Consider the following 55,566-nt stretch of genomic DNA (forward strand, 5'->3'; position numbering starts at 1 on the left):
GCCCACGCAGATGCTGTCCACCGGCTGCAGCGCAGGCGGTGCGGGCAGCCTGACCAGCTACCATCCGCTGCGTCGCGACATGGCACCCACGCGCAGCTTCCTGATCAACGACTCCGGCCCGATCTTCCCCACGCTGAAGAACGGCAATCCGGTGGACTATCCCTCGCAACCGCTGATGGCGCTGATCCGCAGCGCCTGGGGCCTGGACCAGCCCAACGGGCCCCTGCCCTACCTCGCCAGCGGCCTGCCGCAGTTCGATCTCAACGAACTCGGCACCCTGTACCCGGCCCTCTCCAGCAAGTACGCGAACGACCGACTGGGCCACACGCACTTCTGGAAAGACCTCAACTACTCGTCCTATTCCTACGAACGGTTCTACCCCGACATCGCCAACGCGCCGGACCAGGCGACCAAGGAGGCGCGCATCCATGCGCGCTGGGACGTCGATACCGCACGCCTGCGTGACCGCCTGAACACGTTGAACAACGTCGGTGGCTACTTCCCCCAGTACCGCGCGCTCAACGAGAGCCACTGCACCACCATCGTCGACTTCAAGAACGCCGACGTACAGGCGCAGAACCTGGAACTGAAGCACTTCATCGACAGCGTGCTCGATGGCCAGGGCAAAGTGATCGACGCCAGCGAGCAGGACGACAAGGCCGACAAGGCCAAGCCATTCAACCTGCTGTACTGGCTGGTCGACCAGTTGATGGGATGAGGCCGATGTCCGGGGCCGCCGTGCTGCGGCGGTCCCGGCGTGCGAGGGACGCTGCATGAAGAAACTGCTGACACTGCTGGTGCCGTGCGCGGTCTTCGTCGCCGCCATCGTCTGGTGGAAGCGCGATGACCCGGCCAGACCAGCCGCGCCGCTGTCATCGGTTGAGCTCGCGGACGCCGCGTCGTCGCCCCTGGCCTCCCTGCAAGCCACGCCACAGGCGCAGGAGCACCGCGAGCGCCAGCGCTTCGAGACCGATGCGAAAGACTTCTTCGCGCATTCCGCGTCGTTGCGCGCGGTGGAACGCAGCGAACGCGCCGATGCGTTGACGCGGCAGATCGACAAGTACGAAGCAGCGGGCGGCCTGTCTGCGGGCGAAGCCGTGCTGCTGCGCACAGCGCTGGTCAAGGCGACCGTGGACGACCCGGCGCAACAGGCAGCCGAGGTCGCCGCCATCGCCGACCGCTATCGCGCCCACGCTGACGCGCGCATGGCCGCCTTCACCGCACAGCAGCGCAACGATCCGAGATTCCAGGCCTACAAGGCCCGTGAAGCGCAGGTGGTGTCTGAAGTGATGGCCACCACGTCGATCCCCGCCGGCCTCACCCGCGACCAGTACCTGCGGCAACGGTTGCAGCAAGAGCGCGAGCGGGCCTACGCGCCGTAGACGCGGCTTTCTGTAGGAGCGACGTAAGTCGCGACCGCACGCCGTCAATCAAAGCAGTGCCATCGCCTGTTCCGGCGACAGGCCAACGGAGCGGGCGCTATCGGTTACGCACCGGAATGTTCAATGCATGCGGTCGCGACTTGCGTCGCTCCTACAGAAGAACTGACGCCTCATCTGACCTGCCACGGCCGCTCGCGGATGCGGTACAGCACCAGGTAGACGCCCGAGACCCAGGCGACGCCCGCAGCCCAGCCGCCGAGGATGTCGGACGGGTAATGCACGCCCAGGTAGATGCGTGAGGCGCCGACGGTCAGCGTGAACAGCACGGCCAGCCCGGCCACCAGCCAGCGGAAACGGGTGTGCCAGCACAGCAGCACCACCACCATCGCCAGCGTGGCCGAGCCCATTGCGTGGCCGCTGGGGAAACTGAAGGTGTGCTCCGGCGCGATGGACTCCCACAGGCTGGGGCGATCGCGCTGGAAGAACTGCTTGGTGGCCAGGTTCAGCAGGGCCGAGCCGGCGAACGACACCCCTGCGAAGGTGGCCTCGCGCCAGCGCCGCAGCACCAGCAACACCGACGTCAGCAGGATGTCCGCCGGCACCACGCCCCACTGGTAGCCGATCGCCGACATGAAGACGAAGAAGCGGTCCAGCGCGGGGCCGTTTAGCGCGTGCGCGCGCCACAGCAGCGGATCGTCGAAGTAGAAGGCTTCCAGCTCGTGGACTTCATCCGCCAGCTCGACGAACAGCCACAACGGCGCCAGCAGGCAGAAGAACAGCAGGACCAGGCGCCCGCCGTGTTCACGGAACAGGCCGGCGATGAACCGCCGGCCGTTCGCCAGCGTGTCAGCCGGCAGCACGCGCGTACTTGGCCTCGACGTAGTCATCGATCAGCGCGACGAACTCATGTGCGATGTTCTCGCCACGCAAGGTGATCTTCTTCTCGCCATCGACGAACACCGGCGCCGCCGGCGCCTCGCCCGTGCCCGGCAGCGAGATGCCGATATTGGCGTGGCGCGATTCGCCCGGCCCGTTGACCACGCAGCCCATCACCGCCAGCGTCATGTTCTCGGCGCCGGGATGGGTGACCTTCCATTCGGGCATCTTGCCGCGCACGTGTTCCTGCACGACCTTGGCCAGTTCCTGGAAGAACTCGGAGGTGGTGCGGCCGCAGCCGGGACACGCGGTGACCATCGGCGTGAACGCGCGCAGGCCGGTGGTCTGCAGCAGTTCCTGCGCCACGATGACTTCCTGCGTGCGGGACTGGCCGGGTTCCGGCGTCAGCGAGATGCGGATGGTGTCGCCGATGCCTTCCTGCAGCAGCACCGCCAGCGCGGCGCTCGAGGCGACGATGCCCTTGCTGCCGATGCCGGCCTCGGTCAGGCCCAGGTGCAGGGCGAAGTCGGTGCGGCTGGCCATGTCGCGGTAGACGGCGATCAGTTCCTGCACGCCGCTGACCTTGGCCGACAGCACGATGCGGTCGCGCGGCAGGCCGATCTCGACCGCGCGCTCGGCCGAATCCACCGCCGAGCGGATCAGCGCCTCGCGCAGCACGCGGCCGGCGTCCCACGGGATTTCGCGCGTATGGTTTTCGTCCATCAGCTGCGCCGCCAGGGCCTGGTCCAGCGAACCCCAGTTGGCACCGATGCGTACCGGCTTGCCGTAGCGGATGGCGAATTCGATCAGCTGCGCGAACTGGGTGTCGCGCTTCTTGCCGAAGCCGACGTTGCCCGGGTTGATGCGGTACTTGGCCAGCGCCTCGGCGCAGGCCGGTTCGCCCGCCAGCAACTGGTGGCCGTTGTAGTGGAAGTCGCCGATCAACGGCACCGACACGCCCATCATCTCCAGCTTCTCGCGGATGCGCGGGATGGCGGCGGCGGATTCGGGGTTGTTGACGGTCAGGCGGACCATTTCCGAGCCGGCGCGCCAGAGTTCCGCCACCTGCTTCACGCTGCCGGCGATGTCGGCGGTGTCGGTGTTGGTCATCGACTGCACCACCACCGGATGGCCGCCGCCGACGGTGGCGTTGCCGATCCGGACGGCTTGGGTGATGCGGCGCGGCCAGGGCGCGGCGTCGGTGGGGGGCGTGGGGCGGGTGACGGCGTCGTGCATGCCGGCATTGTAGCGTGGCTGCCTGCCCGGGCCGGCAGCCGCCGCCCTGCGACGCCATGCCGCAGGCCCCGTCCGCGCGCTTGCTCTAGCATGTAGCGATGCCGAATACCGTCTTCACGCTGACGCCGTCGTTCCTGCGCACCCTGTGCAACCTGCGCTGGGTGGCCATCGTGGGCCAGGCGGTGACGGTGCTGGTGGCGCTGGGCCTGCTGGACATCGACCTGCCGCGCTGGCCCCTGTGGGCCGGCATCGGGGCGCTGGCGCTGTTCAACGTCTACGCCACCTGGCGCAGCCGCCGTCCCGGCCAAGAGACGCCGGCCGAGGCCTTCGCGCACATGCTGGTGGACGTGGCCGTGCTGTCCTGGCTCGTCGCCTGGAGCGGCGGCATCGGCAATCCCTTCAGTTCGATGTTCCTGCTGCTGATCGCGGTGTCCGCACTGGCGCTGCCATTGCGCTGGGTGCTGGCTACCGGCGTGGCCTGCCTGCTGGGCTACATCCTGACCGCCGTGTTCGGCCGGCCGCTGCCGCACCTGCATGGCGACAACTTCAACGTGCACCTGTGGGGCATGGCGGTGAACTTCGTGTTGTCGGCCGGCGTGGTGCTGTATTTCTCCACCCGGCTGGTCGCCGCGCTGCGCCTGCGCGAGCAGGAACTGGCCCGCCTGCGCGAACGCTTCGCACGCAACGAAGGCATCGTCGCCCTTGCCACGCACGCCGCCGCCGTGGCGCATGAACTCAATACCCCGCTGGCGACGATGACGCTGCTGACCGAGGACATCCGCGAGCACGCGAGCGAACCCGACATCCGCGAGGACGCGGGCACCATGCGCCAGCTGATCGACCTGTGCCGCGACCGCGTACGCGCGCTCGCCGCCTCGGCCGACATGGGCGTGCGCCAGCGCGTCGACCTGGACGAGGTGGTGCAGCGCTGGCAACTGGTCCGGCCGACGATCGAACTGCAGCGAACCGGCGCACTGCCGCCGTGGCTGGCGACCGACGCGTCCACCGGCCACCTGCTGCAGGCACTGCTCAACAATGCGGCGGACGCCAGCCGCCAGGCCGGGTCGCAGCGCGTGGACCTGGACCTGCGCTGCGAAGGCGATGAGCTGGTCGGCACCGTGCGCGATTACGGCAACGGTTTCCACGAAGCGCTGCCATTCCAGTCCGAGCAACTCTTCCGCACCAGCAAGCCCGAAGGCATGGGCGTGGGCCTGGCCCTGTCGCATGCCACCATCGAGCGGCTCGGCGGGCGCATGACCATGCGCGCCGTGCCGCCCAAGGGCGTGCAGGTGCAGTTCCGCCTGCCCGTGGCGGGCAATGACGAGACATCCCCATGAGAGACATCCGATGAAAGGCCTGCTGGTCGACGACGACGAACTCTACGCGCGCACGCTGCAGCGCAGCCTGGCGCGCAAGGGCATCGAGACCGAGATCGCACTGGACGCCGCCAGTGCGCTGGCGCGCGCGCGCGAGTGCCTGCCCGATTTCGCCCTGGTCGACCTGAAGCTGGGCAGCGATTCCGGCCTGGCCCTGATCGAACCGCTGCGCGCGTTGCGCGCCGACATGCAGATCCTGCTGGTCACCGGGTATGCGAGCGTGGCCACTGCCGTGGAATCCATCAAGCGCGGCGCCGACGACTACCTCCCGAAACCGGCGACGGTGCCGACCATCCTGCGTGCGTTGGGGCTGGAAGCCCCTGCCGCAGCGGAAGACAGCAGCGCGACCGACGACACCATGACACCGCTCAGCCGGCTGGAGTGGGAACACATCCAGCAGGCGCTGGCCGAAACCGAAGGCAACATCTCCGCCGCTGCGCGCCTGCTGGGCATGCATCGCCGTTCGCTGCAGCGCAAGCTGGCAAAGCGGCCGGGGCCGGAGCGGCGCTGGATCGACGAGTAGCCGTCAGCGCGGCGGGTCGCGGTCCGGCTCGATCGCCGCGCCAGCGCCCATGCCCGCACCGGCACCCAGGCCGGCCGCGCCCATCCCGGCACCACCGCCCTGCCGCCCCTCGCCTTTCGCGCCCTCGCCCTTGCCTTTCGAGGCGGCCGGTCGCGCCGGGCCTTGCCGCGGAATCGACAACGAAGACGGGACCGGCTCCAAGTCGAGCACGCTGCGGATGAAGTCGCGCAGGGACACCACCAGCGCATCGGTGTGGATGGGCCGTCCCGCCGCGAGATCATGGGCGGCCTGCGCGGCCAGACGCACCTGCTCATCGGTGCCCAGCAGGATGATGTCCGACAACGCGGCTTCCACCGCGTCGCGGATGCGCCGGGGCCGGTCGCTGCCTTCGTCGACCCCGTCGGCGCCGGTTTCGCGCGCCTGCACGCGCAGGTCGCGCAGGTGGCGCGGGTCGACCTCCAGCGCGCCGGTGAACGAGCCGCCCAGCACCTTGTAGGCCGCGATCAGCGTGCGCAGGCGCTCGTTGATCTGGCGGTTCTCGCGCGCACGCCGCTCCTGCACTGTCTGCATGACCAACAGCCGGATGCCAACGCCGATCACCGTGATCAGCGCCAACCCCGCCAGCGTTGTCAGCAGGCCCTGCCACGAACTGAAGTCGAGACCGCGCATGCGCTGTGCCTCCCGTGCAACCGGACGCCACCTTACCGAAAACCGTACCCGTCGCCGTGATGACGCTCGAGATCAGAATGTCCTGCGCAGCACCACGTCCCAACTGCGCGGATCGCCGAGGTACGCCATCGTGCCGCCCAGCGCGTACACCACGTAGGTGCGGTCGCCGAGATTGCGGCCGCGCACGGTCAGCTCGGTGGTGTCGTTCCATCTGAAGCCCACGTGCGCGCCCCATGTCGCGTAGCCGGCGGTGGACAGCGTGTTGGCGGCGTTCGCGTAGCGGGACGAGACGCCGCGCACGTCCACGCCCGCCGACCAGCGCGGGCCGACGCGGTAATCCACCCACAGGTTGCCGACGCGCGAGGGCGTGTTGGTCGGCCGGCGGCCGGCGCGCGAGACCGGAACGCCGCCGACGTTCTCGTAGAAGTCGTCCAGCGTGGCGTCCACCCAGGCCAGGTTGCCTTCGATGTTCAGCGATGCCTGCGGACGCCAGCCGAAACTTGCCTCGATGCCGCGCGCCGACTGCTGGCCCACCGGCAGCGTCTGGCCCGGATTGGCGGGATCGGTGATCGCGAGATTGCGGCGCACGATGCTATACGCGGCCAGCGTGGCGAAACTGCGTCCGTCCTGCGACTGCAGTTTCGTTCCGATTTCGACCTGCCTTCCCGTGGTCAGGTCGAAGTCCCGCAGGGTGGCGAAATTGGCGGTGCTGAGGATGCCGGCCGGCGGATCGGCCGCCGTGCTGTATTGCATGTAGACGTTCGCCTGCGGCGCGATGGTCCAGTTCAGTGCCACACGCCCGGTCGTGGGCGTGTACTCGCGTTCGAAGCGCGCGGGATTGCTGGCCGAGACCGTGCGGTGGTTGACCACGTCCAGCACGATGCGGTCGTGGCGCAGCCCGGTCAGCCACGACAGCGACGGGGTCAATTCGGTCAGGTTTTCCACGTACACCGCCTGCGTGCGCAGCCGGTTGGTGCGGTCGGGCGTGTAGACGATCGCCGTCCCGGGCACGTCGAGGAAGCGACCCGGCGTCACCGCGTCGAGCGACACGGTGTCCACCGTGGCCGACAGCGACAGCGGAAAGCGCGTCTGCCGGTTGTAGCTGATGTCCAGGCCGGTGGCCCATTGCGTCGGCAGGCCGAACAAGGCGCCCTCGTGGCTCCACTCCAGCCGGTTGCCATGGACCTGCTGGTCGTGACGCTGCAGCAACGTGCCGGAACGGATGACGCCCTCGTTGCCGGCGGTCAGGCGGTAGCTTTCGACGTTGCGGTAATCGCGCAGTGCGTCGTAGTGGTAGATGGTGTTGCGCACGGTGTCGCGCTCACCCGGTGTCCATTCCAGCAGCGAGCGCGCCCACAGCACGTCCTGTCCGTAGTAGCCGTCGGCGACGTTGTAGTTGCGCCCGACCGTTTCCGGCAGCACCGACAGGCGGCCGGTCGCTGGCTGGCGCACGGGCGTGCCCCAGTAGGGACGACGGTTGTCCTCCTGCTGGTATTCCACCGCAAGCGTGTGGCGAAGCGTGGGGGCCAGCTGCACCAGCCAGGACGCCGCCATCGCCGATGCTTCGCGCACCTGGCCATCGATCCCGCTTTCCGCGTCGCGCGCGCTGGCATCCAGCCGGACCGCCTGCAGGGCGTCGTTGCCGCCGACGCGCAGGTTGGCACCCATCGCCAGCGTGCCGTCGCGGAAAGACCCCCACGATGCCTGCATGGCTGCTTCATCGCGGTCCAGCCGCGCCAGCCGGGTGACGTAGTTGATCGTGCCACCGACTGCGCCGGCACCGTACAGGAAGCTCGACGGACCACCGATCGCCTCCACCCGCTCGTACTGCCACGCATCCACGGGACGCGCCGCGATGCTGGCGTACTGCACATCGATGCCGTTGAACAGCTGGGTGATCTGGCTGCCGGAAAAGCCGCGATACGTCACCGCATTGCCGTTGCCCGGCGGCGAGGCGACGGTCAACCCGGGGATGCCCGACAGCGCTTCCTGGGTAGTACGCACGCCGCGTGCGTCGAGTGTTTCGCGGTCGATCACCGTGATCGACGCCGGTGTCTGCATGACGCTCAACGCCAGGCGCGTGCCGGCGCCGGCGGCCTTGTCGAGTTCCACCGCGTGGCCCTTGACCTCGACGGCATCGAGCTGGGTGGCACGGGAACCATCGGGCAACGTGATGCGCTCGGCGGCATGTACAACGACCGGAAACGACAGGGCCGCCAGGACGGCCACGGACAGGCGCGACGCACGCAGCGCCGCGCAGGAAGACAGGGACATGGAAACTCCAAAGCACAAGGACGCGGCGCACGGGCCGCACGATCAACGGGAGGTCTTGTGGTTCAGAGCAGGACGGGCGGCCCTTGTCCGCCCAGGCCGCGCAGGCGCAGGCGCCTCGTGCGAGGAAGCGTTACGACGCTTGCGATGACGTCTCCGGAGAGACGCGGGAAGAGCAAGGCGATGCAGAGCAGCAACAGCGGCAATGCGGCGGCCAGCATGCAGTACGCGCAATCGGCGCCCATCGGCATGCCGGCCGGCGACGGCGATTCCTCCATCGGTGATCCGGCGCGGGTATCGACCCATTTGATGCCACCGGTGGTGCACAGTTCGGTCCACCCGGCCAACACCTGCGAGCCCGTGTCGCTCACCCATCGCGTGACGGACGGCGCGAACGCCATCAGCAGCGCGGCCAGCAAGGCCAGCTGCAGCATCGGTCGGAGCAAGGCGCGCGATCGGATCACGGGCGGCATTCTAGACGCAGCGACACGGAGGGGTCAGGTGCGACGGAATGCCGCACCCCGGATCAACGCGTGAACGTCACGCGCGCGCCTTTCATCCGCGGCGCGTCGCCATCGACGTCGGTCCATGCCAGCCATGCCGCACCGGCATGCCACTGCACGCGCGGGATGCCGCTTGCGCGGCCGCGCGCGGACAGCCTGGCGACCTCGGTACGCTGCGCCTGGCCCCAACGCTCGTCATGCCGTGCGAGCACCAGCACCTGCTGCTCGTCCGGCGACTGTTCGAGCCAGGCCACCACCAGATGGCCGTCGCCGCGCGCGAGCCCCAACCGCCCGAGCACCTGCATGCCCTTCGCCAGCGTCACGGGCGCATCGAAGCTGTCGCCGGCATCCTGCGAACGCGCCGCGCGCAACTCGGGCATGCCGTCCGCCTCCGTGTACCAGGCCACCCAGACCGTGTCGCCCTCGGCGACGACCACCGGGCCATTCACCGGGCACCCGGCGATCTGCCAGCCATCCGCATGCACGTCGCGCGGCGTGGTCCAGCGCTCGCCATCGAAACGGACGATGCGCGTATCGCGGATCTCGCCCTCGCCCCGTCCGCGGTAGACGACCACGGCGCCACGATCGGTCATGGCGGAAGACGTGGTGCAGCAATCACAGGTCGACGTATCCAGCGGCCACTCGGCCCCCTGCTTCGCCTCCGCATCGTAGAGCGCGGCACGCAGCATCATCGGGGCGCCGGCACCATGGTGGCCGTCATCGTGATGCGCGTGCGCGCCGTCGGCGGCCTTCTGCCGACTGTCCAGCCAGGCGATGCCCAGCCGGTCGCGCGCCTGCGGCCAGAACGTCACGAAGCCATGGTCACCCGGCGTGCCGGACGGATGCACCAGTTGCGGCGCGCTCCACGTCGCGCCCCCGTCGCCGGAGCGCACCAGGTCGATGCCGTAGTCCATGCGCGCCGGTCCGGTGCTTCTCAACCAATGCGCCCACAGCGAGCCATCCGGCATGGCGTAGATGTGCGGCGTGTCCGCCCAGTTGACGAACCAGCCGGTCCCTTCCGCGATCGTGCGCGGCGCATCCCATCCCTGCGCGCCCGCAGCCAGGCGGCTGAAGCGCAGGCGGTGACCCGCCTCGTCCATCGGCTCCACCCAGCTCAGCAGCAGGGCACCGTCGGGCGTCGCCATCAGGTCGGGCTGCGCGGCGACGGACGGCGCCGGCATGTCCATCGTCTTCACCACGGAGACAGGCCCGGTGCGCGCCGCGGACGGCGCCTGATCAGCGGGAGCGCACGCCGCTAGCATCGCCAGCATGATCGGCACGGAGGCGCGGGGCCAGGGGAAACGGCGCATGCGGAAGACTCCAGGGCGGTGGGACGCAGTCATTCCATCATGGAACCCACCCCTGCGGCTGCGACCACCTGTCGCACCTCTTCGCGGCGATGAGACCGCCACCGTTTATCCTTCCCGCATGACCGACACTGCCCGCGACGTCCTTACGCCCACCCAATTGAACACCCTGGCCCGCGACCTGCTGGAAGGCGCGTTTCCGCTGGTGTGGGTGGAAGGCGAACTGGGCAACGTCACCCGTCCGGCCTCGGGCCACCTGTACTTCACCCTGAAGGACGCGCGCGCGCAGGTGCGCTGCGCCATGTTCAAGCCCAAGAGCCAATGGCTGAAGTTCGCCCCGCGCGAGGGTCTGCGCCTGCTGGCGCGGGGCCGGCTGACCCTGTACGAAGCGCGCGGCGACTACCAGCTGGTGATCGACAGCCTGGAGGAAGCCGGCGAAGGCGCGTTGCGGCGCGCGTTCGATGAACTGAAGGCCAGGCTCGCGGCGGAAGGCCTGTTCGACGATGCGCGCAAGCGTCCCCTGCCCTCGCACGTTCGGCGGCTGGGCATACTGACCTCGCCGACCGGCGCTGCAGTGCGCGATGTACTGAGCGTGTTGCAGCGCCGCTTCCCGCTGCTGGAAGTCGACGTGCTGCCCGTGCAGGTGCAGGGCGAGACGGCGGCCGCACAGATCGTCGACGTGTTGCAGCGAGCGGCGCGTGGTGGCCGTTATGACGTGCTGCTGGTCACCCGTGGCGGTGGATCGCTCGAAGACCTGTGGGCCTTCAATGACGAGCGCCTGGCGCGCGCCATCGCCGCCTCGCCCGTCCCCGTCGTGTCCGCCGTCGGCCACGAGACCGACTTCACCCTCGCCGATTTCGCCGCCGATCTGCGCGCGCCGACGCCGTCGGTCGCGGCGGAGCTGCTGGTACCGGACCGGCGCGACCTGGTGACGCGCGTACACGCGCTGCAGCGCCGGCTCGCCACCACCCAGACACACAGGCTGCGCAACGCCATGCAGCGCGCCGACCGCGCCGCGCTGCGTCTCAATGCGCTGCGTCCGCAGGCGCGGTTGGAAATGCTCCGACGCCGGCAGGAAGACGCCGCCCGCCGCCTGCATGCCCTGTGGCGAGACCAGCAGGCGCGTCGCGCGGCCGCGGTTCGTCACGCGGCCGCGGTCCTGCGTGCCCATGCACCGCAGCGCCGACTGGAACAGGTGCGCGCGCGCCTGCTCGCCCTCGCCCCGCGCCCCCAGGCCGCTGTCGCGCGCACGCTGCAACGCGAGGCACTGCGCCTGCGTGGCCTGGCCCGTTCACTGGAAGCCATCAGCCCGCTCGCGACTGTCGCCCGTGGTTATGCGCTGGTGACGAAGGAAGATGGCACGCTGGTGCGTTCGGTGACGCAGGTGCGTCCCGGCGACAGGGTCGATGCACGACTGGGCGATGGAACATTGAAACTCAGGGCGGAATGAGCGCGCCACCGCACCCGCATCGCGCCGTGCGCCTTCGCCGACGTCCATGAGACAACCTCCGGATACGGCAGTGGCAAGACCGGCACAACGGCGCTCGCCCTCCGCTGTCCCCCACACGTCCCCATCACCAGGAGCAATAGATGATCACCCGCGAACAACTTGTCGAAATGTTCGACAACATGGCCAGGGAAACGCCATGGGATCTCAGCAAGCCGATGGTATGGGGCTACTTCTTCACCCACGGCACGCGGCCGGCGCTGGAAGCCGTGGTCCCGTTGCTGCAGGAACAGGGGTACCGCGTGATCGCGCTGTACCTGGAAGACAAGGACAATCGCAAGGATCCCGACCTCTGGTGGCTGCACGTCGAGAAGACCGAGATCCACACACCCGACAGCCTGGACCAGCGCAACCAGGCGCTGTACCGCTTCGCCGACGAGCACGGCCTGGATGCCTATGACGGCATGGATGTCGGCGTGATCGAGTAGCGGCACCCGCCGGGTGGCAATGCGATCAACCCCACTCGCAGGCCCCGTGCGTTCGACTCCCTGTCCCACACACGGAGTCACGCCATGTCGCACCGTCTGACCGTCACCCTGCTGGCCGTCGCTGTCCTGGCCGCCTGCCAATCCCGCCCTCCTGCACACCCCGCATCCGACGCGGAGGTCGCTCCCTCCGACGCCTACGCGGCGGCGGAGGCTGCCGCTGATGCCGCCAGTACCGAGGCCCTGCGGCGCGAGCGGTCCACGCTGGACAGCATCGTTGTGACGGGCCAACGCCTGGAGGCCCGGCAGGCGAAAGCAGCAGCTCCGATCCATGCCCATGCGCCACCACCGCCACCCGCGCCGGCGACGGTCGCGTATCGCAGCGCGAACCTGGTGGGCGGCATGATCCCGCCGCCGCAGGCGCAACCTGCCAACACCGAGAAGTATGCCGAGCGCGACGACAACCCTGTGCGCCGGACGCTGGATGAACCTGTCTCCACCTTCTCCGTGGATGTGGACACCGGCAGCTACAGCAACGTGCGCCGCATGCTGCGCGAAGGCCAGCGGCCGCCTGCCGACGCCGTGCGTGCGGAGGAATTCATCAACTATTTCCGCTACGGTCATGCCGCACCCAGCGATCGCAGCCGTCCCTTCAACGTGACCACCGAGCTCGCCCCGGCACCCTGGAACGCGAAGCGCCAGGTACTGATGGTGGGCATCAAGGGCTACGACGTGCCGAAGGCCACGTTGCCGCCGGCCAATCTGGTGTTCCTGCTCGACACCTCCGGCTCGATGGAGTCGCCGGACAAACTGCCGCTGCTGAAGCAGTCCTTCGCCCAGCTGGTCCCGCAGTTGCGCAGGCAGGACCGCGTCAGCATCGTGGTGTACGCCGGATCGGCCGGCCTGGTGCTGCCACCCACGCCGGGCGACCGGCACGACGAGATCCTTGCCTCGCTGGACCGCCTGCAGGCCGGCGGCAGCACCAACGGCGGCGACGGCATCCGGCTGGCATATGCGATGGCGAAGCAGGCCTACATCAAGGACGGCGTGAACCGCGTCATCCTGGCGACCGATGGCGACTTCAACGTGGGCACGGTCAGCCAGGATGCCCTGGAGACCATGGTCGCCGACCAGCGCAAGTCCGGCATCGCGCTGACCACCCTTGGCTTCGGCACCGGCAACTACAACGATGCGATGGCCGAACGCCTGGCCGATGTCGGCGACGGCAACCATGCCTACATCGACACGCTGCAGGAAGGCCGCAAGGTGCTGGTGGATGAAATGCAATCCACCCTGCTGACCATCGCCCGCGACGTGAAGATCCAGGTGGAATTCAACCCCGCCGTCGTCTCGGAATATCGTCTGATCGGCTACGAGAACCGCGTGCTCGCCAACGAGGACTTCGCCAACGACAAGGTGGATGCCGGCGACATCGGCGCGGGCCACGAAGTCACGGCGCTGTACGAGATCACGCCGGTCGACAGCGGTGCCGAGCGCCTGCCCGCGCTGCGTTACGGCGGCAAGCAGGTCGCCGCCGGTGCCTCCACCAACGAGGTCGCGCATGTGCGCTTGCGGTACAAGCTGCCGGGCCAGGACAGCAGCCGCCTGATCGAGACGCCGATCGCAAGCACGTCGCTGACCCCCCAGCCGAGCAATGCCTTCCGCTTCGCCAGCGCGGTAGCGGCCTATGCCGATCTGCTGCGTGGCGGACAGCGTATCGATGGCTGGAGCTGGAACGACGTGGCGCGCACCGCGCGCGGCGCGACGGGCCCCGACCCGCATGGCCTGAAAGCGGAATTCGTGGGGATGATCGACCAGGCACATCGGCTGGTGGCCGTGCAGGACGACGCACCCGCCATTGCGGGCGACTGAATGCATGAAACCGGGGCCGAAGGATCGGCCCCGGCCCCAGTCCCTACTCACGAAGCGGGCCTCGCCATGAAGCGCCTCACTCTGTTGCTGTCGTGCCTGCTGCTGGCTCCCATGCCTGCGTTCGCTGACAGCTGTGGCATCCGCATCGTCGTGGTGAACCACCGTGCCGATGCGGTCGCCGTATCGCTGAAGAGCTTCTATGCGGACCGCGCGCTGGCCGCTCCGTCGCCCCGGGACTTCGACGCTCCCCTCTACGGCACCACCGTCCCTCCCTACTTCTCATCGCTGCAGCAGATCGAGGTCCCGGCGCATGGCGCCGCCAGCGTGGCCTTCAGGCGACTCTGTGTCGGTGACTTCTGGGTGAACTGGCGGGAGGTATCCGCCGACGGGAAAGTCCATTCGTCGGGCCAGGTGCAGCCGAGAGACAACGAACCCATCCACATCCGCTAACGCGGTGTGTGCAGCGAACCTCAGGACTCAGGCGACGTCGGCCGCCACCGCCTCCATCTGCGCTGCCGGCCGTCCCAGCAGGTAGCCCTGGCCGAGCAGGCAGCCCAGTTCGATCAACGACTGGCGCTGCTCTTCGGTTTCAACACCCTCGGCAATGGTCTCGATGCCCAGCGTACCTGCCAGCGCCAGGATCGCGCGCACCAGCGCCAGGCTTTCCGGCCGGGCTTCGCTGCCCAGCCCGGAGACAAAACTGCGGTCGATCTTGAGTACCGAGATCGGGAAGCGGTGCAGGTACGACAACGCGGAGAAGCCGGTGCCGAAGTCATCGAGTTGCGCCAGGATGCCGTGTTGCCGCAGCGTGCGCAGGATGCGCAACGTGCGTGGCGCATCATCGAGCAGCGCCACCTCGGTGATCTCCAGCCGCAACCGCGCGGGATCCGCGCCGTGCGCCTCGAACATCGCCAGCAGCCGGTCGCCGAAATCGGGCGAACGGAAATGCCGCGGCGACACGTTGACCGAGATGTAGCCCTCCACGCCACGAGAAATCTGGCGCACCACCTGCTCGTACAGCAGCCAGTCGACCTGTTCGATCAGCCCGCTGTCCTCGCCCAGCCCGATGAACTCCGCCGGCAGCAGCAGCCCGCGCCGTTCGTGCTGCCAGCGCAGCAGCGCCTCATGCCCGATCACGCGCCCGTCGTCCATGCGGCGGATGGGCTGGTAGAACGGCAGGAAGTCGCGATGGTTGATCGCGCGGCGCAGGTCGGCCTCCAGGTCCAGGCTCTGCATCGCCGCCTCGCGCATGGCCTCGTCGAACATGGCGCAACGGTCGCGCCCCTGTTCCTTGGCGCGGTACATCGCAGCGTCGGCATCGCGCAGCAATTCCTCGCCGTTCCGGTAACGCGGGTGCCAGATGGCGATGCCCAGGCTGGCGGAGGGAAACAGCTCGCGCCCCGCCACCCACATCGGCCGCCCCAGCAACGCCAACAGGCGCTGGGCAAAGTCGCGCACGTTCTCCACGCCGTCCGCGTACTCGACCAGCAATGCAAATTCGTCGCCACCGAGGCGCGAGACCACATCATCGTCGCGCACGCTCATGATGATGCGGCGCGCGACTTCCACCAGCAGTTCATCGCCGGCCGCGTGCCCCATGCTGTCGTTGACCAGCTTGAACCGGTCCAGGTCGAGGAACAGCACCGCGAAGGCTTGGCCATCGCCATGGCGCGCGCGTTCGATGGCGGCCGACAGCCTATCCAGCAGGTGTGGGCGGTTGGGCAGTCCGGTGAGGGCGTCGTGCGTCGCCTGGTACGTCAGCTGCTGTTCGGCGCGCAGGCGCTCGCCGATCTGCGCACGCAACTGGTGGTTCGCTTCGGCAAGCTCGCGAGTGCGCTCGTCGACCCTGCGCTCCAGTTCCGCGTGCGCGCTGCGCAGGCGCTCCTGCGCGCGCTGCCTGTCCAGACCGTTGCCGATGTGGTGCGCGACAAAGGTCAACAGGTTCTGGTCGTGCGACGTGAACTTCACTTCTTCGGTGTAGCTCTGCACCACCACCGTGCCGACCACGTCTTCGCCGCGGAACAGCGGCACGCCGAGCCAGCTGTAGGCGGGTGGGCCGTGCTGCAGGAGCTTGCCCTGCTCCGCCAGTTGGCCGATCACCTCGCGGTCGGCCAGCAGCGGCCGCCCGGTGGCGATGACGTACTCGGTCAACCCGTTGGTCAAGCGCCGCGACTTGCGCATCGGGTCGCGCTCGTCGATCGAATACGGGAAGCCCAGTTGCTCGCCATCGTCCGAAATGAGCGCGATGTAGAAATTGCGCGCGTTGATCAGCTCATCCACCACCACGTGCACATCGGCGTAGAAACGCTCCAGGCTTTCCGAGGTGATGGCCAGGTCGGTGATGCGGAACAATGCGCGCTGCAGTTTCTCCGCGCGCTTGCGCTCCATGATCTCGGCCTGCAGCTCGCGGTTGGCGCGCTGCAGTTCGTGCGTACGCACCGCCACGCGGTGTTCCAGTTCCACGTGCGCGTGCTTGCGGTCCAGCGCGGTCAGGATGTGCTGCGCCACATAGCCCAGCAGCGCGCGATCCTCGTCGGCATAACTCGCCGGCGCGTCGTAGCTCTGCACGACGATGGCGCCGCAGACCCGGTCGTCCCGGCGCATCGGCACACCCAGCCAGTCCAGGCTGTCCGGGCCATGCGAGGGATCGCGCATCACGCCCAGCTTCTGCCGGATGACGGCCGAAGGCCCGCGCAGCGGCTGGCCGTGACGCAACAGCGCGAAGGTCATGCTGTTGGCCATTTCCTCTTCGCCGAATTCGCGCTCGGGTTCGGCGACATAGGGATCGCGCTGGTCGGCGAAGTACAGGAAGCGGACCGAGCGGCGCTGGTCGTCGTACAGCACGATGTAGCAGTTCTCGGCATACATCAGCGAGTTCACCACCGCGTGGATGCGGCGGAGCATCTCCGGCATCTCGAGATCGGCACCGGCCAGGTCGGCGATCTCGTAGAGCGCCTGCTGCAGCCGTTTGGATTTTTCCAGCGAAACGATGCGCGCCTGCGCGCGCGCGGCATCCAGCGATGTCACCAGCAGCGTGCGGGCCAGCGCCAGCCAGGCATCCTCCTCGGGCGGGGCCAGCGGGTGCGGCAATGCCAGTGCCAGCGCAACGCGCGCAGTGCCATCGGCGTTGTCCCACGCATATGTGCGCTGCGCAGGACCATCGTGCTCCACCTGCGCTTCGGCCAGCGCATGCTCGGCGCGGCGCTTCAGCGCACCGGATGCAGCCGGCGTGGCACCGCTGTCGTTGCCCAACGCCCAGTCGCGCCAGCTGATCGCGAGTTCAGCACCGGCCGGCAGCAGCCCACGCAGGATCGACGCAATCCGGTCCGCCGGCGAGGCGTCTGCGCTGGCCGGGTTGTCGGCGCTGATCGATGGCGTAGGCATGCCCTTGTCCCGAACGAGTCGGTGCGTGGTGTCTGGAGGTCCCCCGCAGCGAGCATACCGCCTGAGACCCCCTGAACGGAAACGGCCAAGGCAACCCCTTCAAGGGCCGTCGCGCGTTTGAAAACGTGTGTCCCGTCCCGCTCCCCCTGTCGCCTTGACCCACCCGACCACGATCCCCGACGGGCGTCGATCACTGAACGTGTCGGCGCCGCGACCACGCCCCGACTTCACGGGCGTGCGTGGACGGCTTACGCTGGTGTCGGTGAACGACCTCGCAGAACCCGCCGACGAGACCCTGATGCTGGCCTACGCCGCTGGCGACGCGTCGGCCTTCGAACAGCTCTACGCGCGCCACCGTGGGCCGTTGTACCGGTTCCTGTTGCGCCACCTGCGCGACCCGGCGCTGGCCGACGAGTTCTTCCAGGACACCTGGCAGCGCGTGATCAGCGCGCGCGAGGGCTGGAAGCCGGAGGCGGCATTCGGGACGTGGCTGTACCGGATCGCGCACAATCGGCTGAACGACCATTGGCGCGCTTCGAAACACCGACCCGCCACGCCCGTGGACGCGGACGAGCGGACCGCGCGCGTTCCCGACCATGACACGCCGGAGCGCCAGCTCTCCGAGTTCGAGCAGCGACGGCAGCTGCAACTGGCCATGGACGAATTGCCGCCGGAACAGCGCGAAGTCGTGCTGCTCCGGCTGGAGCAGGAACTGACCCTGGAGGAGATCGGCGAGATCACCGGCGTGGGCCGGGAAACCGTGAAATCGCGCCTGCGCTATGCGATGGACCGGTTGCGGACGAGATTGAACCCATGAAGATGCCCCACGAGCCCCTGACGCCTGAAGAACGCACGCTGGCGCAGTCGCTGTCCCGCTTGGGACCGCACGGTGCGCCGTCGCCGGAGCTGGATGCGCGCATCCTGGGCGCCGCGCGGGCGGCTGTGCAGGACACGCCGTCCCGGGGCGGCGCGGTGCCGCCAACCCGCCGACGCTGGCCACTCGGCATGGGGGTGGCGGCATCGGTACTGCTGGCCGCCGGCATTGCCTGGCAGCTTCGCCCCAGCCACGACGTCCCGGTGGCCAGCGAAGCCCCGGCACAGACACAGCGCTCGGCCCAGCTGATCGGCGAGGACGCCGATGCCGCCGCCGCGGATGCCGCCGCGCCCGCCGTCGAATCGCTCGCTCCTCCGCCCGCGATCGTGGCGACGGAACCTGCTGCCCCGGCAAAGGCCATGCGGCCTCCTCCGCCATCCGCCGTCATCGAGCGTGACGTCGCGCCGTCCGGGCCCGCGCGCAAGAATGCGGAAGCCGCCGCACGACAGGAGGCCGCGCCGAAGCGCAGCCCCCTTGCACTGATTCCCGCCGTTCCCGGCCTGCCTTCAGCCGAGGAGGCATCGTCGCGCGAACAACCGGTGGCACCCCAGGCCTTCCCGGCTGAAACGGATGCGTATGCACCACCGGCCGCGATGGCGGCCGACGTACCGGAAGCCATCGCGCGTGCGCAGACACAACAGCGTTCCGCCGCCCAGCCCTCACAGGAACAGCGCGCCCGTTACGAGGAAGGGCGCAAGCAGGCCGCCGCCAATGAAGGGCGCACCCTCGACACGATCGCTGTCACCGGCAGCCGCATAAGCACGCGGGAACGCCAGGGACGTATGCAGGACGCAGCGCCCGCACCGGCAGCACCGCCCCCGCCCCCGCCCGCTCCGGCCGCCAGTGCCGGCAGCGTCCAGCCCAGTGCCGCACGCACCGCCCTTCGGCGGACAGACCTGCAGGTCCCGGTCGATGCTGACACACGGCTGCCCCCGGACGAATGGCTTGACCGCATCCGCCTGCGCCGTGACCTGGGCGACAACGCCAACGCGCTGCGCAGCCTGCAGCTGTTCGTGCAGGAGCACCCGTTCCAGCGCGTCCCGGACGACCTGCGCCCGCTGCTCGGCACACCGTGAGCGACACCCTCGCCGCGTGCGCCTCGCAGTTGCTGGAGGTGAAGCACAGCCGTTTCCTCGCACAGGCCACCTCCGTCGCCGATGCCGACCGGGCGCTCGCCTTCCTGCGCGAAGTCGGCGATCCCGCCGCGACACACAACTGCTGGGCCTACCGGATCGGCGGCGAATATCGCTCCAGCGATGACGGTGAGCCTGCGGGCACGGCGGGCCGACCGATCCTGGCCGCCATCGATGGCCAGGGTTTCGACCGGGTGATGGTCGTGGTGACCCGCTGGTACGGCGGCATCAAGCTGGGCGCGGGCGGGCTGGTGCGGGCCTACGGCGGTGCGGCGGCGGAATGTCTGCGCACCGCCCTGCGGCAGCCGCTGGTGGCCACCACGCACCTGGTGCTCGCCTGCCTGTTCGACGACCTGGGTGCGGTGCATGCCGCGCTTGCACCGCATCTGGCGACCAAACTGCAGGAATCGTTCGATGAAAACGGCGCGCTGCTGACGCTGGAACTCCCGGTGGATCGCGCGGATGCCTTGAAAAACCATCTGCGCGACGCCACCCGTAACCGGGTGCGCGTGGTATCCACGGCAGCGTGAATCCGGCGGCAGGTGCCTGCGGGAGGGGCTTCAGCCGCGACCCGGGACGACACATTCCGGTCGCGGCTGAAGCCCCTCCCACAACCACTTCGATTCCGGATGCCGATGAACGACAACGCCACCACCGCGGACAGCGCTGCGGCTCCCAAGCCCAAGGCCAAGCTGGGCACCCTGCGCGCCCTGTGGCCCTTCGTGCGCCAGCACGGCGGACTGTTCACCGCGTGGCTGCTGGCGCTGGCGCTGGCGTCTGCGGCGACGCTGAGCCTGCCGGTCGCATTCCGGCAGATGATCGACAACGGCTTCACCGACGGCGCGAACATCAATCGCGCGTTCCTGTTCCTGTTCGTGGTGGCGGTCGTGCTGGCGCTGGCCAGCGCGGCGCGTTTCTACTTCGTGTCCCTGCTGGGCGAAAAGGTCGTCGCGGACCTGCGCGGCCAGCTGTACGGGCACCTGATCGGACTGGATGCCGAATTCCACGACCGCAGCCGCAGCGGCGAACTCGTATCGCGACTGTCCGCCGACAGCGAACTGCTGCGCACCGTGGTGGCCACCAGCATGTCGGTGGCGCTACGCAGCAGCGTCACCGTGATCGGCAGCCTGGCGATGCTGTTCGTCACCAGCCCCCGACTGGCGGCCTTCGCGCTGATCGGCATCCCCCTGGCGGTGCTGCCCATCGTGCTGGGTGCCCGCCGACTGGAGAAAGCGTCGCGCGCCAGCCAGGACCGCGTGGCCGATGCCAACACGCTGGCCAGCGAAACCCTGGGCGCCGTCCGCACCGTGCAGGCGCACGCACGCGAACCCTACGAACGCGGCCGCTTCGGCGCCGCCATCGCGACCGCCGTGGAAACCGCTCGCAAGCGCATCCGCGCGCAGGCATGGGTGACCGCGGCGGCCATCACCCTGATCTTCGGCGCGATCACGCTGGTGCTCTGGTCGGGCGCGCATGACGTGATCGACGGCACGATGAGCGCGGGCACGCTGGGCCAGTTCGTGCTGTACGCGCTGATCGGCGGCGGATCGGTCGGTGCACTGGCCGAGGTATGGAACGAACTGCAACGCGCGGCCGGTGGCATGGGCCGCATCGCGGAGCTGCTGGGCGAAACCCCTGTCATCCAGGCGCCGACACAACCACGCACGTTGCCGCAGCCGGTCAAAGGCGAGATCCGCTTCGACAACGTTTCGTTCCACTACCCGTCGCGCCCCGACCTTCCCGCGCTGGACGGCTTCGACCTCAGCGTCGAGCCCGGCGAAACCGTCGCCCTGGTCGGACCGTCCGGTGCAGGCAAGAGCACCGTGTTCTCGATGTTGCTGCGCTTCCACGATGCGCAGACCGGCAGCGTGCGCGTCGATGGCGTGGACCTGCGTGAACTGGATCCTTCCGCCCTGCGAGAACACATCGCGCTGGTGCCACAGCAGCCCACCATCTTCGCAGCCAGTGCTGCGGAGAACATCCGCTACGGCAAGCTGGATGCGACCGATGCCGAGCTGCAGGCGGCGGCCGAGGCGGCGGAAGCGGACGACTTCCTGCGCGAGTTGCCGGAAGGCTTCGACAGCCAGCTCGGCGAGCGTGGCGCACGCCTGTCGGGTGGCCAGCAGCAGCGCATCGCCATCGCCCGGGCGCTGCTGAAGGATGCGCCCATCCTGCTGCTGGACGAAGCCACCAGCGCGCTCGACGCACAGAGCGAGCGCGCGGTGCAGCAGGCACTGGAACGGCTGATGGAGGGCCGTACCACCCTGGTCATCGCGCATCGGCTGGCGACCGTGTTGAAGGCCGACCGCATCGTGGTGATGGACCGTGGCCGCATCATCGCGCAGGGCACGCATACGGAACTGCTGGCGCAGGACGGCCTGTACGCCGAGCTTGCGCGACTGCAGTTCCTGGACTGATCCTGCCGCGAGTGCGTCGGCCGTCCGAGGGCAGCTTCCACTACGATGCGAGAGGCCAGGACCGGAGCCCATGCATGATCCAGGAATCGCTTCCGCCTTTGCCGCGTTGGCTTGGGCACCACGCTGACCTGCTGACCGGCGCACGGGTCGTCACGGTGGAACGCCGCGAAGGCGCTGATGCCACGGGAAGCCGGGCGATGTCGCGCCAGGCACTACAGGCGGAGGAAGCCGCTCATCGTGGCGAGTCCGGTACGGATGCGTTAACTAGCGAAGTACGCCTGCTGCGCCTTTAGTTGCAGGACAGCGACCTGGTCGACGAGGTCTTCGAGAATCCCCGGTTCCAGTGGCTGGGCCTGACGGGTACGGGCCTGATCGCCGCTTCGTTCTTTGCCGAATGGCGGCTCAGGCGCGATATCGCGCTTGCGGCGCGCGCTGCGGCACCGCCGGACGGCGGCGCCTGGCTCTTACGCAGCGGCCTCCGCCTGGACCAGCGCCATCGCGCGTCGCGGGCGGCTGGGAAAGGCATGGCGCACGATGCGCCAGCAGACCTGCCCGAACTGCGTGAGCAGCGTGCCCGTGTTGTAGTGCTGGCCGTAGCGGGCGCAGATCGCGCGCACCTCGCGTGCCATCTCGGCGTAACGGTTGGCCGGGATATCGGGGAAGAAGTGGTGCTCGATCTGGTGGCTCAGGTTGCCCGACAGCACGTTGATCAGGAATCCGCCCCGCAGGTTGGACGAACCACGCAACTGGCGCAAGTACCAGTGGCCACGCGACTCGTTCTTGATGCATTCCTTGGGGAATGTTTCCGCATTGGCGGTGAAATGCCCGCAGAAGATGATCACGTAGGTCCACACGTTGCGCAGGCCGTTGGCGACCAGGTTGCCCAGTAGCACCGGCAGGAAGAAAGGCCCGGCCAGCGCCGGATAGATCACGTAGTCCTTGGCCAGCTGGCGACCCATCTTGCGCACCACCGGGGCGGACTTGCGACGCAGCTGCTGGGTGGTCATCTTGCCGTGCCACCAGCGGCCCAGCTTGAGGTCCTGGATGGCGATGCCCCACTGGAACAGCAGCGCGAACACCACCGCGACCACCGGCTGCGCCAGGTAGAAAGGCTTCCACTTCTGCTCCGGGAAGATGCGCAGCAGGCCATAGCCGATGTCGTCGTCCATGCCACGCACGTTGGTGTACGTGTGGTGGCGGAAATTGTGCGTGTGCCGCCAGTTCTCGCTGGTGGCGACGATGTCCCAGTCGTAGGTCTTGCCGTTGAGCTGCGGGTCGCCCAGCCAGTCGTACTGGCCATGGATCACGTTGTGGCCCAGCTCCATGTTGTCGAGGATCTTGCCCAGGCCCAGCGACAGCGCACCCAGCGCCCACAGCACCCAGAACAGCCAGCCCACCGCGCTGTCGGCCAGCCAGAGGCCACCGGCGATCGCGGCGGCGAGCAACAGCACGCGGCCGGTCAGGTTGGTGTAACGCACCGCTTTGACCACGTTGCGGATATAGCGCGCATCACGCTGGCCCAGCGTCGCCACGGTACGCGCACGCAGGGCGTCCAGTTCCTCGCCGAAACGATCCAGTTCGTCGGCGGTGAGACTGCGGTTGCGGGGGGAGGAAAGGGTCGCCATTACAGATCCAGCTCGATGTCGGTGGCGGCGCTGTGGATGCACAGCTTCAACGCCTGGGTGGGTTCATGCATCAGCGCGCCACTGGGCAGGTGGCGCGTGCTGCCGGCGGACTTGCCGCAGGCGCAGGTATTGCAGATGCCCATGCGGCAGCCGGACGGCGGCTTGAGGCCGTGCTGCTCCAGGGCCACCAGCAGGGATTCGCCACGCGGCACGCGCAGCGTGCGCCCGCTGCGTTGCAGGCGGATGTCGACCTCGCCCTCGTCCACCACCAGTACCGGCGGGGCGGTGAACGCTTCGGCCTGGAACGAGGCCACGCGCGAGGCCAGCAGGCCACGCGCGGTTTCGACGAACCCGCCCGGCCCGCAGGCGATCACCTGTTGCGTGGCGGGATCGCCCGCCTGCGTGGAGAGCACCGTGTCATCGATGCGGCCTTCGGCTTCGTCGCCGGCAGAGGCGGCTTCGCGCGTGAGCAGCAACCGGAAGTGGAAGCCCGGATGGGCGGCGGCGAGCGTCCGCAGTTCGTCGAGGAAGCAGGCCTCCTCGCGCCGGCGCACCCAGTAGAGCAACGTCAGACCGACCGGCATGCCCTGCCCGGCCAGTTCACGCACCAGCGCCATGAGCGGCGTGATGCCGCTGCCCGCGGCGAGCAGCAGATAGGCGCCTGTCGGCGCTGCCGGCAGCGTCATGTCGCCGAACGCCTGTCCCAGCTCGACGATCTCGCCGATGCGGGCCGTCGAGTGCAGGTAACGGCTGACCCTGCCGCCTTCGATCGCCTTCACCGTCACCGGCAGCAACCCGTCCGCCCGCGGGGGCGACGTCAGGCTGTAGCTGCGGGTAACCCGCACCCCATTGATCTCGATGCCCAGGTTCACATGCTGGCCAGCGCGATGGCCCGCCCAGTGGCGGTTCGGCTTGAACAGCAGGGTGACCGCGTCCGCGGAGGCGGATTCGCGGGCGACAAGCCGGGCCAGCGGTCGCTCCCAGGTCCAGGTGCGATGCAAGCGGGTGGCCCAGAAATCGAACACATCCGGCTTGACGAGCGGCCGGATCAGCCGTTTCAGGGGACCGGGCCGGCGGGGGGACGGACGGATCTGGGCATTCATGGCCAGCACTATACCCCTGTAAGGACGGATGTGTATACAGTTGTATATTAATTTACGAGGCTATGATGCCCCCATCACTCCGCACGTCCGGCCTTCCCGCGTGACTTCATACCCGCAACCGCTGCCCCACGACGACAACGGCCCCGGCCGCAAGGCGTCGATCTCGCGCGAAGACCTGATGGCGGCCGCGCTGAAACTGGTGGGCCCGCATCGCAGCGTGTCCACGCTGAGCCTGCGCGAAGTGGCCCGCGAGGCCGGCATCGCCCCCAACAGCTTCTATCGCCAGTTCCGCGACATGGACGAGCTGGCCGTCGCGTTGATCGATCTGGCCGGCCGCTCGCTGCGCAAGATCATCGGCGAGGCGCGCCACCGCGCCTACAGCAGCGACCGCAGCGTGGTGCGCGGCTCGGTGGAGGCATTCATCGAACAACTGCGCGCCGACGACAAGCTGCTGCACGTGCTGCTGCGCGAAGGCAACGTCGGTTCGGATGCGTTCAAGCACGCGGTGGAGCTCGAGCTGCAGTTCTTCGAAGAAGAGCTGTGCATGGACCTGGTGCGGCTGGCCACGCGCGACAACGCCCCGCTGTACGAACCTGCGCTGGTATCCAAGGCCATCACCCGGCTGGTGTTCGCGATGGGCGCCACGGCGATGGATCTGCCGCCGGAGAAAGATCAGGAACTGATCGAGCAACTGTCCGAGATGGTCCGCATGATCATCACCGGCTCGCGCGCACTGGCCTCCCGCGGGGGCGGCCAACGCTGACAGACCGGCAACGCGCCCGTCAGGGTTCGATGCTGATCGGCGTCCCCACCGGCACGCGTTGCCAGATCGCTTCCATTTCCGCATTGGTCACGGCAATGCAGCCCTCCGTCCAGTCAGCGCGTGAACCCGGCGGGGTGGCGCCATGGATCATGATGTCGCCGCCCGGATCGACGCCACGCGCAAGCGCCTGTCGACGGTCGGCCGCATCCGGATAGGAAATGCGCAACGACAGATGGAAGCGGCTGCGTCCGTTGCGGTAGGTGATGCGGTAATCGCCTTCCGGCGTGCGCTGGTCGCCCTGCTCGCGCTTGTGCCCCACCGGTGCGCCCCCCAGGACGATGCGATACGTGGCGATGGTGCGCCCACCGCGCAACAGCGCCATGCGGCGCTGCGCCTTTTGGACACGGATCGCGTCGGCCTGCTGCGCAGCGGGCAACAAGGGCGGCGGCCAATCCCCGTGTTCGCGCGCCTGCGACGACGGCCCCAACACAGCCAGCAACGCGAACATCCAGCGCCAGGCGCTCATGCCGGCAATGCCCGCGCCAGCAGGGGCGCTGCGTCCACCTCCGCCGGAAGCGTGCCGAACGCCAGGCCATGCTCCCCGCCCAACCGGCTGCGGATGAACAGGGTCGCGGCCGGACTGCCCGCGCGCAGCAGCACCGACGCCTGCAACGCAAGCGCCAGACGCTCCACCAGCAGGCGCGCACCGGCTTCGCGGGCGGCGGCGAGGTCGTCACGCAGGCGATCGACGAACGCATCGAACGTCGCATCGTGCCCGGAAGCGGCGGCCAGTTCGTCGCCCACCGCCTGCACGGTCTCGGGTTCGCGCGCGAGGGCGCGCAGTACGTCGAGGCACTGGATGTTGCCACTGCCTTCCCAGATCGAGTTCAACGGCGCCTGCCGGTACAGTCGCGGCAGGATCGATTCTTCCACGTAGCCGGCACCGCCCAGGCATTCCTGCGCCTCGTTGACGAACGCGGGCGCGCGCTTGCAGAGCCAGTATTTTCCGGCGGCCGTGGCAATGCGCGCGAAGGCGGCCTCGCGTGGATCGCGCGGCGCCGCATCCACCGCGCGTGCCACGCGGAGCGCGAAGGTGGTCGCCGCCTCGGACTCCAGCGCGAGGTCGGCCAGCACGTTGCGCATCAGGGCGTGTTCCACAAGCGGCTTGCCGAACGTGCGGCGATGGCGCGCATGATGCATTGCCTGCGCCAGCGCCATCCGCATCTCGGCGGACGACCCCAGCATGCAGTCGAGCCGGGTCAGCATCACCATCTCGATGATGGTGGCCACACCGCGTCCTTCGTCGCCGACACGCCATGCCCGCGCGCCCGTGAACTCCACTTCGCTCGACGCATTCGCCCAGTCGCCCAGCTTGTCCTTCAGCCGCACCAGCCGGAATGCGTTCTTCGCACCGTCTGCCCGTCGGCGCGGCATCAGGAAGCACGTCAGCCCGCCCGGCGCCTGTGCCAGCACCAGGAAGCCATCGCACATCGGCGCGGAGAAGAACCACTTGTGCCCGACCAGGGTGTAGGTGTCGTCGGCGTCCGGCGTGGCGGTGGTGGCGTTCGCCCGCACGTCGGACCCCCCCTGCTTTTCGGTCATGCCCATGCCCAGCGTGATGCCGGCCTTGCCGCCAATGGGCACGTCGCGCGGATCGTAGTGCGGGGCGGTCGCCTTCGTCGCCCATTCGCGCAGCGCAGGCTCGCGCTGCAGGACGGGGACGGCCGCATGCGTCATCGTCAGGGGACAACTGGTGCCCGCTTCCGCCTGGTGATGCAGATAACTCAACGCAGCGCGCGCGACGTGCGCGCCGGGCAACGGCTCGTGCCACGACAGGCCGGCGACACCGTGCGTCTTCGCCGCCTCCATCAGCTGGTGATAGGCGGGGTGGAATTCCACCAGGTCGATGCGATGGCCGTGCTGGTCATGGGTGCGCAGGCGCGGCCGGTCCCGGTTCGCATCGAAGCCAAGACGGTAGAGCGCGTCGCCCGCCAGCGCGCCATAGGTCGCCAGCCGGGGGGCGAACGCGCCTGCGCCATCACGCATCACGCACTCGCGCAACACGATGTCGTCCGCCCACAGGTCGCGCGGCACGAACGGTGGTGGCTGGTTTTCCACGGAATGCGTTTCGAACGGAGGAAGTTCGCTCATCGTCGGTTCCCGTTGCACGCCCGGATTCTCGCGCAATTCAGCGCGGCGCGTGGATGCGTTGCGGGCCCTGCCCCTGATTGCGATGTCCTAGACAGTGCGGGCGAGGTCGCGAAGTGTCCCGAGGAACGCCTGCTTCAGCTCCAGCTTGCGGAAGAAGCCGTGCTGCGTGCCGCTCAGCACCCGCAGCATGTGGCCGCGCCCACCCGGCAGCCGGCCCATCGGGAGGAACGCCAGATCGCGGGCATGCGCGATGAGGTCCCGGTCGGACTGGAAGATCGGGGTCAGCCAGCGGCTCCAGAACTGGTAGACGCCGACGTGCGCCCGGCGTTCGCGCTGATATGCCTCCAGCGCCGCCGGGACATCGCCCTGCACGCGCAGCGCGTCGCGCAGGGCCATTGCGTCCATCAGCGCCATGTTGACGCCCTGGCCCAATTGCGGACTCATGCCATGCGCGGCGTCTCCGATCACGACGAGGCGGTCCCGGTACCACTGCCGCAGGGTTACGTCGCGATAACTGGCGCGTGCGAGTTGGCCGGCGTCCACGGTGTCGGCCAGGCAGGCGTCGGCCTCGGGCCACAGGCGTGCCACTTCCTCGCGCCATGCCGGCAGACCGCGCGCGCGCCAGGCATCGAAGTCGCTGACAGGCAGACTCCAGAAGAAGCTCAACCGCGGCGTTCCATCACCGGGCCGCGTGCCCACCGGCAGCAACCCGATCATCTTGCGCGCGGCCACGTAACGCTGGCGCAGCTCGTCGTTCCAGCGCCAGTCGCCCTGTGGCACCAGTCGCCACAACGCACCCCACGGATAGACGGCCTCGCGCTTCACGGCTCCGGTGGCCACGCGCAGTCGTGAAGCCGAACCGTCAGCACTCACCACCAGGTCGAACGGGCCATGCCAGCGGCCATGCTGGTCGCGTACGCGACGCGTATCGTCACTGACGGCCTCGATGGCGTGATCACGATGGATCTCGCTCTGCCCCGCCCATGCCTCCGCCAGCAGCGTGAACAACGCTCCGCGCTGCATGCCCAGCCCGAACAAGTGCGCGTCCAGTCCGGCGTAGCGCATGTCCATCACCGCACGACCGCAGGGCGTTTCGCCATACAGGCGATTGACCCGCCGGCCATGCGCCAGCACATCGGGCAGCAGGCCCAGTTCCCACAGCACCTGCAGTCCGGTCGGTTGCAGCAGGAAGCCCGCGCCGACCGGCCCCGGTTGTTCCGCACGTTCGAAGACCTCCACCCGGTGGCCGTCGCGCGACAGCAGCAACGCCGCAGCCTGGCCAGCGGTGCCATAACCGACGATGGCGATGTGCAGGGAGTCCATCGGGTGCCGCGTTCCTTTCCTGCCGGACGTGCGATGCGCCGGAATGCAGGCGTTAAAAAACCCCGCCGGAGCGGGGTTCAAGAAAATCGTCTTGGATCAGGCTGCCGGCGTGATGTTGGACGCCTGTGCACCCTTCGGGCCCTGGGTCAGCTCGTAACTGACGCGCTGGCCTTCCTGCAGGCTGCGGAAGCCCTTGCTGTTGATGGCGGTGTGGTGCGCAAAGACATCGGCGCTGCCATCTTCTGGCGCGATGAATCCGAAGCCCTTGGCATCGTTGAACCATTTCACGGTACCGTACGGCATAGCGCTTGTATTTCCTTTTCTGGATGCGGGTGGAATGTGCGGCGATGACGCCGCACACGCCGAGTATGCAAAGCCCGGCGCGCGTTGACAATCACCTGCGTGCGAGCGCCGCCACCAGGGCCGGGATCCCGGCCGATGCAGCGGCCACGTTCGCCAGCACCTCGTCCATCGTGATTTCCTCGTCGGTGCCGCAACCCGCCGCCCAGTTGGCGACGATGGCCAGGCAGGCGTATTCCAGGCCCATTTCCCGCGCCAGACCGGCTTCGGGCATGCCCGTCATGCCGACCAGATCGCAGCCATCGCGGCGCATCCGGCGTATCTCGGCACGGGTCTCCAGACGCGGTCCCTGCGTGGCCCCGTAGCAGCCGCCATCCACCAGATCCACGCCGGCCTCGCGGGCCGCAGAGAGGATCTGCTGACGAAGTAAATGCGTGTACGGATCACCGAAGTCGATATGCAGCACCTCGCTGCCGGGCTCCTCGCAGATCGTCGAGATCCGGCCCCAGGTGTAGTCGATCAGCTGGTCCGGGCACGCCAGTACACGCGGACCGCAGGCATCCGTGATGCCGCCGACGGTGTTCAACGCCAGCACCCGGGTGGCACCGAGGTCCTTCAGCACCTGCAGGTTGGCGCGGTAGTTGACCAGGTGCGGCGGCACCGAATGGCCCTCGCCGTGGCGGGCGAGGAACGCCACGCGTCGCCCGTCCATCGTGCCGATGCGGACAGGACCGGACGGCGCACCGAAGCGGGTGTGCAGTTCCTTCGTCTCCACGTCCTGCAGGTCGGCGAGCCTGTAGACGCCGGTACCGCCGATGACGGCAAGCGCGATGTCGGCCATGGTCAGTCCTTCAGCGCGTAGATGCCCGGCAGGTTGCGACCCTGCTCGTGGTAGTCCATGCCGAAACCGAACACATAGCGGTCCGCGACCTCCAGGCCCACATAGTCCGCGCAGATGCCCGGCACGCAACGATCATGCTGCTTGGTGGTCAGCGCGGCGATCCGCACGTCGGTGGCGCCCTGCTCCAGGCACCACTGCTTCACTGCCAGCAGCGTATGGCCTTCGTCGAGAATGTCGTCCACCAGCAGCACACGGCGACCGTAGAGCGCGGTCGCGGGGCGGTGCTTCCACACCAGCTCCCCGCCCGTGGTCTCGCCGCGATAGCGGGTGGCGTGCAGGTAGTCGAACTCCAGGTCCAACCCCAGCGCGCCCAGTTCCAGCGACAGCTGTCCGGCGAACGGAAGCGCGCCGTGCATGATGGTCAGGTAGACCGGCACCTCGCCCGCGTAGTCACGCGCGATCGGCGCGGCCATCGTGGCGATGGCGCGGTCTATCGTCGCGCGGTCGACCAGCAGGTCGGCATTGGCCAGCGCGTCGGCCAGCTTCGGCTTCGGATTGCCCAGCGATTCCATCATGCAACTCCCGTGAGACTGTCGAGCACGCGCGCCTGGGTGTCGCCATAGCGCGCATCGGCGATCAAGCCGTCCCACCCCAGTGCGCCACGGCCCAGTACCCCGAGCACGGCGGCGGTATTCAGTGCGCGGCCTTCCACCGCCTTCAGCGACTCGTCCACCAGCTTGGGCGAACACACCAGCACCACGTCGCATCCGGCGTCCAGGTGGTCATGGATGCGCTGCTTCACGCCGCCTGCCGAGAATGCCGCGGCCATGCCGATGTCGTCCGAGAACACCACCCCGCGGAAACCCATCTCGTCGCGCAGGATCTTCTGGATCCAGAACGGCGAGTAGCCCGCCGGTTCCGGTGCCACCGCCGGATATTTCACGTGCCCCATCATCACCGCATCGGCCTTGGCCTCGATGCCGGCGACGAACGGAACCAGGTCCTCCGCGCGCAGCACGTCCAGGCTGCGCGGATCGACGGCGTCGTCGAAGTGGGTGTCTTCCAGCACCGTGCCGTGGCCGGGGAAGTGCTTCAGCGTGGCCGCCATGCCGGCCGCGTGCATGCCGCGGATGTACGCGCGCGTGAACTCGGCCACGATCTGCGGATGGGCGTCGAAGGCGCGATTGCCGATGGCGCGGTTGCCACGCGCAAGGTCCACCACCGGCGCAAAGCTCAGGTCCACGCCGCTGGCGAGGATCTCGCTGGCCATCAGCCACGCGTGCTCTTCGGCGCGCTGCAGGGCCAGCTGCGGCTCCCGCGCATAAAGCTTGCCGAAGCCTTCCAGCGCCGGCAGATCGCTGTAACCGTCGCGGAAGCGCTGCACGCGCCCGCCTTCCTGGTCCACGCAGACCAGCTGCGGACGAGGCGCGGCGGCGCGGATGGCCTGTGACAGTTCCGCCACCTGCGCACGCGAGGCGAAATTGCGGGTGAACAGGATGACGCCTGCGACGGCGTCGTGTTGCAGCCAGTCGCGTTCCTGCGCGGTGAGTTCTGTGCCGGCGATGCCGATGACGAGCATTGGGTGTTCCTCAGGGAATATCGGTGGCGGCGCGTTCGTCGTCGGACCACTGTCCGTACGGACGCGACGCCAGGGCAAGATTGTAATAGCGGGCGGTGTCGGTGACCTGTTTGCCGGCCCAGGCAGGTTTCACGAAGTCTTCATCGGCACGGTCGAGTTCGATTTCCGCCACCACCAGCCCCGCGTTGGCGCCCACGAACTCGTCGACTTCCCACAGGTGGCCTTCGTGCCGCACGTAGTGCCGACGCTTGTCGATCACGCCGCCCACGCACAGCGCCAGCAACGCGCGGGCGTCGGCAACGGGGATGGCGTAGTCGAATTCCTGCCGGGTGGCGCCCAGCTCGCGCGATTTCAGGTTGAGGAAGGCGGCATCGCCCTGGATGCGCACGCGCACCGAGGCCTTCTGTTCACCGCGATCCATCGCCCCCATGTCGTTGATGTAGCCCTGCGCCATCGGCACGACCTCGTGCGCGGCATCGCGCCAGGCGTCGCCGGTGACCAGGAATTTGCGTTCGATTTCGATGCCCATCGAGTGAAGCCCTGCGTTGTTGTAGGAGGGGCTTCAGCCCCGACCGCTTTTCCCGATCGTCCCGGTGTCGGGGCCGAAGCCCCTCCGGCAGGGATCACTTCCTTTCGAACAGCGCGATGCTCTCCACATGCGCCGTGTGCGGGAACATGTCCATCACGCCGGCCGACACCAGCGTGTAGCCCTGCTCGTTGACCAGGTAACCCGCGTCGCGTGCCAGCGAGCCGGGATGGCAGCTGACGTAGACGATGCGGTCGAACTGCCTGAGCGGCAACTGCTGCAGCACCTCGATGGCACCGGAACGCGGCGGATCGAGCAGCAGCTTGTCGAAGCCCTGGCGCATCCACGGCGTACCACGCTGGTCCTGGGTCAGGTCCGCCGCGTGGAAGTGCGCGTTGACCAGCCCGTTGCGGGCGGCATTGTCGCGCGCACGCACGACAAGACCCGCCTCGCCTTCCACGCCCACGACCTCGCCCACCAGGCGTGCCATCGGCAGGGTGAAATTGCCCAGCCCGCAGAACAGGTCGAGCACGCGGTCCTGCGGCTGCGGGTCGAGCAGTTCGAAGGTCCGCGCGATCATCTTCTCGTTGAGCGCCGCGTTGACCTGGATGAAGTCCAGCGGACGGAAGGCCAGCGACACGTCCCACGGCGCCAGCTCGAACGCCAGCTGCGGCGCCTCCGGCCACAAGGCATGCACGCTTTCCAGTCCGCCCGGCTGCAGGAAGATGGCGAGCCGGGTGGCCTGGCCGAATGCCGTGAGCTTCCCGCGGTCGCCCTCGCTCAGCGGCAGCAGATGGCGGAACACCAGCGCGATGCCACTGAAGTCCGCACTGGCGTCGCCCGCGATGAACTCGATCTGCGGGATGTGCTCGCGCGCGTCGAGGCTTTCGACGAGCTCGGCCAGCGCGGTGATCTTCGTGCCGATCCCCGGGATGACGGTGTGGCATTCGGACAGGTCGGCGACGAAACGCGGATCCTGTTCGCGGAAACCGACCAGCGTCTTGTCCTTCTTGTTGACCCGGCGCACGGAGAAGCGGCCCTTGCGGCGGTATCCCCAGGCGGCACCGGTCAGCGGCGGCAGCACCGCCCGCGGCGTGACGTGGCCGATGCGCTCCAGGTTCTCCAGCAGCACGCGCTGCTTGGCCTCGATCTGCCGGGCCTCGTCCAGGTGCTGCAGCACGCAGCCGCCACAGGTGCCGAAATGCGGGCAACGCGGCGTGACGCGGTCGGGGGAAGCATCCAGCACCTCGAGCGCCTTCGCTTCGTCGAAATGGCGGTTCTTCGCCGTCTGTTCGGCCATCACCCGCTCGCCCGGCAATGCGCCAGAGACGAACACGGCCTTGCCGTCGCGGCGGGCGACGCCCCGCCCGTCGTGGGTCAGGTCGGTGATGGTGGCTTCGAAGGGGGTCTTGTCGATGCGGGGGGAGCGGGTACGTGCCACGTGGCGTCAGGCTGCGTGTGTTGGCGGGGCCGCATTGTCGCATGGGCGCCGCCCGCCCCCGCCGACGCTAAGATGGGACCAGTCCGCAGGATGCCCGACCATGACCCTCACCGACGGCACGATGCCGATGCTCCTGCTGGTGGAAGACGACCCCATCAGTGCCGAGTTCCTGTCGGCCGCCCTGTCCGCACTGCCTGCGCGCGTGCAGCGCGCGGCGGACTGCGCGCAGGCGCTGGCGTTTCCGCTCGCCTTCGACGTGTGGTTGATCGACGCCAACCTGCCCGACGGCACCGGAGCGGCGCTGCTGCAATGCCTGCGCGCGCGCCATCCGGCCACGCCCGCACTGGCGCATACGGCCGATGCGACACCCGCAACACGCGAACAGCTGGTCCAGGCCGGCTTCGCCGATGTGCTGGTCAAGCCACTCTCGGCACAGGCACTGCAACGCGCAGTGCGCGATGTGCTGGCAGGCGCCACCGGCCGCCCGTCGGCGCAGGCGCTTCCCGACTGGGACGAAGCTGCCGCACTCGCCGCACTCGCCGGCAATCGCGAACACGCGGTGCTGCTGCGGGAGTTGTTCCTGTCCGAGTTGCCCGCGGCAACCGCGGCCTGCCTGGAGGCGTTCACCCGTGCGGATGAAGCGGCGCTGCGCGCCCAGTTGCACCGGCTGCAGGCCAGCTGCGGCTTCGCGGGGGCCCGTGCGCTGGCCGGTGTCGCGGCCCGCTGGCATGCCGCGCCCACCGATGCTGGGTTGCGCGATGCCTTTGCCGAAGCGAGCAGGCGCCTGTTGTCGCCGGCCGCCTGACGCCGTCAGTCCGTCGTGGCGCCGCGGTGTTTCAGGCGCCCCAGGTCACCGATCATTTCCCACGATTTCAGCCCCCTCGGGCCGAGGTGGTGCGCCAGCACCGAACGCATCGGCAAACGCAGGCTGACGAGATCGTCGGGCGAAGGCGTCGCATCCTTCGCCAAGGCGAGCAGCGCGCGACCGGTGGCCGCCTGGCTGCGCTCCCCGTGGCCGCGGTCGCTGTGCAGGCGACGCGGGCCGTGCTCCGGATCCAGCAGGTAGCGCGCCGCCGGGTCCACCGGCTCGCCATCGCCATCCACATCGAGCGCGAAACCAACGCCCAGCGCTTCCAGCAGGTCGCGCTCGAACCGGCGCAGCGACCACGCCAGTCCGTCACGCAACCGCAGTCGTTCGCGTGCCTGCGCATAGGCGTCGAAAAGCTCGGGCAGCGGATCGTGGCGCGGTACCAGCCGCAGCACGAGTTCACTGAGATAGAACGCGGCCAGCATGGCGTCGCCGGCGGGCTGCGGTGCCGCGTCCAGCGCCTCCGCGCTCACCAGCCGCGCCAGTTCGCCCCGCAGGTCGCAATCGAGCCGGATGCATTGCAGCGGCTGCAGCGCGGCGCGCAGGACATGCTTCTTCGGCCCCTGCACGCCCCGCGCGACCAGCCCCAGGCGTCCCTGTTCCCGGCCCAGGACTTCGACCAGCAGGCTGGTCTCGCGCCAGGGGCGCGCATGCAGGACGAAGGCGGTCTCGCCGGTGATGCGCATTCAGGCCCGCGCGGGCTCATTCATACCCGAAGGCCTTGAGCGCCGTCTCGTCGTCGGACCAGCCCTCGCGTACGCGCACCCAGGTTTCAAGGAACACCTTGCGGCCGAACAGATGCTCCATCTGCTGGCGCGACTTGCTGCCGATCTCCTTCAGCCGCGCGCCGCCCTTGCCGATCACGATGGCCTTCTGGCTCTCGCGCTCCACCCAGATCACCGCACCGATGCGGGCCAGCTCGCCTTTCGGCGAGTCTTCGGTGGTGAAGTTCTCGATTTCGACGGTAGTGGCGTACGGCAGCTCTGCGCCCAGCTGGCGCATCAACTGTTCGCGCACCAGTTCGGCCGCGAGGAAACGCTCGCTGCGGTCGGTGATCTCGTCTTCGCCGAACATCGGTGGTTGCTCCGGCAGTAGCGCCAGGATGTCCTTCACCAACGCGTCCAGGCCATTGCGTTTCAGCGCGGACACCGGATGCACAGCGGCAAATTGCCGGTCCTGCGCAACCTCGGCGAGGAAAGGCAACATCGCCGCCTTTTCCTTGATCCGGTCGACCTTGTTGACCACCAGCACCACCGGAATCCCCGCATCGCGCAGCACGTTGTAGGCCAGCGTGTCCTCTTCGTCCCAGCGGCCGGCTTCCACCACCATCAGGGCCGCTTCGACCTCTTCCAGCGCACCACGGGCCGCCCGGTTCATCACCCGACTCATCGCCGAAGCGGAGAACTTGCCCTGCTGCTTGTGCAGGCCCGGCGTATCGACCAGCACGATCTGGCCTGCGGGCCGGTCCTTGTTCGCCGCGAAGGTCGCGATGCCGAGCAGGCGGTGCCGCGTGGTCTGCGGACGGTTGGAGGTGATGCTGACCTTGGCACCGACCAGCGCATTGGTCAGCGTGGACTTGCCCACATTGGGACGACCGATGACGGCAACACTGCCGCTGCGGTAGGAGGAGGAATCGCTCACCGGGGGGTACTCACTTCGAAATGTCGAGCTTGTCGAGCAGCGCCGCCGCGGCGACCTGCTCGGCGTTGCGGCGCGAGGTGCCCTCGCCGTCCGCCGTCAGCGGCGGATCCAGCGTGGTGCAGCGCGCGAGGAAGAGTTTGGCGTGGTCATCGCCGCTTTCCGAGACCAGTTCGTAGACCGGCAGGGGACGCTGGCGCCCCTGCAGCCATTCCTGGAGGCGGGTCTTGGCATCCTTCTCCGGCCGCCCGACCGGCAGTGCGGCCAGCGATTCCTCGAACCAAGGCAGCACCACGGCCCGGCACGCATCGAAACCGGCGTCGAGATAGATGGCCGCCACGACCGCCTCCAGCGCATCGGCCAGGATGGAATCGCGACGATGGCCGCCGGACTTCATTTCGCCCGGCCCCATGGTCAGCCGCTCGCCCAGTTGCAGGTGCCGTGCGAGGGTGGCCAATGACGCCTCGCGCACCAGTTCGGCGCGTGCGCGGGTCAGCGCGCCTTCGTCGGCCTTGGGCCAGCGCAGGAACAGGGTTTCCGCGACCAGCAGGTTGACCACGCCGTCGCCCAGGAACTCCAGGCGCTCGTTGTGGGGAGCGCCCGCGCTGCGATGCGTCAGGGCCTGCGCAAGCAGGCCCTGGTCGGCGAACGCATGGCCGATGCGGTCAACCGCCAAATCCCTATTCCGCGCCGCGACGCGTCATCGCCTGCTCGGCGGCGAAGTTGCCGACCACATCGAGATTGCCCACCAGGGGGCGGCGCACTTCATAGGCGACCTTCATGTTCCAGCCGCCCTCCATGCGCTCGATCTTCACGTGCGAAGGCTTGATGTTGGTGGCGTAATTGATGTCGAGGCGGCGGAAGAACAGTTCATGGATCCGGGCCGGATCCATGTCCGCCACGCCCGCCTCGTTGGCCAGCCCCTTCATCGAGGACTTGACCGCGTAGTACTCCTGGTACATCGGGAACAGTCGCATGGCGATGTAGGCGGCGAAGCCCACCACGGCCAGCACCATCAGAAAGCTCATCAACGTCATGCCGCTTTGCTTGCGCTTCATTGCCATTCCCCCGTGCTTCCCCGTTAGCGTTGAAAGATCACTCGATGCCGTTGCCGATACGCGAGGCATCGAAGCCATTCTTGCAGAACCAGCCCTCGCAGTTCAGCCAGACGAGGAAGGCCTTCCCGCGGAGGTTCTGTTCCGGCAGGAAATGGGTCTGCGTCCAGAACCGGCTGTCCTCGCTATTATCACGATTGTCGCCCATGACGAAATAATGCCCGGGCGGAACCACCCATTCGCCCTGCCCCTCCGGCCGTGCGCTGTCCAGCCATTCCAGCACCGTATGGGGCCGTCCCGGCAGTTTTTCCTTCAATAGTGCGGCCCCGGTCTCACCTGCACCGCTGCCCTTGCCCACGTAGTCGCCCAGCTTCTCGTAGGTCAACGGCTGACCGTTGATCGATACCGTGTCTCCGTGGAAGCCGATCTTGTCGCCCGGCAGGCCGATCACGCGCTTGATCCAGTTGTTCTTGGGGTCGTGGGGCGGCTTGAACACCACCACGTCGCCGCGCGCCGGCTCATCGATGGCCAGGAATTTCTGGTTGGTGATCGGCAGGCGCAGACCGTAGGAGAACTTGTTGACCAGGATGAAATCGCCGATCAGCAGGTTCGGCATCATCGAACTGGACGGGATCTTGTAAGGCTCGGCGATGAAGCTGCGCAGTATCAGCACCACGGCCAGCACGGGGAAGAACGCGCGCGAGTAGTCCACCAGCACCGGCTCTTCGTCCAGCAATCCGCTCCGGGCGCGCCGGCGCTTGGCCAGGAACAGCTTGTCGGCCAGCCATACCAGGCCGGTCAGCAGCGTCAGTACCACGAGGATCGTTTCAAACCAGACCATACACACTCCGTTGAATGGCCCCTCTCCCACCGGGAAAGGGGTTGGGGTGAGGGTACGGCGAAGTCCGCGCGCTCCCGGCTTCGCGGACTTCGCCGTACCCTCATCCGGCGCTATGCGCCACCTTCTGCCGCAGGGAGAAGGAAAACGCTACTTGCTGTCCACCTGCAGCACGGCGAGGAAGGCTTCCTGCGGAATCTCCACGCGCCCCACCTGCTTCATCCGCTTCTTGCCCTCTTTCTGCTTCTCGAGGAGCTTCTTCTTGCGGGTGATGTCGCCACCATAGCATTTGGCCAGCACGTTCTTGCGCATGGCCTTGACCGTGCTGCGCGCGATGATCTGCGAGCCCACGGCGGCCTGGATGGCCACGTCGAACATCTGCCGCGGGATCAGCTCCTTCATCTTCTCGCACAGTTCGCGGCCGCGCCGGTCGGCATGGCTGCGGTGCACGATCAGGCTGAGCGCATCGACCTTGTCGCCGTTGATCAGCGTATCCAGGCGCACGAACGGGCCGGGCTGGAAGCGCAGGAATGCATAATCCAGCGAGGCATAGCCACGGCTCACCGATTTGAGCTTGTCGAAGAAATCCAGCACCACTTCGGCCATCGGCAGCTCGTAGCTGATCTGCACCTGGCTGGCCAGGTACTGGATGCCGATCTGCGCGCCGCGCTTTTCCTCGCACAGCTTGATGATGGCGCCGATGTAGGCTTCCGGGGTGAGGATGTTGGCGCGGATGATGGGCTCGCGCACCTCTTCGATCAGGTTGGACTGTGGCAGTTTGGCCGGATTGTCCAGCGAGAGCACCGTGCCATCGGTCCTGAGGACTTCATACACCACCGTCGGTGCGGTACTGATCAGGTCCAGGTCGTACTCGCGCTCCAGGCGCTCCTGCACGATTTCCATGTGCAGCATGCCGAGGAAGCCGCAGCGGAAGCCGAAGCCCATGGCCTCGGAGCTTTCCGGCTCGAAACGGAGCGCCGCGTCGTTGAGGCGCAGTTTCTCCAGCGCCTCGCGCAGCGCCGGATAGTCCTCGGCATTGACCGGGAACAGGCCGGCGAACACGCGCGGCTGCATTTCCTGGAAGCCGGGCAGCGGGCCCGGGGCCGGGTCGGACGCGAGGGTCAGGGTGTCGCCGACCGGCGCGCCGTGCACGTCCTTGATGCTGGCGGTGATCCAGCCCACCTCGCCGGCGCCGAGCTTCTTCAGCTCCTTGCGCTTGGGGGTGAACACGCCGACCTTGTCCACTTCATGGGTGCGGCCGGTGGACATGACCAGGATCTTGCTCTTCGGCCCGATCTCGCCCTGCATCACGCGGACCAGCGAGACCACGCCCAGGTAGTTGTCGAACCACGAGTCGATGATCAGCGCCTGCAGCTTGTCGGTGTCGCGCGGCTTCGGCGGCGGGATGCGCTGCACGATGGCCTCCAGCACCAGGTCGACGTTGAGCCCGGTCTTGGCGCTGACCGGCACCGCATCGTCGGCGTCGATGCCGATGACGGCCTCGATCTCCCGCTTGGCGCGCTCGATGTCGGCCGTCGGCAGGTCGATCTTGTTGAGCACCGGCACCACTTCCAGGCCCTGCTCCACCGCGGTGTAGCAGTTGGCGACCGACTGGGCTTCCACACCCTGGGCGGCGTCGACCACCAGCAGCGCGCCCTCGCAGGCCGCCAGCGAGCGGCTGACTTCGTAGCTGAAGTCGACGTGGCCGGGGGTGTCGATGAAATTCAGCTGGTAGACCTGCCCGTCCTTGGCCTTGTACGGCAGGGACACGGACTGGGCCTTGATGGTGATGCCGCGCTCGCGCTCGATGGGATTGGAGTCGAGCACCTGCGCTTCCATCTCGCGGGCCTCGAGGCCGCCACAGAGCTGGATGATGCGGTCGGCCAGGGTCGATTTGCCGTGGTCGACGTGCGCGATGATCGAGAAGTTGCGGATGTTCCGCATGGAATCAGAAGACATGGGGAGTGCGCGGCGGCCTGTGCGGTCGTCAGGAATAACGGGACATTATCGCACGGACATTGCCCGGTCTCGCCGATCCGCATCCCGGCCCCGGGGAAACGCCGTCGCCCCCCCAAGGCGGGGCGACGGGGGGTCACCAGCGACGGCGAGCGTGGTTCAGCCTTTTTCCACCGTCACGGCGACGAAACGGGTCACGCCGCGATGGCGGACCAGCAGCATCACGGTGTCACCCGGCTTCGCAGCGGCCAGCTCCCGGTCCAGCGCCGCAGGGCTGTCGACCTTGGTGCGGCCTACCTGCAGGATCACCATGCCCGGTGCAAGGCCCGCCTCGCGGGCGGCAGCACTGTCCACGCGCGCCACCAGCACGCCGTCGCTGCCTTCGATGCCCAGTTGCTTGCGGCTGTTCGCGTCCAGCGACTGGGTCTGGATGCCGAGCGCATTGCGTCCGGCCGGAGCTGCCGGCCTGTCGGGCGACGCCGGGGCGACACCCGCCCCCGCCTCGCCTTCGTCCAGCTCGCTGAGCGTCACGGTCAGATCACGCGGCTTCCCATCGCGCAGGACACCCAAGGTGACCTTGGTCCCGGGGGCCATCGCGCCGATGATCGGCGGCAGATCGCTCGAATCGTTGATCGCGCGGCCATTGACCGAACGGATGACATCTCCGGGACCGATGCCGGCCTTCGCCGCAGGGCTGCCACCCACCACGTCATTGACCAGCGCACCCCGGTTGTCGGGAAGCCCGAAGCCCTTCACGGCATCGGAAGTCACCGCGCCTACCTGCACGCCCAGCTGACCGCGACTGACCTTGCCGGTGCTCTTGAGTTGCTCCACCGCCCCCATCGCCAAGTCGATCGGGATGGCGAAGCTGATACCCATGTAGCCGCCGGACACCGAGAAGATCTGCGAGTTGATGCCGACCACTTCACCGCGCGTATTGAGCAGCGGGCCGCCCGAGTTGCCCTGGTTGATCGCCACGTCGGTCTGGATGAAGGGCACGTAACGCTGCTCGGCCGACGCACTGCGACCCACGGCGCTGACGATGCCGGCGGTGACGGAGTGATCCAGCCCCAGCGGCGAACCGATCGCCACCACCCACTGGCCCGGCTTCAGCGCGGCCGAGTTGCCGATGCGCACGGTCGGCAGGCCCTTGGCCTCGACCTTCAGCAGTGCCACGTCGTATTGCTGGTCGCTCCCGACCACCTTGGCGGTCAGCTCGCGGCGGTCCGGCAGGGTGACCTTCACCTCGTCGGCGCCATCCACCACATGATGATTGGTCAGCACGTAGCCGTCGGCTGAAATGATGAAGCCCGATCCCATCGAGGTACCGCGCCGCTGCGGCCCCTGCTGGCCCGGGCCCGGCATCGGGAAGCCCGGCGGCAGCATGCGCCGGAAGATTTCGGGTATCTCGGCCTCTTCGGCCTGCGCACTGCGGCGCGACCCCACCGTCGCCTCCACGTTCACCACACCCGGCCCCACCTGCTCCACCAGTTGGGTGAAGTCGGGAAGGCCGGTCACCAGTTGCGGGGCTGCCGACTGCGCAACGACAGGCGCCGTCGCCGCCGTGGGCACAGGCGCCTCAGGCTGCTGCGCGCAAGCGGCGAGGGGGGTGGTGAGCATCAGCACGGCCAACAGGCCGGAACGGGCGTGAGGAGTCATCGAACGCATGCCTCGATCAGGAAAAGGTAGGGATTTCATCTCGCCTCCGGCCGACGACCGGAAGCCGGGGTCATTCGCGCGGCGCGTCGATCGGCGGTGTCACCGGCGGCGCGGACTGCAGGCGCGGCTCGAACGGGTAGAAGGTGCGCGCGGCCGAATCGGAGCTGTACCCCGTCGTCAGACCACCATTGGCCGATGGGTACCCCGACAACGCGGACCTCGGCCATGGCCGGGACGGCACGCTGCCGGTATCGCCTGCCCGATGGGCGAAGGGATTGGCGGCGAGTTGCGACGGTGCGGCCGCCACCAGCGTACCGACGGTGTCAATCGGCGCGTTCTGCGCGGTGCCCGTCGCACGGACCGGGGCATCGGCGCGCGCCACACGCTGCGCGCTGCGCGCTGCCTGCTGGCTGCGCGTGGCACTGCGACGGGCGGCATTGTCCTGCCGGCGGGGCACGCTGGTCACGGCAGCGACAGCGGCCACCGCGTAGGCCTCGGCGTCCGGCGCGGGCGCTGAAGGCGTCTCCGCCGGAACGGCGGGGGATGTCGTCTGCGTGGATGCCACCTGGGTTCCCTCGCCCACCGGCACGTCCTGCGGCGATTGCTGGCGCGCCATGAACAACGCGACCAGCGCCACCGACGCCGCAAGCGCGCCACCGCCCCAACGCGCGAGCAGGTTGCGCGAACGCGGAGCCTGCATCTGCGATGCGGCGGAGGCGGGAACGGATTCGGCCGCGATCGCCCGTGCCACGCGCTCGGCGAAGCCCGCGGGCGCCGGCGCACGGCCTTCACCGCGCAGCACGTCGCCGCACAACTGCCAGCGTTCCCAGCACCCGGCCAGGTCCTGGTCGTGCTGCAGTCGCCGCAGCAGGAAGCGCGCTTCATCCGCAGGCAGGTGGCCGTCCATCAGGGCGGACAGTTGCTGGCGGTGATGGGTTTCTAGCTTGTCGATGATCGGAGTCTCGTTGCGGGCGGTCATGAGCGGGCTCGCTCCCGGGTTGCACTGTCGTTGTCCAGCAAGGGACGCAGCTGTTCATCGATGGCCTCGCGCGCCCGGAAGATCCGGGAACGCACGGTGCCGATCGGGCAGTCCATTTTCTGCGCGATCTCCTCGTAGCTGAGGCCTTCCACCTCGCGCAGGGTGATCGCAGTCCGCAGCTCCTCGGGCAGGCCGTCCACGGCCTTCATCACCGTCGCCTCCATCTCCTGGCGCATCAGCTCGCGCTCGGGCGTGTCGGTGTCGCGCAGCCGGGCGCCGATGTCGTACTGCTCGGCGTCGGCGGCATCCACGTCCGCGGTGGGCGGACGGCGGTTGTGCGCGACCAGGTGGTTCTTGGCGGTGTTCACGGCGATACGGTGCAGCCACGTATAGAACTGGGAATCGCCCCTGAAGTTCCCCAGCGCACGGTATGCGCGCAGGAAGGTCTCCTGGGCCACGTCCTGGCACTCGCTCCAGTCATGGATGTAACGCCCGATCAACGCCACCACGCGATGCTGGTACTTGCGCACCAGCAGGTCGAAGGCCGCGCTGTCGCCGCGTTGCACGCGCCTGACCAGCTCGAGGTCCAGCTCCTGGGTTGGATCTGTTTCGGCCATGCCGGGCCGCACTCCTGTCGGCTCGGCGTTGGCCGTGCCCTGTGACCGCGCTAGCGGAGGAAAGTTCAACGCCTTGTCCAAACCGTTGCCCTATCAAGAATTTAACCGGCGCAGCGGGAACATCCCCCTGCCGCCGGTCACGCCCGTGACGACGTTCTCGTTGATATGTGGATTTGACGGGGATGAAACAACCTCGGGATGATAGCGGCCTTATCCATACGTGAACGGATGGTCCCTGCATGGCCGCGAACTTCGATGGGCTGCGATTCAGTCACTGGCAGACCGAGCTACGCGAGGACGGCATCGTGGTGCTGGCCTTCGACCGCCAGGGCGCCAGCGTCAATGCGTTCTCGCAGGACGTGCTGATCGAACTGGCCGACATCATCGAACGCCTGTCCATCGATCCGCCGAAAGGCGTGGTGCTGCGTTCGGCGAAGGCATCGGGTTTCATCGCCGGCGCGGACCTGAAGGAATTCCAGGAGTTCGACCGCAAGGGCACCGTCAACGACGCGATCCGCCGCGGCCAGGCCGTGTTCCAGAAACTGGCCGAACTGCCCTGCCCGACGGTGTCGGCCATCCACGGCTTCTGCATGGGCGGCGGCACCGAGATTTCGCTGGCCTGCGACTACCGTGTGGCCAGCAGCGACCCATCCACGCGCATCGGCCTGCCCGAAGTGAAGCTGGGCATCTTCCCCGGATGGGGCGGCAGCGCGCGACTGCCGCGCCTAGTGGGATCACCGAAGGCGATGGACATGATGCTGACCGGCCGCACGCTGTCGGCCAGCTCGGCGAAGGCGATGGGCCTGGTCGACAAGATCGCCGAGCCGGCCGTGCTGATCGATGCCGCGATCGCATTGATCGCCTCGCGCCCGCAGCGCCCGTTCAAGCAGCGCTTCACCGGCTGGATCAGCAACAGCTGGCCCGCCCGCCAGTTGCTGGCGCCGCAGATGCTCAAGCAGGTCGCACGCAAGGCGCCGAAGGCGCACTACCCCGCGCCGTATGCCCTCATCAACGTGTGGAAGACCGCCGGCGGGAAGGGCATCCAGGCGCGTCTGGACGCCGAGCGCAAGGCGGTGGTGAAACTCGCGGGCACACCGACCGCGCGCAACCTGATCCGCATCTTCTTCCTCACCGAACGCCTGAAGGGCCTCGGCGGCAAGGACCATGGCATCGCGAACGTGCATGTCGTCGGTGCGGGCGTGATGGGCGGCGACATCGCCGCATGGTCCGCCTACAAGGGCTTCAACGTCACCCTGCAGGACCGTGAGCAGCGCTTCATCGACGGCGCCCTCTCGCGTGCGCAGGACCTGTTCGCGAAGAAGGTGAAGGACGAGAGCAAGCGTCCCGCCGTGGCTGCGCGCCTGAAAGGCGACCTGGCCGGCGATGGCGTGCCGCAGGCCGACCTGGTGATCGAAGCGATCATCGAGAACCCCGAGGCCAAGCGCGATCTCTACCAGACCGTCGAGCCGCGCCTGAAGGCCGATGCGCTGCTGACCACCAACACGTCATCGATCCCGCTAACCGAGCTGCGCGAGCACATTCAGCGTCCCGCGCAGTTCGCAGGCCTGCACTACTTCAACCCGGTGGCGCTGATGCCGCTGGTGGAGATCGTGCAGCACGACGCGCTCGACGACGCCAACGTCAAACGCCTCGCCGCCTTCTGCAAGGCGCTGGACAAGTTCCCGGTGCCGGTGGCCGGCACGCCGGGCTTCCTGGTCAATCGCGTGCTGTTCCCGTACATGCTGGAAGCCGCGACCGCCTACGCCGAAGGCATCCCCGGCCCGGTGATCGACAAGGCCGCGGTGAAGTTCGGCATGCCGATGGGCCCGATCGAACTGATCGACACCGTCGGCCTGGACGTGGCCCAGGGCGTGGGGGCGGAACTGTCGCCGTTCCTCGGCCTGACGTTGCCGGCGGCGCTGGCGACGGTCGAACCCGGCAAGCGCGGCAAGAAGGACGGCCAGGGCCTGTACAAGTGGGAGAACGGCAAAGCCGTGAAGCCGCAGGTCCCGCAGGACTACAAGGCACCCGATGATCTCGAGGACCGCCTGATCCTGCCGCTGCTCAACGAAGCCGTCGCCTGCCTGCACGATGGCGTGGTGGCCGACAGCGACCTGCTCGATGCAGGCGTGATCTTCGGCACCGGCTTCGCCCCGTTCCGCGGCGGCCCGATCGAACACGTCAAGGCGGTCGGTCCCGACGCGCTGCTGGAAAAGCTCAAGGCCCTGCAGGCCCGCCACGGCGACCGCTTCGCCCCGCGCCCCGGCTGGGACAACCCGGTGCTGCGTACGCCCACCGTCTGATGCGGACGATGCCGCGCGTCGCGTGACGCGCGGATCGCGGTTCTATCAGGGCGCGACGGCGCCCGGGTCCATGTCGTTGGCGTTGCCGCGCAGCGCCTCGGAAAAGGTCGCACCGCGTTGCAAGACGTGCTGACGCTTCAATCGCGCGCTCACGATATCCGCATCGTTGCCCGGCGTACTGCGCCAGGCCCTTCACCCCGTTGGGAGCACCTGGGTCATCACCCAGTCTTCCTTGGGATCATCGCCCACGTGGAAGACGGAGCGGCCGACGATCTGGAAGCCATGCTTGCGCCAGAAGCGGATCGCCTGCGGGGCCTCCTGCCAGACCGTCAGCCAGACCGATCGCGACCCGCGCAGCCGCGCCGCCGCCAGCAGGTGCGACACCAGCACGGCGGCGATGCCCTGCCCGTGGAAGGCTTCGTCCAGGTAGATGCGCGCCAGTTCCACCGTCGGCCGCAGCCCCACTTCGGCCGGCGGCACCGTGCCCCAGCGCAGTTGCGCGAAGCCGGCCCACACGCCGTCCTGTTCGACGATCAGCGTGAGCGTGTCGGGGTCGCGGATTTCCTGCGCCTGCCGCTCGGGCGTATAGGCCTGCGCGACAAAGGCCGAGACGTTTTCCGGTGTGCTGCAATGGCCGTTCGCGGCAAGGAAGGTGCGCCGCATCATCGCGGACAGTTCAGCGGCTTCGGACAGCCGTGCGGGTCGGATTTCGGTTTTCATGCAGCGTGCATGGTACGTGCTTCCATGCCCTGCATAACGCAGACGCGCAGCGGATGAGGTCAGTGTGAGTTGTTCTCACCCCTGATCGCCTACCATGGCGCGCCCCACGCCATGGAAGTACCGCATGTCCCGCTGGCTGCTCCTGTGCCTGCTGCTCGCCCCCATCTTCAGCGTCCACGCAGCCGACGACGAAACCGCGGTGCGCGCCGCATTCGCGGCTTACAAGTCCGCCGTGCTCGCCCGGCAGGGCGAACGCGCCGCCGACCAGGTCACCACCGGCACGCTGCGCGAGTACGCGCGCTATCGCGAACTGGCGTTGAGCGCCCTACGCACCGAGCTGGAAGCACTGCCGATGACCGAGCGCCTGCAGGTGCTGATCATCCGCGCCCGCGTCCCGGCCCGTGACCTGCGTGCGATGGATGGGCGCACGGTGTTCACGCATGCCGTGGACCGCGGCTGGATCGGCCGCGAAGGCGTCGAGCGCAGCGAACTGGGCACCCTGCAGGTGGACGGCGACCACGCGGCGGCACGGCTGAAGATCGGCACCGTCGAGATGCCCTTCGATTTCGAATTCGAGCGCGAGCAGGGCCGCTGGCACTTCAACCTGATCCCGCTGGTCACGATGAGCGAGGACGTGTTCAAGCAGCTGGCGCGACAGAACGGCGTCAGCGAGAACGAGATGGTGATGACGCTGGTGCGCGGACTGTCCGAGGCGCCCGTGGATGACAGCCTCTGGGACCCGCCGGCGCAGTGAGCGCCGCTACCGCCGCATGAACACCTCGGGCGGCGCCCGCACCGGGCTGCGGTGCGTGGGCAGTTCGCCCATCAGGCCCAGTTGCGTGGAGAAGTCCGCCAGCCGCGCCCACACGTAGGGTTGCAGATCGTCGGGGGCGGCGTCGTAGACCTGGCGCCACAGCTGATCCATGAACACGCGCGGGTCCTCGCGCAACGCATCGCGTTCGATGCGTTCCCCGGCGACGGCCAGTGCGGCCCGGATGGTGGCCAACGTGTCCATGCCCGCAGCGTAAGGGGCGCACATGCCGGTTGTGTGACATGCCGGCGGTTTTTCCGACGACCGGCACCGTTCTGTGAACGCGATTACGTTCAGGCGAACACTCAGCGGGTGGGTGCCGGCGGATCGTTCCCCTCGCGGAACAGCCACAGCATCGCGCGCCGGTAGGTTTCCCCGATGCTGGCCGCATGCGTACCGTCGGCGATCTCGAAGAAGCCGACCCGCCACGGCGCATCCGCGCGGGACGTCCACGCATCGGCCCACTCCCTCGCCACCCGCCGGCGTTCGACGGTGTCGCGCGTGCCGCTGGCCACCGCCACACGCAGGTCGTCGCGCGCGTGCGGCCGCGCCCCGGCGAACAGCGCGTCACGCGCCGGACCGGGCGCCGGATTGCTGGCGATGCGCCCCCAGAACAGGTCCGGCGCCTCGCGCGCCGACCACAGCACGAAGTAACCCGCGCGCGACTGCCCCACCAGGATGCGTCGCGCCGGATCGACGGCGTAACGACGCTCCACCTCGGGCACCAGTTGCCCGCGCAGGAAGGCCAGGAACCCGGGCGCCCCGCCCTGCTCCGGCGTGGCGTCCGCGCCCGGCGCAGTGAAGTCGGTGTTGCGCTTGTTGGTGGCCGGGTCGAAGCCGCCATAGGCGATGCCCACCAGGATGGCCTCCGGCAGTTTCTCGTCGTAGTGCAGGAACAGATGCGTGGGCGCCAGCAACGGGAACAGGCTGTCGCCATCCAGCAGGTACACCACCGGATAACGCGTCGGTGCCGACACGTCGTAGCCTTCTGGATAGCGCACATAGACGTGGTGCACGCGCCCGGATCCGCGATCCGTCAGCGGAAAGTAGTCCCCCTTCAGCGCAGGCAGATAGTCCAGCGGTACGCGCGGCGCGGTGCCGTCTTCGCCGGTCGGCGCAGGCGGTGCCGCCCGGGCCGTCGGCATCGCGGCCACCAGCAGCCACGCAAGAATGATCATGGTGCAGCGGATCATGTCGTCACCCCCATGCCCGCGCATTGCGGGCCCGGCCGCATTCTCGCAGGATCGGCTGCCTGCCGACCTGACTACTTCGCCGCGGACTTCAATGCCTGCGCGTGCTCCCAGACATCCTTGAACAGCTCCGCGTAGACCTTGCCGTCGCGTTCCGCCAGCGAGGTATTGGTGAACAGCACCACGGCCACGTCTCCCGCTGGCGTGGCGAGCATCTCGGTCCGCACGCCGGGGTCGGAACCGCCGTGGCCGACGAAGCGGCCATCGTACTTGGTGGCCCAGAACAGGCCGGAGTTCTTCTCCGCCAGTACGATGTTGTCCGGCTTGTTCGCCGCGGTGTACTGCAGCCTCATCATCTCCGCGGCCGAGGCAGGCTGCAGGATGCGCGCGCCCTGATACTGGCCGCCGCCAAGCAGCGCAATGAAGAACCGCGACAGTTCAGCCACCGACGTCCGCACGCCACCATCCGGATAGGTGGTCAGGCCGTAGGGCGGGAGGGGAATGCTGAAGCCGTCCTGCGCCACGTACAGCGTGGCATGCGCACCCGCCGGCACCTCCGACAGCAACCAGCCGCTGCGGGCCATCCGCAACGGCGCGAAGATGGTGCGGCGCGTATAGGTGTTCAGCGGTTCGCCGACCGCATGCTCCACGATGTAGCCCGCCAGTGCCGCCCCGATGTTGGAGTACTCGCGGTGCGTGCCCGGCGCGTGCGGCACGAAGTTCTCCGGCGCATAGTCCTTGCCGCCCGCAATCAGATAGCCCGACAGGAAATCACCCAGCGTTTCCGGCGCATCGCCGCCCCAGTGGTACAGGCGCTCGTATACCGCCCAGCGGTCCGTGATGCCCGAGGTGTGCGTGGCCAGCTGGCGCAACGTGATGCGCGCCTCCGGGAACGCGGGATGCACCACCTTGAAAGGCAGATAGCGGTTGATGTCTTCGTCCAGCGACAGCCTGCCGTCCTGCACCGCCTGCATCATCGCCACGCCGGTGAAGGTCTTGCTGATCGAGCCGATCGCCATCACCGTGTCGGGCGTGAACGGCACGCCGCGCTGCTTGTCGGCGAAGCCGTAGCCCTTCGACCACGCCACCTTCCGGTCGATGATCACCGCCGCGCCCACGCCCACCAGGCCGGACCCGGCCATGCGCGCCTGGATACGGGCATCGATGCCCTCGCCCGCCACGCCCGCGGGCGCATCCGCGGCGCCCGCCCTGCCCGACACCAGCATCGCGACCAGTACCGCGGCCACCCGCCATGACGTCCTGAAACGCATCTGTCCTCCCCTGCCGGTACCGGCATGTCGTGTTGGCCATGTCAGGCGAGGGTGGGAACCAGCGCCTGTCCAGCGCGGGAGGATGCACGCAGACCACCGTGCCGGCCAGCAGGATGCGACGAAGCCGCGATGGGACCGACGAATCGCCCTCGCCCCATGCGCACGCCCTATTCCGGCCAGCGCACCACGCTCATGCCCGCGGGCATGGAGGCCCGGACCTCCTGCTGCGCGCTGGCGGGCGTCCACATGCCGTGGCCGATCCGCGAGACATCGTCGAACGTGCCCAGCAGGCGGTAGCGCGCGAACGTGTACGCGATGCCTTCGCTGGCCAGTTCATCCGGGCCGTCGGTGAGGGCGAAGTGCAGTTGCGGAGCGGAGGCGCTGCCACTGAACCCGACCTCGGCGATCCTGTCGCCCGCCTTGACGCGCGTGCCGGGCGTGACCGTCGCACTGCCGGGGCGCAGGTGGCCGTAGTGCGCGTAGTAGCCGTTGTCGAGCTGCAGGACCACGTGGTTGCCTTCGGTGCCGGTGATGCCGTCCGACAGTCGCGTGCGCTCCGGCGACCGGTCGTGCACGCGACTCACCACGCCATCGGCCACGGCATACACAGGCTGTCCATGACTGTAGGTGCGTGCGGCAAGATCGTTGCCCGCCGGCGCCTTGCGGCCGGATGCATCCAGCTTCACCCAGTCGGCCGCATGGCGACCGGGGGTACGCAGGGCACCGTTGAAGGCATAGCCCACGCGGCGATGCCCGCGCGCCCAGCGGGGATCATGGATGGCGACCCACGGACCGCCGTCGAGCGGTGGCGCCAGCACCGGGGTCCTGCCGTCGATCACCGGTGTCGAACCGCCTTCGATCGTGTCGATGCCCGCACCGGCATCCACATCCGCAAAGCCGACCCGATGGCGCAAGGCGCCGGGCAACGCGCCCTTCAATGGCAGTTCGATGAACACCACGCCGCGCCGCCCCGACGGGATCGCATCGAAGGTCTCGGCCTTCCACTGAACGCCCGAGCGGTCCAGCCGTTGCTCCAGCGCCGCGCCTTCGTAGGCGGCCAGCACGCGCCCGTCAGCTGCATCCAGTACGTCAACGCGCACGGGTCGCAGATCGCGGCGGGCATGGTTGTCCAGGTGCAGTTCGTAGACCAGTTCGTGGCCTTCCTGCATCGCGCGCGCCATCGGCGCCACGGGTACGCGCAGGCCGAAGGACTCCCTGGGTTGCGCTGCCCACGCAGGCAGCGCACTGCAGGCCAGCATCGCGATCACGGACCAACGGCCAAGGTGGAACCGCATGCAGGATTCTCCGGGATGAATATGGTGGGCGGATGCCGCAGCGGCTTCGATGCTCCACGCCCGCGCAGGCCGCCGCACTGTGCCATGGAACGGTGCCACCCGGCCCGCTGCCCTGCCCTCGATGTGGTCGCCACCACCGCGGGGCGGCTCAGCCGCCGACATCCGCCAGGTGCGGCGCCTGTTCGAAACATTCGATCAGCAACTCGGTGAGCGCCCGCACCTTGAGTGAAGGATGCTGGCCGGGCGGCCGGATGACATAGATGCCGGCCGGCGGCGGCGGATAGCGGGTCATGACCGACACCAGCGCGCCGGAGGCCACGTAGTCGCGGGTAAGGCCATCGGGAAGCCACGCGATGCCGAGCCCCGCGACGGCGGCGGCAATCAGCGCGGTGCCGTTGTCGGCCTTGAAGCGCCCGCGCGGGTGCACGGTGATGACCTCGTCGCCGTCCATGAACTGCCACGCTTCGGTTCCCTGCATCAGCGCTTCATGCGCGGCGAGGTCACCCGGAACCTCGGGGGCGCCATGCACCTCGAGATAATCCGGGCTCGCGACGAGCTTTCCATACAGCGGCCCCACGCAGCGCGCGACCAGAGTGGAATCCTGCAGATAGCCCACGCGGATCGCGCAATCGAACCCCTCCGCGACCAGATCGACGAAGCGATCGCTGTAGGCGGTATGCACATGCAGCTGCGGGTGGCGCCGCGCCATTTCCGCGAGCACGGAAGCGAAGTGGGTCGGCCCGAAGGACAGCGGCGCCGCAATGCGCAGGCGGCCACGCAGGTCACCGCTGGGCAGGATGCTTTCCCGGGCCGCGTCGATCTCGGCGCAGGCCCGGGCGGCGTGTTCGCGGAACGTGGTGCCGGCATCGGTGAGCGCAGCGCCGCGCGTGGTGCGTGCAAGCAGTTGCACGCCCAGTTCCGCCTCGATCCGGACCAGCCGCCGACTGACGATGGACTTGGCAACGCCGAGCCGACGCGCAGCGGGGGAAACGCCGCCGGCATCGGCCACTTCCACGAATGTCCGCAGGTCTTCGATATCCAACGTGGTCTCCCGGATGCGCGACATAGCCTGCCACAGCCGTCGCGAATCCCGTGTTCCCGATTCCGCGACACAGCTTGGCACGAACGGGCGCTACCGCCCCGCGCAAGGGGATGACAAGGTTTTCGCCGGGACGATGCACCCACCGCTGCGTCCGTCTCTGCACCTTCCCCTCACCACAGGATGTATCCATGACTTTTCGCAACGGTCTTGCGTCGCTGCTTCGTCCGGAAGACTCGGTCCTCGTTCTGATCGACCACCAGCCGTACCAGCTCGCCAACCTCAACAGCCACGACCCGCACATGGTGGTCAACAATGCCACCGCGCTGGCGAAATCCGCCAAGGCGTTCGGTGTGCCCACCATCCTGACCAGCGTCATCGCCGAACGCGGCGGCCTCATCTTTCCGCAGATCACCGACGTGCTTCCGGGCCAGGAGGTGATCGACCGGACGTTCATCAACACCTGGGAAGACCGCAAGGTGGTGGACGCGGTCAAGGCGACGGGCCGCAAGCAACTCATCATCGCCGGCCTGTGGACCGAGATCTGCGTCGCCATGCCGGTGATCCAGGCACTGGGCGAAGGCTGGGATGTCACCGTCATCACCGATGCCTCCGGCGCGGTGTCGGTCGAGGCGCACCAGGTGGCCATCCAGCGCATGATCGCGGCGGGCGCGAACATGATGACCTGGCTGGCAGTCGCGGCCGAATGGCAGCGCGACTGGGCTCGGACCGACCACGCCGCCGAACTGACGGAGGTGCTCAAGCAGCATGCCGCAGGCAGCGGGATCGCGTACCTGTGGGAACAGCAACTGCTCAACACGCCGGTGCCGCGCAGCGCAGACTGACCCGCGCGGGATGACGGGGAACCGGATCGTCGCGGCGGGAAAAGCCCGCGACATATTTTTCAGATACCGGTGAAACGACACACCGCATCCAGTCGGGTGCGGCCTGAGCACCTGGCCGTGCCCGACCTTCGCCACGCGGATGTTCAGCGCGGAATGCGCGCGATGACCTTGATCTCGAAGTCGAAGCCCGCGAGCCAGGTGACGCCGATCGCGGTCCAGGCCGGATAGGGCGCTTGCGGAAAGATCTCGTCCTTCACGGCCAGGACCGTGTCGAACTGGCGTGCGGGATCGGTATGGAAGGTGGTGACGTCGACGATATCGTCGAATCCGCATCCGGCCGCACGCAGGGTCGCTTCCAGATTGGCGAACGCCAGGCGGACCTGGGCTTCGAAATCCGGTTCGGGCGAACCGTCGTCGCGGCTGCCGACCTGACCGGACACGAACAGCAGGTCATCCGACCTGATCGCGGCAGAATAGCGGTGGGTGGCGTACAGCGCATGCCGACCGGCGGGGAAAACAGCATCACGGGCACTCATGGGATATCTCCTGTGGGCCGGCAGTTCCGGCGCGTGGGATCACTCTAGGCAGCCGCGCCCGCGCGATAAACACGCCGGTCCGGAGATCACTGTTTGTAGAATCCAAACAATCCCGTTCGGCCCTCTGGAGACCACATGGACCGTATCGATGCGATGCAGGCCTTCGTCCGCGTGGTGGAAACCGGCAGCTTCACCCAGGCCGCCGACACGCTGCAGACCAGCAGGACGCGCGTGACCCAGCTCGTGCAGCAGCTGGAGACCCACCTCCGCGTGAAGCTGCTCCACCGCACCACGCGCAGGGTCAACGCCACCGCCGACGGGACCGCCTACTACGAGCGCGTCGTGCGCCTGCTGGCCGACCTGGACGATGCCGAGACCAGTCTGTCGGCAGCCTCCGCCTCGCCGCGCGGCCGCCTGCGCGTCGACGTGCCCGCGCCCTTGGCCACCCTGGTCGTGGTGCCGGCCCTGCCCGCCTTCCACGCGCGGTATCCGGACATCCAGTTGGACCTGGGCGCCAGCGACCGCAAGGTGGACCTGATCGACGAGAACGTGGACTGCGTGGTGCGCGGCGGCGAGCTCACCGAGCCGTCGCTGCGCGCGCGCCACATCGCCGACCTGGCGCTGGGGGTGTACGCCGCGCCGGACTATCTGGCGCATGCGGGTGAGCCGCTGCATCCGCAGGCACTGGAAGACAGCGACCACCGCATCATCGGGTATCGCGGTTCGCGCGCCGGCACGCCACTGGCGTATGCGATGCGGCGCGGCGACGAGCAGTTGCGCGTGCACGGCCGGCATGTGCTGTCGGTGGATGACGGCAATACGTATCTGGCCGCGGGCATCGCCGGCCTGGGCGTGTTGTGGCTACCGCAGTACATGGCGCGCGCACCGCTCGCGCGCGGCGAACTGGTGCCACTGTTCGAGGACTGGCAGCTCGACCCGATGCCGCTGTACGTGGCCTTCCCGCCAAGCCGGCACGTCAGCCGCAAGCTGCGCGTGTTCATCGACTGGATCGTGGAGCTGATGGCGCAGCATGCGCCGGCCATACAGCCGCCGCGTTGAGTGGGCGTCCTTGCTCCGGCGGCCTGAGAGTGAGCACATGGCTCGCCATCACGCCGAACCCGAAGCCGCAATCCGAACCGGAACCGACCTGCTTGATCTTCACCTCATCGCCGACAGATGCGTTTACCTGAAATTCTCCGATGTGCGGTTGCCCGGATTTCATCCTTTAACCGTGATAGCAGGCGTAAGGTCATCTGCTTGCAACGGTGAGTCAGGAGCAAGGAATGTCGGAAGCCAGACGGTTGGACGGCAATCAGGCGCGTCGGCTGGAGATACTGAGTGGTATTGCGGATGACCTGGTTGCCGCGGCCATGTACGTGGATCGGATACTGGATGCAGCGCCAAACAGCGACGTCGAGGCGTGGTGGACGGCGGCCCTGGTTCACTATGGCCGTTGCTTCGGCAAGGGCGTCGCGCCCTGGGGTGCTGCCGAGGTGATCGGGAGCCTCCCAGAACTGCTTCATGTGCGCCACCGGCACTTCAGGAGGCTGCGCGACACGCTGGTTTCCCACCCTGGGGGCGTCGATCACACCTACGCCGCAAAGGCCGTGCGTGATCGCGACGGCTACCTCCGTATCGGCTGCGAACGGGTCCCGATGTTCTCCCTGGGCCGTCTTGAGGCCATGGATTTTTCCGAACTTCTGGATGCGCTGCAGACCCTGGTCGACCGGCGGAGAGTCGAGGTGGAGAACGATCTCCGGATACAACTCTCCGGGATGACGGAGGAAGAATTCGGGCAGATGCCGCTTTCCAATGCAGCGGGTAAAACGGATCACAGCGAGGCCGGCGTCGTACGCCATGCGCCGGGCGACCGGCCGAATTGATGGTCCCCCTTACGATGGAAGCACGCGCGTAGGATGGGTTGAGCCAAAGGCGATACCCATCGCGTGCAGGGATCCACAACAGCGAGTTGTGACGGCGACGGCTACACGAACAACGCAGTGGAGACTTTAGGCTCTGCCATGCCGTCGTATCTACAGGCTCATCCCACGCTGCCCGACAGCGCGCCGCAGTACATCATCGTGCGGCACACCGCGATCTGCGCGATGCCAAACCCGACGCAGCAGGTAAGGAAGCCGATACCGAAGGCGGCTGCCGGGCGCAGCTGGCGGCGCCGGATGACGACGGCTGCAATGACCGCGCCAACAGCCAAGCCAGGCAGGGAGAACAGGTGGCCGAGCCCAAGAAGTCCTTCCGGCTGCGGCAGGGATGCTTGCCATGCCCAGTAAAGGAGGACAGACACGCCCAATGCCGACGATGCACCGGCAGAAAACAGGGGCGGCACGCGCGCACTCTGCACCGCGCCTATCAGGACCGCCCAGGCGAGGACGTAGTACCAGACGCCCGCATAGATGGGATCTCCCATAACGGCCGTCGCCGCGAGGATGGCGGCGCCTATTCCAAAGGCGGCAATGACATCTGTTGCGCGCGAATATCTCTGCATGGATGCTCACAACGGGATTGGGCTAGCGCGTAGGAT

At 68.1% G+C, this 55,566-nt stretch carries 55 protein-coding genes (1 of these 55 cut by a window edge); 20 read left to right on the forward strand and 35 right to left on the reverse strand.

Annotated elements, in window-relative coordinates:
- Both WBN46_RS01815 and WBN46_RS01820 read left to right on the forward strand, forming a co-directional pair.
- Nucleotides 1-718 carry the 3' portion of a pectin acetylesterase-family hydrolase gene (locus WBN46_RS01815; protein ID WP_192200861.1) on the forward strand. It extends 698 nt beyond the left edge of the window, so the window shows 718 of its 1,416 coding nt (coding positions 699-1,416); the start codon falls outside the window, past its left edge; its stop codon occupies nt 716-718.
- A 55-nt stretch (nt 719-773) separates the two neighbouring features.
- Nucleotides 774-1,382, forward strand: coding sequence for a hypothetical protein (locus tag WBN46_RS01820; RefSeq protein ID WP_337730074.1), 609 nt, complete (start codon nt 774-776; stop codon nt 1,380-1,382).
- 170 nt (nt 1,383-1,552) lie between these two features.
- Here the strand turns inward: WBN46_RS01820 and WBN46_RS01825 are convergent, their stop codons facing one another.
- Nucleotides 1,553-2,224 (reverse strand): phosphatase PAP2 family protein, encoded by a 672-nt coding sequence (locus WBN46_RS01825; RefSeq protein ID WP_192201279.1) that lies wholly within the window; start codon nt 2,222-2,224, stop codon nt 1,553-1,555.
- A 4-nt stretch (nt 2,225-2,228) separates the two neighbouring features.
- Nucleotides 2,229-3,494, reverse strand: coding sequence for a flavodoxin-dependent (E)-4-hydroxy-3-methylbut-2-enyl-diphosphate synthase (ispG, locus tag WBN46_RS01830; RefSeq protein ID WP_337730075.1), 1,266 nt, complete (start codon nt 3,492-3,494; stop codon nt 2,229-2,231).
- Between the two features lie 98 nt (nt 3,495-3,592).
- Here ispG and WBN46_RS01835 point away from each other — a divergent pair, with 98 nt between their 5' ends.
- Together WBN46_RS01835 and WBN46_RS01840 are read left to right on the forward strand one after the other, a co-directional pair.
- Nucleotides 3,593-4,831: an ATP-binding protein gene (locus tag WBN46_RS01835; protein WP_337730076.1), complete on the forward strand. Its 1,239-nt coding sequence runs from the start codon at nt 3,593-3,595 to the stop codon at nt 4,829-4,831.
- A 10-nt stretch (nt 4,832-4,841) separates the two neighbouring features.
- Nucleotides 4,842-5,393, forward strand: a complete 552-nt coding sequence (locus WBN46_RS01840) for a response regulator transcription factor (RefSeq protein WP_337730077.1) — start codon at nt 4,842-4,844, stop codon at nt 5,391-5,393.
- 3 nt (nt 5,394-5,396) lie between these two features.
- On the opposite strand, the gene WBN46_RS01845 is transcribed toward WBN46_RS01840, so the two are convergent.
- The 4 genes from WBN46_RS01845 to WBN46_RS01860 form a co-directional block, all read right to left on the reverse strand.
- Nucleotides 5,397-6,062: a hypothetical protein gene (locus WBN46_RS01845; RefSeq protein ID WP_337730078.1), complete on the reverse strand. Its 666-nt coding sequence runs from the start codon at nt 6,060-6,062 to the stop codon at nt 5,397-5,399.
- A gap of 72 nt (nt 6,063-6,134) precedes the next feature.
- Nucleotides 6,135-8,336 carry a TonB-dependent receptor gene (locus WBN46_RS01850; RefSeq protein ID WP_337730079.1) on the reverse strand — a complete coding sequence of 734 codons (2,202 nt, stop codon included), beginning with the start codon at nt 8,334-8,336 and terminating at the stop codon, nt 6,135-6,137.
- A gap of 62 nt (nt 8,337-8,398) precedes the next feature.
- Nucleotides 8,399-8,767 (reverse strand): DUF2946 family protein, encoded by a 369-nt coding sequence (locus tag WBN46_RS01855; protein ID WP_337730080.1) that lies wholly within the window; start codon nt 8,765-8,767, stop codon nt 8,399-8,401.
- A 92-nt stretch (nt 8,768-8,859) separates the two neighbouring features.
- Nucleotides 8,860-10,146, reverse strand: coding sequence for a hypothetical protein (locus WBN46_RS01860; RefSeq protein WP_337730081.1), 1,287 nt, complete (start codon nt 10,144-10,146; stop codon nt 8,860-8,862).
- Nucleotides 10,147-10,264: 118 nt separating this feature from the next.
- Here WBN46_RS01860 and xseA point away from each other — a divergent pair, with 118 nt between their 5' ends.
- The 4 genes from xseA to WBN46_RS01880 all read left to right on the forward strand — a co-directional run bounded on the left by xseA (nt 10,265) and on the right by WBN46_RS01880 (nt 14,397).
- Nucleotides 10,265-11,593, forward strand: coding sequence for an exodeoxyribonuclease VII large subunit (gene xseA / locus WBN46_RS01865; RefSeq protein WP_337730082.1), 1,329 nt, complete (start codon nt 10,265-10,267; stop codon nt 11,591-11,593).
- A gap of 140 nt (nt 11,594-11,733) precedes the next feature.
- Complete coding sequence (locus tag WBN46_RS01870) at nt 11,734-12,078, forward strand: ribonuclease E inhibitor RraB (RefSeq protein WP_192200851.1); 345 nt, start codon at nt 11,734-11,736, stop codon at nt 12,076-12,078.
- 84 nt (nt 12,079-12,162) lie between these two features.
- Nucleotides 12,163-13,947, forward strand: coding sequence for a VWA domain-containing protein (locus tag WBN46_RS01875; RefSeq protein ID WP_337730083.1), 1,785 nt, complete (start codon nt 12,163-12,165; stop codon nt 13,945-13,947).
- A gap of 66 nt (nt 13,948-14,013) precedes the next feature.
- Nucleotides 14,014-14,397 carry a hypothetical protein gene (locus WBN46_RS01880; RefSeq protein WP_337730084.1) on the forward strand — a complete coding sequence of 128 codons (384 nt, stop codon included), beginning with the start codon at nt 14,014-14,016 and terminating at the stop codon, nt 14,395-14,397.
- 27 nt (nt 14,398-14,424) lie between these two features.
- On the opposite strand, the gene WBN46_RS01885 is transcribed toward WBN46_RS01880, so the two are convergent.
- On the reverse strand, nt 14,425-17,331 hold the full coding sequence (locus WBN46_RS01885) for an EAL domain-containing protein (protein WP_337730085.1): 2,907 nt from the start codon (nt 17,329-17,331) through the stop codon (nt 14,425-14,427).
- A gap of 262 nt (nt 17,332-17,593) precedes the next feature.
- Here WBN46_RS01885 and WBN46_RS01890 point away from each other — a divergent pair, with 262 nt between their 5' ends.
- The 5 genes from WBN46_RS01890 to WBN46_RS01910 all read left to right on the forward strand — a co-directional run bounded on the left by WBN46_RS01890 (nt 17,594) and on the right by WBN46_RS01910 (nt 22,048).
- Nucleotides 17,594-18,148 carry an RNA polymerase sigma factor gene (locus WBN46_RS01890; RefSeq protein ID WP_337730860.1) on the forward strand — a complete coding sequence of 185 codons (555 nt, stop codon included), beginning with the start codon at nt 17,594-17,596 and terminating at the stop codon, nt 18,146-18,148.
- Complete coding sequence (locus tag WBN46_RS01895; protein WP_337730086.1) at nt 18,145-19,281, forward strand: hypothetical protein; 1,137 nt, start codon at nt 18,145-18,147, stop codon at nt 19,279-19,281. The genes WBN46_RS01890 and WBN46_RS01895 overlap by 4 nt, the downstream gene beginning before the upstream one ends.
- Entirely contained in the window at nt 19,278-19,868 is a 591-nt protein-coding gene (locus WBN46_RS01900; protein WP_337730087.1) for a YigZ family protein, read from the forward strand. Before WBN46_RS01895 ends, WBN46_RS01900 begins: the two co-directional genes overlap by 4 nt.
- Nucleotides 19,869-19,973: 105 nt before the next feature.
- Complete coding sequence (locus tag WBN46_RS01905; protein WP_337730088.1) at nt 19,974-21,755, forward strand: ABC transporter transmembrane domain-containing protein; 1,782 nt, start codon at nt 19,974-19,976, stop codon at nt 21,753-21,755.
- A 74-nt stretch (nt 21,756-21,829) separates the two neighbouring features.
- Nucleotides 21,830-22,048: a hypothetical protein gene (locus tag WBN46_RS01910; RefSeq protein ID WP_337730089.1), complete on the forward strand. Its 219-nt coding sequence runs from the start codon at nt 21,830-21,832 to the stop codon at nt 22,046-22,048.
- Between the two features lie 171 nt (nt 22,049-22,219).
- Here WBN46_RS01910 and WBN46_RS01915 read toward each other — a convergent pair whose 3' ends face one another.
- Both WBN46_RS01915 and WBN46_RS01920 read right to left on the reverse strand, forming a co-directional pair.
- Nucleotides 22,220-23,380: an acyl-CoA desaturase gene (locus tag WBN46_RS01915; RefSeq protein WP_337730090.1), complete on the reverse strand. Its 1,161-nt coding sequence runs from the start codon at nt 23,378-23,380 to the stop codon at nt 22,220-22,222.
- Nucleotides 23,380-24,483 (reverse strand): ferredoxin reductase, encoded by a 1,104-nt coding sequence (locus WBN46_RS01920; RefSeq protein ID WP_337730091.1) that lies wholly within the window; start codon nt 24,481-24,483, stop codon nt 23,380-23,382. Before WBN46_RS01920 ends, WBN46_RS01915 begins: the two co-directional genes overlap by 1 nt.
- A 121-nt stretch (nt 24,484-24,604) precedes the next feature.
- Between WBN46_RS01920 and fabR the strand changes: the two genes are divergently transcribed.
- The gene (fabR, locus tag WBN46_RS01925) at nt 24,605-25,246 is read left to right on the forward strand and encodes an HTH-type transcriptional repressor FabR (RefSeq protein ID WP_225590959.1); all 642 of its coding nucleotides are present in this window, start codon (nt 24,605-24,607) and stop codon (nt 25,244-25,246) included.
- A 19-nt stretch (nt 25,247-25,265) separates the two neighbouring features.
- Here the strand turns inward: fabR and WBN46_RS01930 are convergent, their stop codons facing one another.
- The 9 genes from WBN46_RS01930 to rlmD all read right to left on the reverse strand — a co-directional run bounded on the left by WBN46_RS01930 (nt 25,266) and on the right by rlmD (nt 33,407).
- Nucleotides 25,266-25,772, reverse strand: a complete 507-nt coding sequence (locus WBN46_RS01930; RefSeq protein WP_337730092.1) for a L,D-transpeptidase family protein — start codon at nt 25,770-25,772, stop codon at nt 25,266-25,268.
- Complete coding sequence (locus tag WBN46_RS01935) at nt 25,769-27,397, reverse strand: acyl-CoA dehydrogenase family protein (protein ID WP_337730093.1); 1,629 nt, start codon at nt 27,395-27,397, stop codon at nt 25,769-25,771. The genes WBN46_RS01930 and WBN46_RS01935 overlap by 4 nt, the downstream gene beginning before the upstream one ends.
- Nucleotides 27,398-27,484: 87 nt before the next feature.
- Nucleotides 27,485-28,720 carry an NAD(P)/FAD-dependent oxidoreductase gene (locus tag WBN46_RS01940; protein WP_337730094.1) on the reverse strand — a complete coding sequence of 412 codons (1,236 nt, stop codon included), beginning with the start codon at nt 28,718-28,720 and terminating at the stop codon, nt 27,485-27,487.
- Between the two features lie 96 nt (nt 28,721-28,816).
- Nucleotides 28,817-29,023, reverse strand: a complete 207-nt coding sequence (locus WBN46_RS01945) for a cold-shock protein (RefSeq protein ID WP_055942196.1) — start codon at nt 29,021-29,023, stop codon at nt 28,817-28,819.
- Between the two features lie 91 nt (nt 29,024-29,114).
- The gene (locus tag WBN46_RS01950) at nt 29,115-29,861 is read right to left on the reverse strand and encodes an S-methyl-5'-thioinosine phosphorylase (RefSeq protein ID WP_337730095.1); all 747 of its coding nucleotides are present in this window, start codon (nt 29,859-29,861) and stop codon (nt 29,115-29,117) included.
- A gap of 2 nt (nt 29,862-29,863) precedes the next feature.
- Nucleotides 29,864-30,433 (reverse strand): hypoxanthine-guanine phosphoribosyltransferase, encoded by a 570-nt coding sequence (locus WBN46_RS01955; RefSeq protein ID WP_192201277.1) that lies wholly within the window; start codon nt 30,431-30,433, stop codon nt 29,864-29,866.
- The gene (gene nagZ / locus WBN46_RS01960) at nt 30,433-31,440 is read right to left on the reverse strand and encodes a beta-N-acetylhexosaminidase (RefSeq protein WP_337730096.1); all 1,008 of its coding nucleotides are present in this window, start codon (nt 31,438-31,440) and stop codon (nt 30,433-30,435) included. The genes WBN46_RS01955 and nagZ overlap by 1 nt, the downstream gene beginning before the upstream one ends.
- A 10-nt stretch (nt 31,441-31,450) precedes the next feature.
- On the reverse strand, nt 31,451-31,969 hold the full coding sequence (locus tag WBN46_RS01965; protein ID WP_337730097.1) for a CYTH domain-containing protein: 519 nt from the start codon (nt 31,967-31,969) through the stop codon (nt 31,451-31,453).
- Between the two features lie 94 nt (nt 31,970-32,063).
- On the reverse strand, nt 32,064-33,407 hold the full coding sequence (gene rlmD, locus WBN46_RS01970) for a 23S rRNA (uracil(1939)-C(5))-methyltransferase RlmD (RefSeq protein WP_337730098.1): 1,344 nt from the start codon (nt 33,405-33,407) through the stop codon (nt 32,064-32,066).
- A 100-nt stretch (nt 33,408-33,507) separates the two neighbouring features.
- Here rlmD and WBN46_RS01975 point away from each other — a divergent pair, with 100 nt between their 5' ends.
- Nucleotides 33,508-34,212 carry a response regulator gene (locus WBN46_RS01975; RefSeq protein ID WP_337730099.1) on the forward strand — a complete coding sequence of 235 codons (705 nt, stop codon included), beginning with the start codon at nt 33,508-33,510 and terminating at the stop codon, nt 34,210-34,212.
- 5 nt (nt 34,213-34,217) lie between these two features.
- Here WBN46_RS01975 and recO read toward each other — a convergent pair whose 3' ends face one another.
- From recO to rpoE, 9 genes are all read right to left on the reverse strand, one after another.
- On the reverse strand, nt 34,218-34,961 hold the full coding sequence (recO, locus tag WBN46_RS01980; protein WP_337730100.1) for a DNA repair protein RecO: 744 nt from the start codon (nt 34,959-34,961) through the stop codon (nt 34,218-34,220).
- A 16-nt stretch (nt 34,962-34,977) separates the two neighbouring features.
- Entirely contained in the window at nt 34,978-35,916 is a 939-nt protein-coding gene (gene era / locus WBN46_RS01985; RefSeq protein ID WP_337730101.1) for a GTPase Era, read from the reverse strand.
- A 10-nt stretch (nt 35,917-35,926) separates the two neighbouring features.
- Complete coding sequence (rnc, locus tag WBN46_RS01990) at nt 35,927-36,589, reverse strand: ribonuclease III (RefSeq protein ID WP_192200831.1); 663 nt, start codon at nt 36,587-36,589, stop codon at nt 35,927-35,929.
- A 4-nt stretch (nt 36,590-36,593) separates the two neighbouring features.
- On the reverse strand, nt 36,594-36,971 hold the full coding sequence (locus WBN46_RS01995) for a DUF4845 domain-containing protein (protein WP_142125079.1): 378 nt from the start codon (nt 36,969-36,971) through the stop codon (nt 36,594-36,596).
- Nucleotides 36,972-37,008: 37 nt separating this feature from the next.
- Complete coding sequence (gene lepB / locus WBN46_RS02000; protein ID WP_337730102.1) at nt 37,009-37,809, reverse strand: signal peptidase I; 801 nt, start codon at nt 37,807-37,809, stop codon at nt 37,009-37,011.
- A 147-nt stretch (nt 37,810-37,956) separates the two neighbouring features.
- Nucleotides 37,957-39,750: a translation elongation factor 4 gene (lepA, locus tag WBN46_RS02005; protein WP_185742119.1), complete on the reverse strand. Its 1,794-nt coding sequence runs from the start codon at nt 39,748-39,750 to the stop codon at nt 37,957-37,959.
- Nucleotides 39,751-39,921: 171 nt separating this feature from the next.
- Nucleotides 39,922-41,421 (reverse strand): DegQ family serine endoprotease, encoded by a 1,500-nt coding sequence (locus WBN46_RS02010; RefSeq protein WP_337730861.1) that lies wholly within the window; start codon nt 41,419-41,421, stop codon nt 39,922-39,924.
- 70 nt (nt 41,422-41,491) lie between these two features.
- Nucleotides 41,492-42,400 (reverse strand): RseA family anti-sigma factor, encoded by a 909-nt coding sequence (locus tag WBN46_RS02015; RefSeq protein ID WP_337730103.1) that lies wholly within the window; start codon nt 42,398-42,400, stop codon nt 41,492-41,494.
- Nucleotides 42,397-43,017, reverse strand: coding sequence for an RNA polymerase sigma factor RpoE (gene rpoE, locus WBN46_RS02020; protein ID WP_192200827.1), 621 nt, complete (start codon nt 43,015-43,017; stop codon nt 42,397-42,399). Before rpoE ends, WBN46_RS02015 begins: the two co-directional genes overlap by 4 nt.
- A 239-nt stretch (nt 43,018-43,256) precedes the next feature.
- Here rpoE and WBN46_RS02025 point away from each other — a divergent pair, with 239 nt between their 5' ends.
- Complete coding sequence (locus WBN46_RS02025) at nt 43,257-45,320, forward strand: 3-hydroxyacyl-CoA dehydrogenase NAD-binding domain-containing protein (RefSeq protein ID WP_337730104.1); 2,064 nt, start codon at nt 43,257-43,259, stop codon at nt 45,318-45,320.
- Between the two features lie 192 nt (nt 45,321-45,512).
- On the opposite strand, the gene WBN46_RS02030 is transcribed toward WBN46_RS02025, so the two are convergent.
- Nucleotides 45,513-46,040, reverse strand: coding sequence for a GNAT family N-acetyltransferase (locus WBN46_RS02030; protein WP_337730105.1), 528 nt, complete (start codon nt 46,038-46,040; stop codon nt 45,513-45,515).
- 124 nt (nt 46,041-46,164) lie between these two features.
- Here WBN46_RS02030 and WBN46_RS02035 point away from each other — a divergent pair, with 124 nt between their 5' ends.
- Nucleotides 46,165-46,794: a hypothetical protein gene (locus WBN46_RS02035; RefSeq protein WP_337730106.1), complete on the forward strand. Its 630-nt coding sequence runs from the start codon at nt 46,165-46,167 to the stop codon at nt 46,792-46,794.
- 6 nt (nt 46,795-46,800) lie between these two features.
- On the opposite strand, the gene WBN46_RS02040 is transcribed toward WBN46_RS02035, so the two are convergent.
- The 5 genes from WBN46_RS02040 to WBN46_RS02060 all read right to left on the reverse strand — a co-directional run bounded on the left by WBN46_RS02040 (nt 46,801) and on the right by WBN46_RS02060 (nt 51,673).
- A complete protein-coding gene (locus WBN46_RS02040) occupies nt 46,801-47,055 on the reverse strand; it encodes a hypothetical protein (RefSeq protein ID WP_337730107.1) in 255 nt (84 codons plus the stop codon).
- 101 nt (nt 47,056-47,156) lie between these two features.
- The gene (locus WBN46_RS02045) at nt 47,157-48,029 is read right to left on the reverse strand and encodes an alpha/beta hydrolase-fold protein (RefSeq protein WP_337730108.1); all 873 of its coding nucleotides are present in this window, start codon (nt 48,027-48,029) and stop codon (nt 47,157-47,159) included.
- A gap of 86 nt (nt 48,030-48,115) precedes the next feature.
- The gene (locus WBN46_RS02050; protein ID WP_337730109.1) at nt 48,116-49,312 is read right to left on the reverse strand and encodes a serine hydrolase domain-containing protein; all 1,197 of its coding nucleotides are present in this window, start codon (nt 49,310-49,312) and stop codon (nt 48,116-48,118) included.
- A 167-nt stretch (nt 49,313-49,479) separates the two neighbouring features.
- Complete coding sequence (locus WBN46_RS02055; protein ID WP_337730110.1) at nt 49,480-50,607, reverse strand: peptidoglycan DD-metalloendopeptidase family protein; 1,128 nt, start codon at nt 50,605-50,607, stop codon at nt 49,480-49,482.
- A 148-nt stretch (nt 50,608-50,755) separates the two neighbouring features.
- Nucleotides 50,756-51,673 carry a LysR family transcriptional regulator gene (locus WBN46_RS02060; protein ID WP_337730111.1) on the reverse strand — a complete coding sequence of 306 codons (918 nt, stop codon included), beginning with the start codon at nt 51,671-51,673 and terminating at the stop codon, nt 50,756-50,758.
- Nucleotides 51,674-51,837: 164 nt separating this feature from the next.
- On the opposite strand from WBN46_RS02060, the gene WBN46_RS02065 reads away from it, so the two are divergent.
- Entirely contained in the window at nt 51,838-52,491 is a 654-nt protein-coding gene (locus WBN46_RS02065) for a hydrolase (RefSeq protein ID WP_337730112.1), read from the forward strand.
- 143 nt (nt 52,492-52,634) lie between these two features.
- Here the strand turns inward: WBN46_RS02065 and WBN46_RS02070 are convergent, their stop codons facing one another.
- Complete coding sequence (locus WBN46_RS02070) at nt 52,635-53,027, reverse strand: RidA family protein (RefSeq protein ID WP_337730113.1); 393 nt, start codon at nt 53,025-53,027, stop codon at nt 52,635-52,637.
- Nucleotides 53,028-53,162: 135 nt separating this feature from the next.
- Here WBN46_RS02070 and WBN46_RS02075 point away from each other — a divergent pair, with 135 nt between their 5' ends.
- Entirely contained in the window at nt 53,163-54,086 is a 924-nt protein-coding gene (locus WBN46_RS02075; RefSeq protein WP_337730114.1) for a LysR substrate-binding domain-containing protein, read from the forward strand.
- Between the two features lie 224 nt (nt 54,087-54,310).
- Complete coding sequence (locus tag WBN46_RS02080) at nt 54,311-54,910, forward strand: hypothetical protein (protein WP_337730115.1); 600 nt, start codon at nt 54,311-54,313, stop codon at nt 54,908-54,910.
- A gap of 158 nt (nt 54,911-55,068) precedes the next feature.
- Here the strand turns inward: WBN46_RS02080 and WBN46_RS02085 are convergent, their stop codons facing one another.
- Complete coding sequence (locus tag WBN46_RS02085) at nt 55,069-55,530, reverse strand: hypothetical protein (RefSeq protein ID WP_337730116.1); 462 nt, start codon at nt 55,528-55,530, stop codon at nt 55,069-55,071.
- Nucleotides 55,531-55,566: the final 36 nt, after the last annotated feature.

The organism is Pseudoxanthomonas sp. CCNWLW251, from assembly GCF_037402255.1.
Lineage (GTDB): Bacteria > Pseudomonadota > Gammaproteobacteria > Xanthomonadales > Xanthomonadaceae > Pseudoxanthomonas_A.

Excerpts from the sequence above, each read along its gene's own strand:
- WBN46_RS02085 (WP_337730116.1), bottom strand. The coding sequence starts at position 55,530 with ATGCAGAGATATTCGCGCGCAACAGATGTCATTGCCGCCTTTGGAATA.
- WBN46_RS01945 (WP_055942196.1), bottom strand. The coding sequence starts at position 29,023 with ATGCCGTACGGTACCGTGAAATGGTTCAACGATGCCAAGGGCTTCGGA.
- rpoE (WP_192200827.1), bottom strand. The coding sequence starts at position 43,017 with ATGGCCGAAACAGATCCAACCCAGGAGCTGGACCTCGAGCTGGTCAGG.
- WBN46_RS02015 (WP_337730103.1), bottom strand. The coding sequence starts at position 42,400 with ATGACCGCCCGCAACGAGACTCCGATCATCGACAAGCTAGAAACCCAT.
- WBN46_RS01895 (WP_337730086.1), top strand. The coding sequence starts at position 18,145 with ATGAAGATGCCCCACGAGCCCCTGACGCCTGAAGAACGCACGCTGGCG.
- WBN46_RS01880 (WP_337730084.1), top strand. The coding sequence starts at position 14,014 with ATGAAGCGCCTCACTCTGTTGCTGTCGTGCCTGCTGCTGGCTCCCATG.
- WBN46_RS01820 (WP_337730074.1), top strand. The coding sequence starts at position 774 with ATGAAGAAACTGCTGACACTGCTGGTGCCGTGCGCGGTCTTCGTCGCC.
- WBN46_RS01915 (WP_337730090.1), bottom strand. The coding sequence starts at position 23,380 with ATGGCGACCCTTTCCTCCCCCCGCAACCGCAGTCTCACCGCCGACGAA.
- WBN46_RS01870 (WP_192200851.1), top strand. The coding sequence starts at position 11,734 with ATGATCACCCGCGAACAACTTGTCGAAATGTTCGACAACATGGCCAGG.
- WBN46_RS02025 (WP_337730104.1), top strand. The coding sequence starts at position 43,257 with ATGGCCGCGAACTTCGATGGGCTGCGATTCAGTCACTGGCAGACCGAG.
- WBN46_RS02065 (WP_337730112.1), top strand. The coding sequence starts at position 51,838 with ATGACTTTTCGCAACGGTCTTGCGTCGCTGCTTCGTCCGGAAGACTCG.
- WBN46_RS01975 (WP_337730099.1), top strand. The coding sequence starts at position 33,508 with ATGACCCTCACCGACGGCACGATGCCGATGCTCCTGCTGGTGGAAGAC.
- WBN46_RS01995 (WP_142125079.1), bottom strand. The coding sequence starts at position 36,971 with ATGAAGCGCAAGCAAAGCGGCATGACGTTGATGAGCTTTCTGATGGTG.
- WBN46_RS02060 (WP_337730111.1), bottom strand. The coding sequence starts at position 51,673 with ATGTCGCGCATCCGGGAGACCACGTTGGATATCGAAGACCTGCGGACA.
- WBN46_RS01885 (WP_337730085.1), bottom strand. The coding sequence starts at position 17,331 with ATGCCTACGCCATCGATCAGCGCCGACAACCCGGCCAGCGCAGACGCC.
- WBN46_RS01930 (WP_337730092.1), bottom strand. The coding sequence starts at position 25,772 with ATGAGCGCCTGGCGCTGGATGTTCGCGTTGCTGGCTGTGTTGGGGCCG.
- WBN46_RS01845 (WP_337730078.1), bottom strand. The coding sequence starts at position 6,062 with ATGCGCGGTCTCGACTTCAGTTCGTGGCAGGGCCTGCTGACAACGCTG.
- nagZ (WP_337730096.1), bottom strand. The coding sequence starts at position 31,440 with ATGCTCGTCATCGGCATCGCCGGCACAGAACTCACCGCGCAGGAACGC.
- WBN46_RS01860 (WP_337730081.1), bottom strand. The coding sequence starts at position 10,146 with ATGCGCCGTTTCCCCTGGCCCCGCGCCTCCGTGCCGATCATGCTGGCG.
- lepA (WP_185742119.1), bottom strand. The coding sequence starts at position 39,750 with ATGCGGAACATCCGCAACTTCTCGATCATCGCGCACGTCGACCACGGC.
- WBN46_RS01875 (WP_337730083.1), top strand. The coding sequence starts at position 12,163 with ATGTCGCACCGTCTGACCGTCACCCTGCTGGCCGTCGCTGTCCTGGCC.
- WBN46_RS01935 (WP_337730093.1), bottom strand. The coding sequence starts at position 27,397 with ATGAGCGAACTTCCTCCGTTCGAAACGCATTCCGTGGAAAACCAGCCA.
- WBN46_RS02035 (WP_337730106.1), top strand. The coding sequence starts at position 46,165 with ATGTCCCGCTGGCTGCTCCTGTGCCTGCTGCTCGCCCCCATCTTCAGC.
- WBN46_RS02040 (WP_337730107.1), bottom strand. The coding sequence starts at position 47,055 with ATGGACACGTTGGCCACCATCCGGGCCGCACTGGCCGTCGCCGGGGAA.
- WBN46_RS01910 (WP_337730089.1), top strand. The coding sequence starts at position 21,830 with ATGATCCAGGAATCGCTTCCGCCTTTGCCGCGTTGGCTTGGGCACCAC.
- WBN46_RS01950 (WP_337730095.1), bottom strand. The coding sequence starts at position 29,861 with ATGGCCGACATCGCGCTTGCCGTCATCGGCGGTACCGGCGTCTACAGG.
- WBN46_RS01905 (WP_337730088.1), top strand. The coding sequence starts at position 19,974 with ATGAACGACAACGCCACCACCGCGGACAGCGCTGCGGCTCCCAAGCCC.
- WBN46_RS02055 (WP_337730110.1), bottom strand. The coding sequence starts at position 50,607 with ATGCGGTTCCACCTTGGCCGTTGGTCCGTGATCGCGATGCTGGCCTGC.
- xseA (WP_337730082.1), top strand. The coding sequence starts at position 10,265 with ATGACCGACACTGCCCGCGACGTCCTTACGCCCACCCAATTGAACACC.
- ispG (WP_337730075.1), bottom strand. The coding sequence starts at position 3,494 with ATGCACGACGCCGTCACCCGCCCCACGCCCCCCACCGACGCCGCGCCC.
- WBN46_RS02045 (WP_337730108.1), bottom strand. The coding sequence starts at position 48,029 with ATGATCATTCTTGCGTGGCTGCTGGTGGCCGCGATGCCGACGGCCCGG.
- WBN46_RS01920 (WP_337730091.1), bottom strand. The coding sequence starts at position 24,483 with ATGAATGCCCAGATCCGTCCGTCCCCCCGCCGGCCCGGTCCCCTGAAA.
- WBN46_RS01965 (WP_337730097.1), bottom strand. The coding sequence starts at position 31,969 with ATGGGCATCGAAATCGAACGCAAATTCCTGGTCACCGGCGACGCCTGG.
- lepB (WP_337730102.1), bottom strand. The coding sequence starts at position 37,809 with ATGGTCTGGTTTGAAACGATCCTCGTGGTACTGACGCTGCTGACCGGC.
- WBN46_RS01840 (WP_337730077.1), top strand. The coding sequence starts at position 4,842 with ATGAAAGGCCTGCTGGTCGACGACGACGAACTCTACGCGCGCACGCTG.
- WBN46_RS02030 (WP_337730105.1), bottom strand. The coding sequence starts at position 46,040 with ATGAAAACCGAAATCCGACCCGCACGGCTGTCCGAAGCCGCTGAACTG.
- WBN46_RS02050 (WP_337730109.1), bottom strand. The coding sequence starts at position 49,312 with ATGCGTTTCAGGACGTCATGGCGGGTGGCCGCGGTACTGGTCGCGATG.
- recO (WP_337730100.1), bottom strand. The coding sequence starts at position 34,961 with ATGCGCATCACCGGCGAGACCGCCTTCGTCCTGCATGCGCGCCCCTGG.
- WBN46_RS01835 (WP_337730076.1), top strand. The coding sequence starts at position 3,593 with ATGCCGAATACCGTCTTCACGCTGACGCCGTCGTTCCTGCGCACCCTG.
- WBN46_RS01850 (WP_337730079.1), bottom strand. The coding sequence starts at position 8,336 with ATGTCCCTGTCTTCCTGCGCGGCGCTGCGTGCGTCGCGCCTGTCCGTG.
- WBN46_RS02075 (WP_337730114.1), top strand. The coding sequence starts at position 53,163 with ATGGACCGTATCGATGCGATGCAGGCCTTCGTCCGCGTGGTGGAAACC.
- WBN46_RS01940 (WP_337730094.1), bottom strand. The coding sequence starts at position 28,720 with ATGGACTCCCTGCACATCGCCATCGTCGGTTATGGCACCGCTGGCCAG.
- WBN46_RS01855 (WP_337730080.1), bottom strand. The coding sequence starts at position 8,767 with ATGCTGCAGCTGGCCTTGCTGGCCGCGCTGCTGATGGCGTTCGCGCCG.
- WBN46_RS02080 (WP_337730115.1), top strand. The coding sequence starts at position 54,311 with ATGTCGGAAGCCAGACGGTTGGACGGCAATCAGGCGCGTCGGCTGGAG.
- WBN46_RS01955 (WP_192201277.1), bottom strand. The coding sequence starts at position 30,433 with ATGGAATCGCTGGGCAATCCGAAGCCGAAGCTGGCCGACGCGCTGGCC.
- WBN46_RS02010 (WP_337730861.1), bottom strand. The coding sequence starts at position 41,421 with ATGACTCCTCACGCCCGTTCCGGCCTGTTGGCCGTGCTGATGCTCACC.
- WBN46_RS02070 (WP_337730113.1), bottom strand. The coding sequence starts at position 53,027 with ATGAGTGCCCGTGATGCTGTTTTCCCCGCCGGTCGGCATGCGCTGTAC.